This is a genomic window from Leptospira yanagawae serovar Saopaulo str. Sao Paulo = ATCC 700523 (assembly GCF_000332475.2).
GTDB lineage: Bacteria > Spirochaetota > Leptospiria > Leptospirales > Leptospiraceae > Leptospira_A > Leptospira_A yanagawae.
Map to the genome: position 1 here is coordinate 343,113 of NZ_AOGX02000024.1, position 57,671 is coordinate 400,783.

A 57,671-nucleotide genomic window follows, 5' to 3' on the forward strand; every position below is an offset into this window, starting at 1 on the left:
GATCATTAAACCATTTCAAATAGTTTCCAAATGCATCTTCAGGTTGTAATCCTCTTAAATAAAGTCCATCAGCCCTTAAGAACTCATTCGATAGAATCATTTTGAATTTTCCTGCTCCGTGAGATATTTAAGAATAAGATGTTTCATATGATTTAAATCATATACTGGTATTCCAATGTTTTTTCCTTCAAAAGGATCACTACTCTTAAGATCGATCAAACAACGAATCACATTCGCTCCTAAGATCATACCTTCTATCAGTATATTTGAAAACATTCCAATAATAACACTCGAATAATATAATAAAGTTAAAGTATGACAATCATCACCAATTGCAATTTCCATCCCCGAATCTTTAATCAATGACAAAAATGTATCTTTGTCTTGATTAGGATGCATCTTAATCATAACTACATATTCTGATTTGGCTTCTATTGGTAACGCTTTTAAAAGATTCTTAAAAACTGTGTATTCATCAAAACCATATTCAGATTTTCCATAGCGATCTAGATGATTCGCACGACTAATCGGGTCTGGAGCAAAAAGTATAATTTTTTTCGAGTCTGTATATCCAAGATTATGTAAAAATAATCTTTTACTCATTACAGGAATCCAATTACGAATATATTCATGAAAATAATTTCCAGAAACTAAAATATCAACATTTGGTATCTCTAATCGAACCATTTTCTTTGCAACTTCATCTACGACACAAATTACATCGGAAAAAATGTAATCTCCATCCCACTCATATCTTGGCAAAATTCGAGTATAATGATCGATAAACGAATACGTTTTTATTTTTCTTTTCTTAAATGCCTTTATAAACTTAACTTCGATTGATGAATTTACTGACGTTCCAGTGAAAAGAAAGTCGGCATCAAATGTATCGGCATACTTTGACTCATCTCCCTCAGCGTAAATTGTTACTGGTATATCAAAATCAGAATAAAAATCATAACTTCTATCAGATAAAACTTTGAAGTTCTGAAGTTTATTATTTAACTTCAAATATGCTAAGATTGGTTTAGCTCCACCGGGATCACTAAATACAAACACTCCTTTGCCACTAATATTTGGTAACAAAGACAAATCCTTCATTTAAGTGAATCTAATTGACTCCAAACTTTACGAAAGGCCGAAATCAATAAGTTAACTTCTTCATCATCAAGCGCAAATCCACCAAAATAAAAACCGATGTAACTCTTATCTTGCAATTTCTCGGCAACTGGGCAAATTCCTTTTTCATAGTTAACTTTACTTGTCTCACCGGAAGAAATCCACGGAAAACCTGATTTGCCATAGGCAATTCTTTTTTGATATATGGGTAGAAGATGAATATTTAAGTAATTTGGTCTTAAACTTGGAATTCCTTCTGCGGTTAACGCTTCAATTAGCCTATCTCGCGTAACGCCAAGTAAATCAAAATCCACAATTAGCCCGTACATATAATAAACATGAGTACAATCTTCCAATGGTAATGGAAGTTTTAATCCTTTCAATTCTTTTAAGCCTTCACTTAAAAGGGCGCCCGCTCGGATACGTTGATTAACAATTGAAGGAAGCTTTTTCAATTGTTCAATTCCAATTGCAGACTCAATCTCTCCCAATCGAAAATTAAAACCAATCATATTCGAAATATCCATCTCTCCTTTCGGACCGACAACTGCTTCCGCATGATTTCGAATCAATTGTAATCTTTCTGCAAGTTTCGCATTTGCAGTCACACATACTCCACCTTCACCTGTATGAATGTGCTTATGGTAATTCAAACTAAACACACCTATATCACAATTCGTTCCAACTTTCTTGCCTTTGTAAATCGCACCCGGTGATTGTGATGCATCTTCAATTACTTTTAAGCCGAATTCATTTGCTATTTTCAAAATTTCATATAGCTGAGCAGATTGGCCAAATATATCAGGTACTACAATTGCTTTTGTTTTTTTGGTGATCAATGACCTAATATTTGCCGGATCAATGTTGAAATTATCGGGATTTATATCAACAAAAACTGGTATTGCATTCCAGATTAAGATCGCAGTAGCTGAAGCACACATTGTCCAAGGACTAACTAAAACTTCATCAAAGGGTTCTATACCAATTGCTCCCAAGGCGGCAATTAAACCAGATGTTGCTGAATTTACACTGACTGAATATTCAATTCCAAATTCTTTGGACCAATTGGATTCAAATTCTTTTACCTTATTACCACCGAAAAAGTCTTCATGCCACGAACCATAAAATCGAGATAATTCACCAGATTGCAAAACAGATTGGGCCGATTCTATTTCCTCTCTTCCAAAGGAAATATATGGTTTCAATTCCTTATTAATGGTTTTTTTGCCACCTAAGTAAGCTAATTTTTCCATTTACTTCATTCCTTCCATCTGATTATATTGAGAAAAAATTTTATCTACAACTAACTGAGTATGTAACGCTGAGAGACCGTCGGAATTACAATCAACACCATGTTCCAAATGGTTATATAGTGCATCTACTGTATACCATTGATAGCGATTGAAATCAGTAGTTACAGGTTGACTTTCTAATGATTTAATTTTATAATCTTTAAAGATAGAACTTATATCAACAGGGAAATATTCTATTTTCATGCCACCTTGTTGGTAATTGATAATACCCTTTTCTGTTAAAAATACTATTTCCTTTACTGAAAAATCAGTTTCAGTTCCAGCAATAAAATAGGCATCCACTCCGTTTTGGAACTTTAGTAAGAAATCTGGCTCGATATCCAAATTTCCCAAAACATTCCCCTTCTGTATCACTCTACAATACACTGGCTCACCAAAGAAAAATGATAACAAATTAATGAAATGAGATCCGTTATTTAAAACTCCTTTAGAATAAAATACTGAAACTTTTCGAATTTTCCCAAATTCATTTCTATCAAATTTTTTCTTTAATTCCAAATTCCCTTTTTCAAAACGACGTATAAAGTTAACTATAAGCAAGCATTGTTTCGATTGCGCTTTTTTTACCATTTCATCGGCTTCGAGTAGACTATCTGAAATAGGTTTTTCGCAAACAATGGCCTTCGGCCCGAGATCAATGACTTCATCAAAAATTGATTTGTGCAAATGACTTGGTACGCAGATAGATATGACATCTGGTTTAATTTTTTCTAATTCAGAAACGGTTAAAAAGGCAGGTGCTTGAAATTTAGATTTAAATTTAGCCCGGAAACTATCTGAGGTATCTACACCAGCAACCAATTGAAAACCATAATGTTGGTAATAAGAGGATGCATGTGTTAAACAAATATCTTTTCGATTTACATCAAGATCATAATCAAGTCCCTGGCCGATACTACCAAGTCCAACTACAGCGGCTGAATACTTTTTCAATTGAGACCCTTACGCTTGACATCCCGATTAATCGCAACCCAGGATTCCTTTTCCTTGATTAGCGCTACAATATCTGCGCAGGTAAAAAGAGGATTTTTTTCATAGAAATATTCTATTATTTTTTTAATTAACTCATAATCAGAAACTTCATCCAAAGTTATTGCAAGTTCAGGCCAATAATCCAAATAAGATGATACTAAATGAACTTGTTTGAACAAATTTGGGTTCTGTCTGATATGTCTTGTTACATGTTCTCTATCCAACTTATCTTCAGTCAAACTAAAGGATTTTTTAAGTGTATCTAATGAAAAAACTTGAGTATCCATTCCAATTGGATAGGAACGAACAACGACATTGCTAGCATAATCACATGGATTATATAAATATAATTGTATTGTTTGATCAACAACTGCAGGATCAATAATTGGACAATCAGCTGTTATTTCCACAATGATGTCAGCTTTAGCAGATTCTCCAGCACCCAAAACTCTTGACATAACATCATTTTCACTTCCACGAAAATAAGAAATTCCCTCATTTTTTGCAAAGTCAACTAACACATCATCTGTCTGATTGATTGTTGTGGCCAAAACAATTTCATCAATTGAAGGAACTGCTCTTAACCGTTGTATTAAATAATACAACATAGGCTTATTCAATACTTCCTTTAATACCTTCCCTGGCAACCGTGAGGAAGTCATCCTTGCTTCAATTGTCGCAACTATTTTATTTTTTCCCTTTTCCATTATTTAAGCCAATAACTCCCATTTTACTGCTGTGCCAACGCTAACATCTTGTTTGAGTTTTTTGCCAATTATTTCCTCAGCATACTTTGGGGCTAAACCATACCCTGGTCGGATTCTACGAAAGTCTCCCTTTGTTATAGTATCACCTGCTCTCAAATCTTTAACAAAGTATAATGATCTTCTAAAAACAACGTTTGCTTCTTCTGCTGGCTTACGATCATAACTTGCTACTCCTAATGCGAGCCAGGCGTCTTTCGTTTCGCGGCATAATGCGTTTAGTTCCAGAGGCATGATGGAAAATTCAGAATCTGGTCCCTTATCTGCCCTATCCAAGATAAAATGTTTTTCGATGACAGTTGCACCTAATGCGATCGAAGTAATGGAAGCTGTATTTGTTAAAGTATGGTCGGAAAGGCCAATTTGAACTCCGAATTTATCACGCAAATCAGGGATTGTAAGTAAATTCGATTGTTCAATCGGTGCTGGATAACTACTAATACAGTGCAATAAAATTAAATCTTTGCAACCACCACTCCGAGCAGCATCAACCATTTCTAAAATCTCTTGATAATTGGCCATTCCAGTGGACATGATCATTGGTTTTTTAGTCGACGCTATATAGCGAATCAAAGGTAAATCTGTAGCTTCAAAGGAGGCAACCTTGTAGGCAGGTGCATTCAAATTCTCCAAAAGGTCTACTGCTGTTTCATCAAACGGAGTAGAAAATAATGTTATGCCAATTTCATTTGCGTAATCGAAAATTTCTTTGTGCCATTCAAAAGGAGTTTCTGCCCACTTATACAGATCGTATAATTTATATCCATCCCAAAGGCCACCATGGATTTGAAATTCTTCTTTATCGCAATCAATGGTCATTGTATCAGCAGTATAAGTTTGGATTTTAATTGCATCTGCTCCAGATTCTTTTGCAGATTTAATTGATTCAAATGCTCGTTCTATCTTACCATTATGATTTGCAGATAGTTCTGCGATGATATATGGAGGAAATTCCTTTCCTATTTTTCGATTATTGATTGTAATAGTATTCATAAATCTTCTTTCATTATAAACTCGACGTTGGCAGATAACTTTCCAGAATTAAATTTTGCTTGGTTAAATTTCAGCATATAGTTTCCGAAATTAATGAAGGCATTGGGATAACCGTCTGCATCTAACATCCGTATAAAATCATAAATTTTTTCTAATTCTAACGATTCAGGCAATTGGCTCTCTTCTGGTTTCCTACGCTTAAAAATGACTGGCTCTCCTACTTGTGGAGTTGCTTTGGGTTCGTTCGCTACCATTTCAGAAATCATCGTCCAACTCAAAGAAGAAGCACGGATATAAATCTCCTCAGCGTTTCCACTTAAATCTATTGGATGTTTCATATAAACTGGCCCAGTATCCAAACCTTTCTCCATCTTAAGAGCGGTTAAAACTGTATTTTTATGACCTCGAAGGATCAAATTTTGCAAAGGAGATCCACCTCGTCCGTATGGGACGTCTGTCATATGGAAGCAGACACATTCATACTGATTTAGAATCGTATCAGGGACAATCCATCTCCAGTGTGGAAAAAAAATGTATCTTGGACTGGAGTCTGCTAGAACCAAATCTAAACTCTCTGGACTATCTACAAATTTCCATTTACCAGGGATCAGTTTTGATTCACTTTCGAATAAATCGCGGTTCCACTTTCCCACCGCAGCTACAATATATTCTTTCATTTGAATTATTGAATCAACCTGCCGCAAACAAAGGCCTCTGCATATGAATAACCGATATTAGCCCCTCTCCATTTTCCCAACGCTTCTACTGCATCAATCGACCGCGCATGAGGGAATGGCCTCATTTCTGATTCATAAATGGAGAGCGCATTTTTTTTCTTTTCCATTTGCTGAAAACTGAGTTTAAAAAAAACATTGGGTTGGAAACTACCAAGATTTGGGGAAATTTGCCATTCTGTACTGGATGCAACTTCAAAGAAAAAAAGTTCTTCAACCTTTTGGTTCGGATACGCCCGGCAAGCCGTAACCACAGCTTCATTTGTTATCCGGTGATCAATATTCAAATCATTGCCAAAATGAGTGAAAAGGATCGAAGGCTTAATATCTTCAATTTTTCGTTCAACTACTTTAATCACATCCAAACGATCAATGGAATCCATTCTATTGTCCGGGAAATCATAAAGTTCAATGGTTTTTACACCCAGTAAAAGATTTGCTTTGTTTGCATCATCCGATAGCAAATTTAATTCCGACAGTTTAGATTCACGATCACGTTGGATTTCCCTACTTGTAAGACCCTCAGCTAAAATTAAAACATGTACCTCATGTCCTTCCTCAGCTAAACGAGCCATAGTTCCACCACAACCGAGCACTTCGTCATCCGGGTGAGCTGCGACCACTAAAACTTTTTTTTTATTCATATATGAATTCAAAATTGCCATTACTTAGATTATTTTTTTTAAAACCTATCTTTTGAAAAACATGGGCAGAAATTAGATTTCCTTCTTTTACTTTGGCTAGAAACTTTAAAGGCTCTTTCAGCTGAGATTTTAATTTCGAAATTCCAGAAATTACGATTATCTTTCCATACCCTTTTCCTCTATATTTTTTATCGATTGAATAGTCGATTTCAAAGAATCCATCCTTTCTATCAAATCGAATTTGACCAGCAGGATCGCGATCAACTTCAAATATAAAAATGAATGAATTGGGATTTCTTAACTTTTGTAGATACCAACTTTGATGTTCCAACCAATCAATTTTCTCTGTATGAAAGGAAGCATTTCTAACTTCAGTATCATTTACCCAATCGAATAATTGCTCACAATCACTTTCAGTAGCTGGTCTAACGCCAATAATCAAGGTTTTCTCTTATCCAATCTAATTTAAATTTATCGAATATTAAAAAAATTTATTCCTGGGATCCAAATTTATCATAAGAAAACATTTGGCTGCGGGAATTCTCTTTCGAATAGAATCTGTGAAATTTTTGTGAAAATCTTTGAATCTTTTTGATTTTTCTAAATTTAAATTATTTAAATTTACGGACTTAACTTAAGAATAAAGTCGTGAATTACATCTATAATTTGACCTGGATTGGTTATTTCCATAAATCCTTGAAATTCCGAAAAACCGCGAATATTTCCTTCCTGATTTTCAAATGTTTTTATCATTACCATAGGAACACCACATCGATCTAATTCATAAGTCGTTTGTCCACCTGCCGTAATTGCAAAATCCATTTTTAACATCAAATCACGCATTTCCATTGCTGATAAGTTCTTATATAAAAAAGTTTTTGAATCTGACAAGGATGCCAAGTTATTTTCATTCGAAAATCCGGGTCCAATGATTAAGTGTTTTTCTAATTCAGGAAATTCTTTAGATAGAATATTTAAAAATGCTTCCGAATATAGATTTGGATCTGCTCCTCCCAACGTTATCAATATCTTAAGCGGGGGATTGTTTCTTTTGGGAATTACAAACTCATCACGGAATGGTTTCCGTAAAAGAACTTCCTTTTTTCCAGTGAGAACTTTGTATTTTGATTTATCATATTCAATAAATAATCCAGGATATCCTGGATTTAAAATCGTGGAACCTATTGGATAGGGTATCCGATTGTAATCATCAATGCAAACCAGCTCTTGAGATATTTTTTTTAGCTCCTCATAGATCGAAGCAGGCGCTAAGTAAGAATCTATATAAATGACCACACTATTTTTACTATCTTTTACTGATAAAGATTCAATTAATTTTGGAAGAATATTTAGATCCATCCAGTCCTCTTTATAAATGGGACATGGGTAAGACCAATTTGGAAATGACTCATCTGTATGGAGAATGATCCGAATATCCTGATTACCTTTTTCCAAAAGTATTTCAGCAAGCGCAGTGCATCTTCCTAAATGACCAAGCCCCGTAGTCAAAAGTGCTTCAGAAAAAATTAAGATCAATTCAGTCTTTTAAATCCTGCATGACAAATAGGACCATCAAGTAAAGTTGAAACATCACGTCCATTCTCGCATTCTTCAATCAACATAAATATTGGTTCAATCATTTCAAAATAGCCATCGACCACAGTTTGTTTGTGTTCCATACAAACATAAACAGAATTTGCTGCTAAGTATCCTTTCTTCAACATCTCTTGTGTAATCAAAGTTTTATATTCTAAACTATTTTTGCTATTAATCGTAAATCCAGAAAGAGCAGGCATTCCCCATACTGAGAGGTCTAGATGATACTTTTTCGCTAATTCCAACCATCGGTTCCTAATATGGTTACCCATATTAGTTATATACTCCCAAGATTTTTCTCTTTCCATTACTTCTAAGGTTTTTAAAGCTGCTGTCGGTCCAATACGCTCTGTCCAAAACGTACTACTAATAAATGTAGTTTGTGCTGACTCCATTACTTCACGCCGGCCAATCACTGCAGTAATTGCATATCCATTTCCTATGGCTTTACCGAACATTGCAATATCAGGTTCAATTCCATAAATTTTATGTAGCCCTCCAAAGTTTTGGCGAAAACCAGAAGTACACTCATCGAATACTAAAACAATGTTTCTCTCATTGGCTAATTTTCTAACTTTTTCAAGAAACTGATTCTCTGGACCATGATTTCTAGAAACTTCCATAACGATTACGCCGATATCTTGGCTATTTACTAGCGACTCTAATTCTTGAATTTGGTTGTAATTAAATGGAAAAACTGTACCTGTTAAATTCTTAGGAACTCCTTTCGGATCAAGACCTGGCAAAAGGTGGCCGGACAATCCATCATCTTCCGATAAATTTGCAGATAGATACCAATCATGCCAACCATGATACCCACATATTGCTACTTTGTCTTTCCCCGCTGCCGCGCGAGCAATTCTTACTGCAATGGCGTTTGCTTCTCCACCAGTTCTCGCCAAACGAACCATATCTGCCCAAGGATGAATCTCAATTAATTTCTCAGCAAAGTATACTTCTTCAGGACAGTTGAAAGTGGCCATGTTCCCATTACCAATATTCTTTTTTACAGCCTCATCTACCTCTGGATGTCCATATCCTAAAGTGTTTGTTCCTATGCCCATTATCGACATATCGATGTATTCTTTTCCATCCAAATCCCAAACAGTGCATCCCTTCGCCTTACTAAAGTAAGAAGGCCATTTTTCTGGTAAAAACATTTCTGAACGCTTCGAAAGTAACATGTTTCCACCGGGTATAATATGTTTTGCCCTTTTCCAAAGTTTTTGACCAGTCCCCATAATCTGACCCTCATTACGATTAATCTCTTGATTAATTGAAAAAATATTTGGAATGATTGTTTTTAAATTTAGAACATCTAACCAACTAAAACTTAAATCTGGATGAAAATGATCAAGAATTTGGGAGATTAATTTGAAATCAGCAGGTTCGTCAACAGTCCATCGTTCTGCTGAATGATCTTTAGAAAAAAATACATTTGATTTCTTAAACGAATCAGATTCACGAATATAAGGAGTCACGTGTTCGCGTTCGCTATCTAAAGTAGCCTCTTTGTATGCTCTCTCCAAAGCTAAAAAAGAAAAAACTTCTGTATCAAGTCCATCTGGATATGTGGGTGGATTAATGTTTGAGCAATAATCTACACCACCTTTCAAAAATTCAGAAACCACTTCGTCAACAACTTTCGGATCGATGAGTGGACAATCACCAGTGATACGAATTACAACATCTGCACCAGTTTCCTTCGCGGCTAAATAGTATCGCTCCAACACATTCTGTTCGCTTCCCCGATAGACTTTATAGCCGAGTTTCTCAACAAACTTCTGAAGAAGGTCATTTTCCTTATTAATAGAGGTTGCGATAACGATTTGATTTATCGATTTGGACTTGGAAAGCCGAGACAATAAAATCTCTATTAATGGCTTTCCATTCACTTCTTTCATTACCTTATTTGGTAACCTTGTGGATCCCAATCTAGCCTGAATAATTGCAACTACTTTCATAATTTTCCTGAATTGAACCAAGTATCGGTGTTAAACCTTTCTTTAAACAATTTGAATAAAATCAAGAACTTCGTTCATAATCTTCACGGGTAAGTCCAAGCATCACGCAATCAACATAATATCCGTTAGAATAAAAATGTTTTTTCAATAAACCTTCGTGATTAAATCCATTCTTTTCGAACGACCGTATTGATCCGAGATTTGGAGAATACGCTCCCGCTTTCACCTTGTGTAAGTTTAATGTATTAAACGCAAAATCAACAACCAAAGAAATTGATTCAGTACTATAGCCTTTAAACCAACAATCCTTTTCACCTAAAAACAAACTAATATCTGCAAATCGGTGATACCAATTCATTGGCCCTAATTTAATATTTCCAACATGTCGATTTGTTTCTTTTTCACAGATTGCCCAGAGAATCTCATTTGTGCTTCCCTGTTTAGATTTTACGAAATCCGCAATCACATCCTTTGATTGTAAAAGAAATCTTGTTTCTAAATACTGATTTATTTCGGGATCGTTTAACCAGAAATAATATCGTTCCCCCACATCTTCTAACTGAAGACATCTAAGATAAATCTTATTTCCGATTGGGTATTTTACACTCACGTAATTTTCCATTTAGAAGGGTTAGTAATATTATCATCAAATATTGCAAATTTAGAATAATCAATTCCAGTGAATTTCGTTTTAGAATGATAGGAATTAATTGTTTCCAATAGTTGGGAAGCATTATTGAAACCTAGGATTGCAAAATCTACCTCTTTAACGGATTTAATGAAATCCAATGCTACTTCAACTAGCGAAACATCCAGTTTACGTAACATTTCTTGACATTCTTTTATATGATTCCTAATTGATTTAAAATAAGATGGTAGTTCGTTGTATGACATTAAAGCCATCCCCTGTAAAAAAACAGAACGAATATGAATTTCGATATCCAACTTTTTCAACTTTGTTAAAAATCCATTTTGCAAAAAGGATTGATCATAAATATTTAATGGAAATTGGATTATTTCAATAGGAAATTTTTTTAATATTTCTTCTGTTTGAACAGGTGAATAAACAGATACACCAATTTTGGAAACCTTGCCTTCTGTTCTAAGAGTTACCAACTCATCCCATAAATAACCAGAATTTTCTTTTAATAAATCGGAAGAATCATGAATCATCAATCCGTATACTTTATTCAATTTCAAACGGCTTAATGATTCAAAAAAACTATTTCGGATTAATAATCCATCCTCCTTCGTAATCGAACCGGATACAAATTTCCGCGTTTTTGTAATGACTTCAAAGTGATTTAACTCTTTAGGATTTTGGCCAAGAACTGTTTCGCTTTCACCATATAAATACGCAGTATCTAATTTTCTAATGCCTACCTCAAGTGCCTTTTTTAAAATCAATTTTACTTCTTCTTGCTTTGTTTTTCCAGCTTGGTTCGATACTCCATAATCCATACCGAATTGAACAGTACCTAAACCAATTTTCATAAACCAAGGCATTCCCTTAATGTATCAACAACCTTATCTTGCTCAGAATCTTTTAACTCAAAATATACTGGCAAACTGATCGCTGCTGAATAATAGGCCTCTGACTCAGGGAAGGATCGGTTTTTAAATCCTAATGATTGATAATATGGTTGAGTGTGTACGGGGATATAATGAAGTTGAACACCGATTCCACGTTTCCTCAAATCCGAAAAAACCTCTTTATGACTTTTATCACACTTAAAACTATCGATCTTAATTACATACAAATGGTAAGAAGAATAAATATTTTCAGTTAAACTTGGTAATTTAACCGGAAAATCCTTAAGAAGTAGATTATATCTCTCAGCAATCTGATTTCTTCTAATGACAAATTCATCTAACCTTTTTAATTGAGATAAACCTAGGGCAGCCTGCAATTCGGTAAGTCTATAATTATAACCTAACTCCAACTGTTGGTAATACCAATCACCATCAGGTTCTTTTGTCATTAATTCAGGATTTCTGGTTATTCCATGAGACCTAAGTCGTATCAAAAGCTCATATAAATCTTTACGGTTTGTTGTAATAACTCCGCCTTCACCTGTTGTAATAATTTTAACTGGATGAAAACTAAAAACGCATAAATCTGAATATTCACAATTTCCAACGGGTTTATTATTATATCTTGCTCCAATTGCATGGGAAGCATCTTCAATAACCTGAAAACCATATTCTTTTGAAAGTTGGTTAATCTCTTGCATTTTGCAGGATTGCCCACTAAAATGAACTGGTAGTAAAACATCCGGTAATTTTCCTACGGCTTTTGCCTCAACAAGTCTCTTCTTTAATTCTTCTATTGAGAGATTATAAGAATCTGGTTCAATATCAACAAAATCAATATTGGCACCTGTATACAATACAGAGTTAGACGTTGCAACAAATGTATTTGGTGAAGTCCAAGCTATTTTATCTTTTTTTAGACCTAAAGCAAGACATGATATATGCAGAGCTGCAGTTGCATTGGAAACACTTACAGCATATTTTGCATCACAATAACTAGCGACAGCCAATTCAAATTTTTCGACTATAGGACCTTGAGTCAAAAAGTCTGACTTTAATACTTCGATGACTGAATTTATGTCTTCATCATTGATACTCTGTTTTCCATAAGGAATCATCTTTAAACAAACCCAGCGCTTACTTTTAGTTTAATTAGACTTCGTATATCGTCTACGCTCAGCCATTCCTGATTTTCACCGCTGTTGTATCGAAAATTTTCCTTACAAAAGTCTCCTTTAAATTTCCTTTTGAAATCTTCAACATTCCATGAAGTTTTAAATGATGGCAAAATCACGAAATACTTTTCAAACTCAATGGTATTTAATGCATCTGTTTCCGTTATCATCTCCTCATGCAATTTTTCTCCCGGACGGATTCCAACTATTCTTGTTTCAATTCCAGGAGCCACCGCTTCAGCTACATCTAAAATTCGATAACTTGGAATTTTAGGAACAAAAATCTCCCCACCCCACATATTTTCCAAAGCATATATGACTAAATCCACACCTTCATCTAACGTAATGTTAAAACGAGTCATATCCGGGTGGGTAATTGGCAAATAACCTTTTTCTTTGTGCTTTTGAAAAAAGGGAATCACAGATCCTCGAGAACCCATAACATTTCCATAGCGAACTACAGAAAATTTGATATCATGATTTCCTTTATATAGATTTGCCGCGATAAAAAGTTTATCACTACAAAGTTTTGTGGCACCATATAAATTGATTGGAGCAGCGGCCTTATCAGTGGAGAGTGCTACAACATTTTTCACGCCTCTTTCAATACAAGCTTCAATTAAATTTTGAGCACCCAATACATTTGTTTTGATCGCTTCAAAAGGATTGTATTCAGCGGCAGGAACTTGTTTTAGTGCAGCTGCATGAATCACAGTGTCAATCCCTTCTAAGGCATATAAAAGCCGAGATTTATCTCTAACATCCCCAATAAAAAATCTTATCTGAGGATACTCTTCGCTTGGAAATTCAAGAGACATTTCATACTGTTTTAACTCATCTCGAGAAAAAACAACGATTCGTTTCACATCAGGATAAGCATGCACCAATCGCGTAATAAATCGTTTCCCAAAAGAGCCAGTCCCACCAGTAACTAATATTGATTTTACATTCATTTAATATTCCTTTTCCAGAGTTTCAAAGTCACAAATTGAAACTTAAAATTTCAGCAACAACCACCATCCCCTAAACCACCCTCTCCCAATTCCCACCATTAAAAAACCCAACGACATTCTCTGCGGCTTCTCGTTCCATATCTTCTCTACAGTCATTGGAACAAGAACCCATATGTTGGGTAAGGATCACATTCTCCAAATTACATAAAGGACCCTTATATGGTTCTTCTTCAAACACATCCATTGCAGCAGCAGAAATCTTTTGGTCTTTTAACATTTGGTATAAGTCGTCTTCATTCACGATGCCACCTCTTGCCGTATTGATTAACACTGCTTCTGGTTTCATAGTGAACATTGCCTTGGCATCGAGTAAATTTTTCGTACTTTCATTCAAAGGAATATGGATGGTAAGTGCATCTGACCTTTTTAATAGTGTTTCCAGATCAACTTGAATCAACTTTGTCGGATTCCAATTTTTACCAAGCGTTTGGTTCATTTCAATCATTTGATCGGAAAGTTTTTGCAACCGCTCCATCGATTGCTCTTGGTTTAGCAAATCACAGACAAGAATCTCTTTAGGCATGTATCCTAATAAATGGGAAGCGACACGTTTTCCGATCCTTCCAAATCCTAGAATGCCGATTGTCGACCCTCCGATCCGCGAGCCGTAAGGCCGTGTCCACTCACCTTTCCGGATTTCCCGGTCCGCATAGGTAACCTTCCGCATTGCATCAATGATAAGGCTCACTGCGAGTTCTGAGACAGCAGGGGAAACGGCATCAGGGGTATAGGCTACCGAGATTCCCTTTTTGTTACAAAGTTCCAATGGAACGCTGTCAAGCCCTACACCAACCCGAGAGATGAGATTCAAATGGCTTGTCTCTTTGACGAGTGGAGTAAGATCTTCTGTTCCCGCAATGAGGGCATCAAAATCTTTGGCTGCTTCCATCACTTCCAGAGGTTTCATCTTCCTTCCCAATGGGTTGATTGTCACCTTATACCCGTTTGACGTCAAAATTTCAAGAGCTTTCGGACTCGTACGACAAAAGGGAAATGTAGAAACAAAAACGGATTTCATGGATGTCTGGTTCCAATTCAAAAAAGAATTCTTAATAAATGCTCTGCATTAGGAACCTTTTGAGTCATAGGTAAGGTATGACTAAAATTCCCAATGATTCTTGATCGATTCTACGGTGAATGAACACCCTTTTGTAAAAAATCTTCATATGCCAACCGAACGCCTTCTTTGAGTTCCACTTGGTGTTTCCATCCCATTTGATGGAGTTTGGATACATCCAGTAGCTTCCGGGGAGTTCCATCTGGTTTTGTAGGGTCCAAAACTAAATTTCCTTGGTAACCAACAACTTCTTTAACAGTTTCTGCAAGTTCTTTGATGCTGACTTCAATGCCGGAACCAACATTTACATGTTCGCCCCCTTTCGGGTCGCCAGAGACATCATAGTGTTGCATGAGAAATACACAGGCTCTTGCCATGTCTTCTGAATATAAAAACTCACGTAAAGGTTTGCCAGTCCCCCAAATCACTACTTCTGGAAGATTCTGTTTTTTTGCCTCATGGAACCTTCGAATGAGAGCTGGTAATACATGGGAATTCTCAGGGTGGTAATTGTCCCCAGGTCCGTAAAGATTGGTTGGCATGACTGAAATATAATTTGTACCATATTGTCTATTGTAGGATTGGCACATCACAATCCCTGCGATTTTTGCCACCGCATACGGTTCATTAGTTGGTTCCAATTTTCCATCTAATAATTGTCCTTCATCCATAGGTTGTTTGGCAAACTTGGGGTAAATACAAGAAGAACCCAAAAAACAAAGTTTTTTGATCCCATATCGGTAAGAAGCATCAATGATATTATTTTGGATTTGTAAGTTCGAAAAAATAAATTCAGCAGGATAGGTATTGTTGGCATGGATCCCACCTACTTTGGCAGCAGCAAGGAATACATACTCCGGTTTTTCACTTTCAAAAAATTCCAATACTTGGGATTGGTTTTGTAAATCCATTTCAGCATGTGATTTCCCAATCACATTTGTAAACCCAGATTGATTTAGTACTTTTACAAGTGCTGAACCAACAAGTCCCTTATGTCCTGCAACGTATATCTTTGAAGATTGATTCATGAAAATTTTCCCAATTGAATGTATGAAAGAAGTATTAATTCTATAAATTTCTGATTTTACTAGCTGAGCTCTTCCACAATCTCACCTAACTTCTCTACTTCGGCTCTTAAAGCTTCATATTCTCTTTTTTTCTTTTCATAAAAATGAAGGGTCATACGTGCTTTTTCTTCAATGCCTTGCGGAGTGAGTAAATAAGTATAAGAAAGTTTATTTTTATTATTACGAAAATTATTCATTTTGATTAGGCCTTTGTCAAGGAAGGCCTTCAAAATATAATTCACCTTCCCTAAACTTAAACCCAAAACATCAGAAGCATCTCGTTGGGAAAGGTGTGGGTTTTCCTCAAGTAACTGGAGTAACTTGAGGTGGTGGTCACTGTATTCGTAAGAATCTTTCATAGAGAAAAATTGGAGGTTGGATGCCAATTCTTTGGATCTGGCATTCTTGGACTAGGACACATGGCATAGCTTCGCCCCCTGAGTCCCATACTCTGTCAAAATGTGTTCAGTCTTTGAACAAAGTAAAGAAATTTTTTGTTCATTTTATGAACGAAATTGGAAAATGAGGGACTGGAAGGCGCGGTGAATGGCCCAGAAAAAACCAACGGAAAACCAAAGTCCAGGTGTGAATCCGTAGGCATTTGGCGCTAGATAAAGAAAACGTATGGGTTCATTTGGAAAGTTATAATGGATGAGAGGGATCAAAAGATAGTGGCTTGTGTGCCTGTTCTCTCTACCTTTCTGGTCATGTGATACCTGTGTCAGAATTTTCGAATAATGCCAGTTAGCTGAAAATTGATACCCGTGCAAATAAAAGAAAGAATCCCCTATTTTCGGATGATTGGTTGGGAGCATCTCACCTGCTTTACTTTGTAAGAATTTTACTTCGTTTATTTCTCCTCGAAAAAAAAATTGAACTAAAAAAATAGAAACCAAAGAAATTACGATTCCTTCTTTCCACTTTCCAAAGAATGTAAAAAATGCATAACCCACTCCAAAATAGAGAAATCCTGTTGCAAAATGATTCCAATCCGAATCAGCATAAAAATATACCAAATTTCCACAATACGCAGTGATTCCCAAACTGACTGATACAAGAAGGACTTGGATCGGTTCCATCCGAAAGAGTGCGATGTAAAATTTCATTCTACTGCTGCCTAGTTTGCCTTGCATTCCATAGAAGATTCCGTTTTCGTAAAGCAATTTCAATGGTTGGTCTTTTCGGATTCCAATTGACTGTTTCCTCTTTTTTTTAGATACCTACCTCAATGAAACCAAAAAGACATACTGTCCCTTATGACTTTCTCATCAAACTAGTCAGTTTTGCTAGGGGGCTCGTTTTCCATTCCATCGAAGAAAATTTTCCAGAAAAAGAAGAATTAGAAGCACCCTATCCTTCAGCTCTTCTCTGTAACCATGTATCAGAAGCTGATGTAGTTTCCCTTGCAATGGTTTACCCAAGACTCAATCCAAAAATCAAAATGATCATTCCGGCAAGAGAAGATATCCTAAAACAAGGATTTTTGCAAAAAGAATTTCGCGCAAAAGGAATTCTCAAATGGATATTCAAACTGATTGATGCAAGTAATATCATTCCAGTTTTATTACGTTATATAGGTGCTGTTCCCATTAAACGTCCGTTTCGTGACAATGCAAGAGAGCTTTTAAAAAAAGGAGAACTCCGAGATAAGGTTGATAGTGAGTGGACTGATTTAGTAGCTCATATTAGAAAGGGACGGAATTTATTTATGTTTCCAGAAGGAACATACAACCATGACGGTTTTTTAAATCAGGTAAAACGTGGCGCTTATTACATCAAATCGAAAATTGATAAATTACATTTTAATAGTTTTACTTTAACTTACGATCACTTGTCTTATCAAAAAACTAAACTTTATATTAAATATGGTAAACCTTTTGAAATACCAAGTGAGATGCCAGCAGACATAGTTGTAAAACTTGTGGCAGACACACTTGGCAAACATTATACTGTCACTCTTGGAAATTTAACCTCTTATATATTATTAAAATTGGAAAGAGAAACCAATATCAGAAAACAACAATTAGTGCATTTGTTATTCCAAGTGAAATCCCAACTGGAAAAACACTCTCCTGAGATTACGATTGCTTCTGAATTACGTAAAGAAAATATCCAAACACAATTAGAATTGATTTTCCAAAAATTAAAAAAAGTAAATTTGATTGATTGGGAAGGTGAATTCATCAAAACAAAAGAAGTTTTGTATCATATCCCGAAATCACTTCATAATTTAAAAAAATCAAATATTGTGTTGTATCACAAAAACCAACTGACTGCCCACCTTTCCACTTTGGATGAAATTTGGAATGATATGTCATTAAAAATAGGAGTTAATATCAATTCATGAAACTAAAACCAATTCGTATGATTCTATTTTCAACTTTGTTTTTATTGGGTTGCGGGACCATCTCACGGGGTTGTGCCAAATACTTTGGTTATGATGAAGTTTGTGTGGACGGAGTCAAATACATCCAATTCACATCTGGAGCGAGTGTAAAATACAATCCAGATGGAAGTATCGCCACTTGTCGTTAAAATAGGATTCACTTCTTTCTCAATTTTGCCAGTTCCCAAAGGAAAATAGAAGCTGCACTCGCTACGTTTAGGGAGTTGACTACTCCCATCATGGGAATTCGGACAATTTTGTCGCATAGAGCTTGTAAATTGATACTCATTCCCTTCCTCTCATTTCCCAAAATGAAGAGCGTTGGGCATTCAATCTTTGTTTCCTGTAACTCCTCCCCACCACTGGAATCAGATCCAATCACGGTTAATCCATTCCGTTTTTTCCCATTTTCAACAAAAGAAACCAAAGACCCAAATTCATTTACAAACACAAGTTTGGTGTGAAACAATGCTCCTAAACTGGAACGGATGACTTTTGGGTCATATACATCGATTGAATGGCCGATTAAAAAAACAAAATCGACTTGGAAGGCATCACAAGAACGTAAAATCGAACCAAAATTTCCAAAATCACTTGGGCGATCGAATAGCAGATACAAAGAATCTTTTTTACTTTGAACTGTTTCTACGAAATCACTGAGATCATATACATTTTGTTGATTCATTTTTGCTGTGATTAGAAGTTCAGAAGGATTTTCTTTTTCTGATAGTTCCAAATATAAATCTTCTTTCACTTCAAATTGTTTTGCTTTTGAAAAAGAAAGTAACACATCCTTTGCCCAAGATGATAAAACAAAACTTTCTCTGTACAATATCCGAGTGACCTCCCACCTTGCAGTGATTAACTGCTTGATGGCTTCAGTCCCCTCAACAAAAACTTCTTTTTCCTTACTTCGTTTGGTACGATTTGTCCGAAGGGCAGAAATGATTTGGAATTCTGCATTCCGGACAGTCATCTTCAGTGGTTTCAAACCATTACCTATTTTGAATTTCCCAAATGATGTATCTGATATCAATCTTACCTTTTCTCAAATGGTAGTGGCAAGCCTTGTCCCCTGGTCAATTGCCCTTTTGGCATCTAATTCTGAAGCAAGATCGGCCCCACCGATTAAATGCACAGGAATCTTTGCATTTTGTAATGGTGTGAGGAGGGAACGGTTAGGGTCTTGGCCTGCACAGATGACAACTGTATCACATGGTATTTTTTTTGTTTCCCCTTTCACTTCGATGACAACTCCATCGGCTTCAATGGCTTTGTATGTCACACCAGAAATTTGGTTTACCTTGCGATCCTCTAGGGATGTTTTGTGGATCCAACCTGTTGTTTTCCCAAGTGTTGCTCCAAATTTGCTATTGGATCGTTTTAACATTGTCACTTCTCTAACACCAACGGGAGTTTCTTTGTTACCAAGACCTCCATCCTTTCCGATGGAAGTTTGTATGCCCCATTCCTTTAAGTAATTTTCGGTAGTAAACGCATGACCTGGGTCTGTGAGAAGGATACTCACATCGAAACCAATCCCTCCTGCTCCCATAACGACTGCACGTTTTCCCACTGGTTTTCCTTTGAGTACTACGTCCACATAACTCAAAACATTCGGACCATCGATCCCAGGAAGTTCTGGAATCCGAGGGATAACACCTGTCGCAAGCACCACTTCATCAAATCCTTGTTTGATTAAGTCCTCACTGGATATATAAGTACCCAGTTTTACATCCACATCGTACTTTTTTAACATCGTATCGAAATAACGGATGGTTTCTTTAAACTCTTCTTTGCCAGGAATCCTTCTTGCTATATTTAATTGACCACCTAACTTAGATTGAGCGTCGAAGAGTGTGACCTTATGCCCACGTTCTGCAAGTGTTTTGGCACAAGACATTCCACCAGGTCCAGCTCCTACCACTGCTACCTTTTTTACTGTATTCGTTTTTTGAATGATGAGTTCTGTTTCATGGCATGCCCTTGGGTTTACCAAACAACTTGCCGTTTTGCCTTGGAAGATATGGTCGAGGCAAGCTTGGTTGCAAGCGATACAGGTATTGATTTCTTCCGGTTTTCCTTGTTTTGCCTTTTCAACAAAAAAAGCATCCGCAAGAAAAGGACGTGCCATAGAAACTAGGTCGGCATCTCCGCGCGCAAGAACGGATTCAGCAATCTCAGGTGTGTTGATTCGATTTGAAGTTACGAGTGGAATGGATACATGTCCTTTCACTTTTGCGGTGACCCAAGTGAAAGCTGCCCTAGGAACCATCATTGCAATTGTCGGAATCCTAGCTTCATGCCAACCGATACCAGTATTGATGATGGTAGCTCCCGCTTTTTCTATTTCTTTTGCAAGGTGGAGAACTTCTTCAATGTTTCCCCCTTCTTCCACTAAGTCTAACATTGACAAACGATAAATGATGATAAAGTCTGAACCTACTCGTTTGCGTACGGCTTTAATGATTTCAATGGGAAACTTAATTCGATTTTCGAAACTCCCACCCCAATCGTCGGTTCTATTATTGGTTCGTTTGGCAATAAATTGATTGATGAGGTATCCTTCACTGCCCATGATTTCGACACCATCGTAACCAGCTAACTTAGCTAATTCGGAACATCGAGAAAAATCATCAATTGTTTTCCAAATCTCTTCTTCTGTTAATGGATGAGGTTTGAACATATTGATAGGAGCACGTAGGTTTGATGCACCTACAATTTTATCATGGTATCCATACCTTCCTGTATGTAGGATTTGCATGGCAATTTTTCCACCTTCTTTATGAACCGCATCAGTGACCACTCTGTGGTGGAGGGCTTCTTCCTCTGTGTCCATCACACTCCCACCTTTTGCCACTCGACCTGCTTCATTTGGTGCAATGCCACCTGTGACAATGAGGGCAACTCCTCCTTTCGCCCTTTCTCCATAAAAGGCTGCCATACGTTCATAGCCACCTGGTGCCTCTTCTAGGCCTGTGTGCATGGAACCCATGATGGTTCGATTCTTTAGTGTAGTGAATCCAAGTGATAATGGAGAAAGTAAATTAGGATATGCTGTCATAAAGACCCAAGTGTAGAAATTCTAGGAATTTGGCAAGATTTACTTGCCATTTAAAAGAGAACGGATATAACTTTCTTCTGTGGATGTTCTTACTGCGCAAAAAAAGGGAAAAAGGCGATTCTTTTTGTAGATGATGAATCCATCATTTTACTCAGCATGAAATCGCAAGTGAAACACCACTTCGGAGAACAATTCAAATACCTTACGGCAGAAAATGCCAAAGAAGCTTGGGATCTCATCGTAGACTTTGAAGAAGAAGGAAATTCAGTCGCCATCATCATTTCCGATTGGTCGATGCCTGGTATGAATGGAGATGAATTTTTACGAAAGGTTCACAAACAGTTTCCATCCATTGAAAAAGTGATCATCACTGGATTTGCTGAAGAAACCTTAGTGGATGCATTGCAAAAAGAAATTGGACTCATCACTTGCTTAAAAAAACCTTGGGACGAGAAAGAATTGATTGCTGCCATCTCCCAAGCAATCGAATCTTAATTCCCTTTCGGTAGGTAAATCGAAAAAATCGTTTCTCCTGGTTTTGAAGTCAAATCAATCCTTCCACCATGACGTTTCACAATTTTATTGACAATGTCAAGTCCAAGCCCACTCCCTTCTCCTGGAGGTTTGGTCGTAAAAAATGGTTCAAAGATTTTTTCTCGAATGTTTGGGTTGATGCCAGGCCCTGAGTCTTGTAACGAAACCATTACTTCTTCTCCACAATCCTTGATAGTGATCACTAAATTCCCAGTAAATGACATCGCTTGTAATGAATTATAAATCAAATTTGTCCATACATGTAAGAGATCGTCCGGATAACAAAGTATAGGTGGGATATCTTCGTAATTTTTGGTTAAGGTTATCCCCCTCTTCAATTGATTTTGGTAAATTGTAAGAACTGTTTCTATTGTGTCCTGTACGGATGCTTTTATTTTTTTCCCAGTGGAGTCAAAATGAGAAAAGTTCTTCAAGGCGTACATAATTTTCGAAACACGATCTACTGCCAATTGGATGGATCGAGTGTTCCGACGGAATTGGATCTCCAAAGCCAAATAATCTAAAAACACTCTTAAGTAGTGCGAATAAAAAAGTGGAATGTATTGTTCTTCCAATTCTCCAATTCCTAACTCCACCCATGCTTCTGCAAATTCATCCGCATCGTCAGCTTTAAAACCTTTCTGCATTAAAATTTCTTTGTTCTTTTTTTTCCGTAAACGTTCTTCTTTGCCTGTATAAAATTCAATGGGTTGGTCAAGGTTTGATAGGATCGTTTTGAGAATGACTTGTTCTTCCCTTGGAACACTGAGGATGGCTTCACGAAATAATTGAGAGGCAATGCCATAACGTTTTTGCCAATCCAACATGTTTTGATTGGAAGCTTTCACGGCACCAATAGGGTTATTGATCTCGTGAGCGATCCCTGCTATGAGTTGTCCAAGGGCCGCTAATTTTTCTGATTGGACCAATTGTTCCTGTGTTCGTTTTAAATTTTCAAATGCCATCTCAAGTTCGATTTTTTGTTTTTCGATGAGTTTGTTTTTTTCACGAATTTCGGTATTGATTTGCCTTAGTTCTTCAACCTCTTTAATGGGACTCAAATCGAAAATACTATACGCAATCGAATCAGTTTGGTTGTATTTAAAACGCTTGATGGAAACGAGTGCTGGAAACTCTTCTCCTGTTTTACGTTTGCAAACAACTTCAATGGATTCACTAGAATTTGATGCGATTTTTTCACGAATCTTTTGTAGGGAATCAATCGTAAGTAAGGAACGAATCCTTAAAGTTTTTGTATCTTCAGGGCTATATCCGAATAAGGTTTGGAAAGCAAAGTTGGAATCATTTGCACGTAGTGAATTTTCATCAAAAATCAAAAATGCTTCGGTTGAAAATTGGTAAAATGCTCGGAAACGTTCATCGGATGTCCTTAAGGCTTCTTCCGCTAACTTAGCTTCGGTGACATCTAAAATTGTTCCCATCAAACGAAATGGTTTCCCTTCTCCATCTCGCAAAAGATTTCCTCTAGATTCCACCCAATGGACTTTTCCATCTGTGTGGAAGATACGATGTTGGATCGTAAATCCGGAACGACTCGGATCGTCTTTTAAACTTTGAATCTCTAACGAAATTTTTCCAATGTCTTCTTCAGGATGAAGTTTTATGTACCTGTCGATTGAAATTTCAGAATCATCTGATGGAAATCCATAAATGGCAAACGTTTGTGGAGACCAATAAATTTCCTGTTTGTCAATATCCCAACTCCATATTCCCATTTTTACTGCATCAAGTGACATGAGAAGCCTTGATTCAGATTCTTTGAGGGCTAAATTGGCAACAATTTGTTCTGTACGATTGATCATCGCACCAAACATGCGATAGGCAACACCTTCTTTATCATACAAAAAGATTCCATTGTCTTCGATATAAATATAATTTCCAGTTTTCGTTCGATATCTGTATTCACAAGAAAACTTGGTTTTCTTTTCCATTGCTTCATCAAACAATCGTAAGGTTCTATCCTTATCTTCTGGATGGATGAGAAGTGACCAAGCTTCATAACCGATGGCAAGGTATTCTTCCGTCGTGTAACCAGTGATTTCTTGGATGGCACCTGCCCAATAGTTTTTGCCTGAAGGGATATCTAGATCATATACCATACTAAGGGAAAGTTCGGTGATCGTTCTGTATTTGGCCTCACTGTCTTCCAATTCTTTTTGTTTCAGAACATTATCTGTAATGTCAGTGATTAAAAAAACGAGAGAACGCAACTCACCCTTCTCATCGAAAACAGGAGAACCATTGATGGAGAGGTATTTTTTGGTTCCTAGTGCGTCTTCAATCGCATGTCGGATGTCGGCTACAGGTTTTTTTGTTTTTAAAACGATATTAAAGGGTTGGTCTTCGTCTCGCCAAGGGCCACCATCAAGAGAAGTATTTTTCCATTGGGGTGCATCATAGGTTCGAGAGAGGATGTCTGTTAATTTGATTCCAAGGACATTTTCAGAAGCAGGGTTTGCATACAGAATTTGCCCTTGTGGATTTAACAAAACAATTGCAGTGGAGCTCACCTCCATGATCGTTTTCAAAAGATCCGCTTCGACAATGGACTGGTTCATTGCCGATGGTGGTAAATCTGGTAACGATTCTCCCGAAGAAGCCTGCATAGTGGACACTATGCAGTAGACTTAAGATTTATGCGATTTCAATTTTAAGGCTTCTATTTTTTGGTAAATTTTTAGCGGGAAAAATAAAAACCTGTCCAAAAACTGAATGAAACGGAAGAGGAAAGAGGGAAAAACTTCCTTTTTGTCAGTTAAAATCCCCTTTACAATTTGTTTCGCAACTGTCTCTGGAGTTTGGCTTGGGAAGGGAACGGGAACCTGTTTCCCTGCTGAGTCAAAAAATTTTGTACGAGTCGCTATCGGATACACAATCATCGTTCGGTTCCCGGGTTTCAATTCGCATTGGTAAGCTTCCAGAAAGGACCGGACCGCCGCTTTGGTAGCCGAATACAAGGCATATCCTGGAAGTGGTAAGTGGCTCATCGCAGACGCAGTCACAATGAATAAACAAGGTTCTTTCCGTTTCAAATTCAAAGTTACCAAAGTATAAAATGGGGAATACACATTGGTGCGGAAGATTCGGTCGATTCGTTCCCAACTGGCTTCGGGGATCACTTCATAATACGCAAAACCAGCATTGGCATAAAAGATATCAATCCCACCTAATTTTTTATCTGCGTCTTTGAGTAGTTTATCTAAAGATTCTGGTTTTGATACATCACATTTATAAGGAATGACATTTGGATGAGATATAATATTTTTTTCGTTTAAGTCACATGCTAAGATTTTAACGTTTTCAAAATTTAACATCTGCAATACGGTTTCTTTCCCGATCCCAGATGCGGCACCAGTCACTACAATTCTTTTGTTTTTTAAATCCATTAGCGAAAACTAACGATTGTGATTTCGTTTGAAAGTTTTTTTTAATATGATATCTAACTTTTTTCAAATTATGAGGTGAAAAATCTCTTTACGCATCGATTCCCTTCTCTTAGAATTTGGATTCCTTGGGGACGAAAATGAGTCAGATCTTTGATCATATTTTCAAGTTTTTACACAAAACCATTTCTTATAGTTTTGCGATTGTTTTCTTTTCTTTGCAAGGGGCCTTTTTTGGTGCTTTTTACGCATACTTTTTTGGTTCAGCTCTCATTCCCAATTTCACAATCGAAAACCACCCAGAAGTAGTGAACGTTTTTGTTTTTGCTACGTTTTTGGCAGCTGTTGGCCATAGCATCGAGTTTGGGATCCTAACTCCCATAGGTTACGGTGGATTCCGTTCTGACATACGAAAACTAAATCTTTTTCTCAAACGAAATGAAACCATTCGTCACAAAGATATCTTAGAACTGGAGAACAATTTAAATACACTCATCCACCTTCCAAAAGAAAATATGTATGCGGCCATTCGGTATGCTCTTATGATTTTCCTTTCTGTTTCTATCACCTATTTGGTGTTTTCGTATCCGTTGTATGAGTTAGTTTTGATTTTTATTGGATGGTTATCGGCTGTTTTTGTTTACGGTGGTTTTTCATATATCATTTCCGATTATGCCACAGGATCAAAAAGAGTGGAAATTAAAAAGATTTTAGCATTCCGAGATGTAACCGTACATAAAAATTTTGGAATTTTGAGTTTAAAAGGAAAGTTTATCTTTTTATTAATCCTCATTTTACTTTCCTTAAGTGTATTATCTGTTTTCATATCCTTTGGCAATGCAAGTTTACTGAAGATTACTGCCTTTATCACGATGACTTTTATAGAAGCTGTCATTTTGATTTATATGTTTTTCCAATCCATCAACTTAACTTTGGAACAAATTAACGAGTCTGCTAATAGTTTGGCTACAGGTGGGAGTGGTGCTCTTCCCATCCTATCCATCGATAAGGAATTCATTCTCTTTGCTAAAAACTTTGAAAAGGCAACAAGAGAGGTAGGGAAAATCAGAGAGAATCTACAAGAACTTGTCGAAGCAAAAACCTCAGAACTCAGAAACAGTTTGGAAACTGTGGAGACATTAAAAAAACAACAAGATGGTGATTATTTTTTAACATCACTTCTCATCAAACCTCTTAGTTTGAACAAAACCATTGGTTCCCATGTCAAAACAGATTTTTTAATCAAACAAAAGAAAACCTTTTTATTCCATGGACGAGAAAATGAAATCGGAGGAGATATTTGCATCACACGAACCATCACCTTACGAGGAAAAGATTATACCTTTTTTCTCAATGCAGATGCAATGGGCAAATCCTTACAGGGTGCGGGTGGTGTTCTTGTCCTTGGTGCAGCAGTACAATCCATTTTAGAAAGGTCCAATGCTGTCGAAGCAGTAAAACTTTTGTATGCAGAACGTTGGATCAAAAATGCTTACCAAGAACTCCACCATATTTTTGAAAGTTTCGACTGTTCTATGTTAGTTTCCATGGTTATGGGCCTGATTGATGATGAGACTGGCCTAATGTATTATTTAAATGCAGAACATCCATGGTCAGTTTTATATCGAAAGGGAACTGCCGAGTTCATTAAAAACAATTCTGAACTCAGGAAACTAGGAACTCCATTCTCAGAAAAAACACTCGAAATCTCCACCTTACAATTATTACCTGGGGATATTTTAATTCTTGGGTCGGATGGAAGGGATGATATCGAATTTGTGACAGAGACAACTGCTAGAAAAATCAATCACGATGAAGAATTATTTTTACGCCATGTTGAACGAGGGAATGGAGATCTAAAAAGTATATACCAATCCATTCTGACCATGGGAGAACTCACGGATGACTTAAGTTTAATGCGGATTGGTTTTATGGAAAATAGTAACCAACCACCAAGGGCCATTCGTAAAGAATCATATGAACTGATGCGAAAAGCAAAAACCCAAATCAAAACGGAATCTTTTGAAGATGCAAAAACAAGTTTACTTGAGGCGAACCGCATCAATCCCGAAAACAGAGAAATCAAAAGAGCTCTCATTCGCCTACTCGTACGTATGAAAGATTACCAATTGGCGGCCGAAAAACTCAATACCTATATTGAAGAATTCCCTGGTGATACGGATTTAATTTATTTAGCATCGTTCACTTATAAACAAACAAAAGAATACGGAAAGGCAATTGATATGGGAGAAAGGATCCGACTTCGTAACCCAGGCCACCTTTCCAACTTGATACAACTTGTACAATTGTATCTGATAATAGGCAATTTGCCTAAAGCAGAAAAAACTTTACATCTAACATCGCTTATTCCTACCGATACAAAACGGATCGATCAATTAAAATCACAAATTGCATCATTCCGAGAGAAAATTGTTGCAGAAATTCCTTCATAGCTGGTTCCATTGAAAAATACCATTTAGCATCGATTTTATGACACAGATGAAATTTAGTTCTGTTTTGCTTTTTCTCTGTGCCACTCAATTGATGAATTGCCAAAGGTCCAATTTGGATAACCTTTGTGATCCCAAAACAAAATCGTATTTAGAAAGTTTACTCATCCGTTTCATCAATTTTGATGAAACCCCACATTGTGGATTGGTTTTGGAAGTGGTTCCACCGAGTTTTCTAAATTGCCCTGCTCCGATTCCAAAAGCCAATTCCATGTTTTTTGTGGAGTCGTTTGAAACTGATGGGAATCGTTTGACGTTTTCCAGTGACCCTCCCCTTCCCGAAGGAATTTCCTTTTCGTTTTTCTTTGCTTCCCTCCAAGGCAGTTACTCTGGTTGGAAGGCAAATCGAGTCTCTTATACCATCACTGCAAGTAATCCCAAAGGCAGTGCCAGTTGCACTTACACTCCTTTATGGATGGGAAAACTTCCCTTCAAAACAAACCAAACCACTTGTTACGATGGTGCATACAATCCAGTCATTTGTTCGAGTGTTTCGGGTCAGGACGGAAACTTCCTAAAAGGAACAACGCAAAGTTTTATTGGTCCCAGTTTGGTGGCTGGTGTGGAAATCACAACCGAAGAAAACTCCGGACTGGTATGGACGAGTTGCCAAAGAGGGATCACAGGAATCGGATGTACAACCTCGGGTACAACTAGCTTTACATTTACACAAGCACAAACGGAATGTGCAAGTCTCAATGTTGGGTCTGGATTTGCCAATCGCACCGATTGGCGTGTTCCCGAAATGTATGAGTATATGAGTACATTCGATTATACTACAATCAATCCATCGATTAACCAAACTTATTTCCCTGCTACTGATAGCTGGAATTTCAAAACAAACACGGATTATGATCCAGGAGTGGGAGCCTATTATCCTACTTTTATTGAATCAGGAATTGGAGGTGGTGGATATGGAGACCTCCACCGATTGCGTTGTGTTGCCAATGGAACTCCCATCAAAAACAAACGTTTAATCAATAATAATGATGGAACCATCTTGGATTTAGACACTTCCCTTGTTTGGCAAAGGTGCCATGCAGGCCAAACCAACTTCGCTACGTGTACGGGAGGGACTGATCTTATCTCTGATTGGCAAACGGCGATCAATTATTGCCAAAACTTAAATTTGGCCGGTAAGGTATGGAGGCTTCCAAACGCCAATGAACTCAGGAGTCTGATCGACTTTTACATCACTTACGGAAGGCCCGGTTATGATCCGGTTTTCTTTCCCAATACGGCAGAAATTGCATCGCCTGATGTCGTGAATTATTGGACTTCAACTTCAGGAACTCAGTTTGGTTCGAATGCATTTGTCGTCAATTTCCAATATTCAGGTGGTGGACCTGATACAAAATCAAATTCATCAGACAATTATACTCGATGTGTTTCTGATTTTTAACGTTTGGCAGATGGACAAAAAAGCAGACCATTGAATCGATTGAAAGCCATGTTCAAAATTTTTTATTTCACTTGTTTCCTTTTCCTAGCCAGTTGCACCACAATTGGTTTCCACCAAAACTCTGTCCGGGAATCGATGTCGTTTGGAGAGGAAGTGAACATTCGCGTTTGTCTCATCCGTGAACCTGGTATCGAACCAGATGAAATCCAATCTCTATTCACATCTTGGAATGATGAACTTTCCTTTTACCGTCTCAAAGTTGAACCCATTCCCTTGGCTGTGATGGAACGTCCCGGATTTTATGGCTCGGATATCATAGAGTATTTGTTAAATAAAAAAATGCCTGAATTTTGTGACAGACTTTTGTATCTGAAAGGTAGGACTTGGGGTGATATCGCTTACGAAGTGTTTACTTTGGGACTCTTTGTTGGAGTCGGAGTGAAGTTGGAAATACAAGGTGCTGTCGAAACTCGCACCAATACTAAAGGTTATATCAAAGCAAAATACATTTCCACCATCCAACTATTATTCACAAGTCCAAAATCGACACTGATCCATGAAGGTTACCATCTACTTGGCTGTGGCCACCAACTATTGATGAAAGAGTGTTATGAAAGGATACGAGATGTAAAACTTCTACTGACCGATCCGAACAGAGACCCAAATTTTTTTCCGAATATCAATGCCGACGGTATAAAAATAATAAAACGTCCGATTTAATCCATTGGGAAACGTTGGATCCCAAAACATAAGAGAACCATACGATTTTTTGTTTATACATTCTGACAGTCTCAATGCTAACAATTCGCGATCTGAATGGAATTTCTATCCATTGGCGTATAACAGCTATTAGCTATTTTATGTAAAAGAATTCGCTACGGATGATTCCTCAAACACATTCTTAGGGAAATTTCTTATCTTGATTGCGGATGGAGTGAGGATAACAATAACATCCATTTTGTATCCTTTATGTTTCGTTCTTTTATTTTTTTCTCTTTCTTTTGTTTGTTTTTTTCCTGTTCGAATGGAGATTTATCGAATGTATGCGATGTGAATTCCAATTCCTATATAGAGGAATTGTTCTTTCGCATCACCACGAAAGACAAAAGTTTCCATTGTGGATACCAAATCCAACAACCTCGTGAACCCATTTGTTCCTTATCTTATGAACAAGTCCACTTAACCGAAAATTGGGATTTGGTCAAAAAGGAAGTAGAGGCACAATCATCTCTTGGTGTCAGTGGGCCTGAAGCTCTTATCCAATATTCTCCTAATTCAGTGGCGGCAGCCATCGGTGTGGGTTATCCTGCTTTCCAAAGTGCGCTCAGTGCCCCAAATGGTAAGGTATACTTACTTCCATATAACTCACCCTACATCATTTCGATCGACCCTAACAATCGTTCGTATGCCCTTTCTACTTCTGTAGCTGGTTTAGTTGATTTTATAGGAGGAACCCTTGGTCCCGATGGAAAGATTTACCTTTCCCCCCACCAAAACAATGACTTTTTTGAATTCAATACATCTGACGAAACCATATCGACAATTGGCAATATCACAATGGGTGGAGCCGCATACAATGGAGGTGTGTTTGCTCCCAATGGAAAAATCTACTATGTTCCGAGCAGTGAATCCATAATCCGTTACTATGATACGAATACAAAGTCTTTAGGATCGATTTCTAATCCTGTTACCGGAGGGATTTTTGCCAATGGAGTGCTAACACCCGAAGGAAAAATATATTTTATCCCTCACGATGCGACCAATATCCATATTTTAGATACAAATACTGAAACGGTTTCCGAACATCCATTTAACTTTGGTGGCAGCGGGAATTTTATCTCTGGGATTTATGCAACAAACGGAAAAATTTATTTAATTCCATATAACGCAAGTAATGTGTTTACAGTCGATACAAAAAACAATGATACTGTAACGAACCTCGGAAACCTACCGACACCAGTGAGTGGAATGTTCAATGGAGTAGTGCTTTCTCCCAATGGAAAGATTTATCCAATTCCTTATAATTATTCCAATTTCATTTCGATTGATCCAAGAACGGACACCTACAATGTTCTAATGGCAAATCCATCATCTGGTTCCTATCGTGGTGGTGCCATCGGTGTACGAGGTGAAATTTACCTTTCTCCTCACAATGCCGATCGATTTGACCTTCTGGACACAAAACCAAATGGAAGTTTTTGTGATCCCATCCGACTTTCTCCTTATTGGAACAAATTTTAAGGATAGAATCGGAATCCAGAGGGATTCTTTCGTCCAATCGACTTAAGATTTTCACCTTTCCTTTTGGATTGGGTGTTGCAACCCTATGAGTATAACAAACAAAACGGAAACGAATCTTTTTTATGGATTTGCAAACCAACTGAAACGTTCAGTATTTTTGTTTGAAACAAAAGAGGAAGGTTTTGATCATTCTTCAAAATTGGTTTTTGCCAATGAAATGGCGAAAGAAACCCATCCCTCACTCAAAATAGGAAATGGCATACCAACAATTGGTTCTCTATTTCCATTTTTAATGGAACTCGATTCTCAAAACCAAATCAATACTTGTTTCCAAAACAACACCCAATATGAAGAGGTTATAACCATTTCTGGTTACCAAACCAAAAGCACGAACAATCAAAACTTTTTATTTATTTTAAACAAACTGAATGTTACACATTGTACGGTTTTGATTGAAGAATTATCTGATGTATTGCTTGCAGAAAAGGCCCTCAAACAAAAAGAAACCAAACTAAATCGATTTTTAAAAACAATGATCAATGGTGTCGTAGTTGTCAACACGGAAGGTCAAATCCTTTATGCCAATGACAGTGCTGCCAATATTTTAGAATTGGAATTAAAAACCATCGAAAATCGTTACTTTAGTTCAAGAGAATGGAAACAAATTGATGAAAATGGTGAACCGTTTCCAGTCGAAAAACTTCCATTGGCAATTGCGCTTGGTAAAGGGGAAACAGTATACAATTGTGAACATGGAATTGTTTCAGAAGAAGGTCAAATAAAATGGCTGAATGTCAATGCAACTCCTCTGTATGATGAGAAAGGGAATTTAGAAGGTGCAACAGCGAGTTTTTTAGATATCACCGAACTTAAAAAAACACAAAACACCATCCAACTCCAAAACAAAAAATTAACCTCGATCTTAGACGCCATTGAAATATCTGCCATTGTCAGTGTCACCGATGCAAACGGTACCATCACTAGGGTAAATTCTAAATTTGTGAATCTTTGCGGTTATACAGAATCCGAAATCATTGGCAAAAACCACAGAATTTTAAATGCAGCCTATCATCCCAAAGAGTTTTGGACAGGTTTATGGAAAGATATCAAATCGGGAAATACTTGGGAGGGTATCATCAAAAACAAATCAAAAGATGGAAATTATTTTTGGTTACAAACCTTTATCCATCCTTTGTATGATGAAAAAAACCAAATTGAATCTTTTTTATCCATTCGATTTGATATCACTGAAGAAATAGAGGCTCTCGAAAACACAAAACGGATGTTACATTTCACTGGCATCCAAAACAATCGATTACAAAACTTTGCATATATTGTATCTCATAACATAAGACAACACTCTTCAAACTTTACATCCCTTGTGCAATTATTAGAAGAATCCAAAACTGAAGAAGACAAAACTAAGATTGTTCATATGTTACATGCCTCTTCCGTACAATTAGAAGAGACCATTACTCATTTAAATGATATTATCTCCATCAACCAAATGTTAAACAAACCAATGGAAATTTGTTCACTTAAAATTGAGGTGGATAAAACTTTATCCATCTTAAAAGGTTCTATCGAATCAAGAAACATTCAAGTAGAAGTTTGCATTTCAAACGAAATTGAATGTAAAACGATTCCCTCTTACTTAGAAAGTATTCTATTAAATCTTATCTCCAATGCAGTGAAATACGTTCGACTCAAAAAAGGTGCCTTCATTCGGATTGAAGCAGAAGAGAAAAATGAACAAATTGTAATCACTGTTGAAGATAATGGACTTGGCATCAATTTAGAAAAACATGGCAACAAAATATTTGGTATGTTCAAAACCTTTCACAGGAATGAAGACGCCAGAGGCATTGGGTTATTCATCACCAAATCTCAAGTAGAAGTTTTAGGTGGTTCGATTGTTGTGACCAGTGAAGAAGGCAAAGGTTCTGTGTTTCGAGTGATCCTACCGAAACATCCTGAAGAAAGCCTTCGGGCATAAAACGAAAGGTCCATCCCGGAATTTTTCTCGTAAACTTTCAGCGACTTAGCCCTTCGCTTTCCACACTTCTTTCCAATCCAACTTGACAATCTCCCCCAACCCATGAGGTTTAACCTAGTGATCCGTCGGCGAAGGCCCACGGACGTACCAATGACATAAGGAAATCCATGAAAGTCCACGAATACCAGGCCAAAGAAATCCTACGTAGACACAATGCCAACGTTCCATTCGGAAAGGTCATCGACACTGTCGGTGATTTCGAAAAGGCATATAACGAAGTTGTCCAAAAATCACCCGTAGTGGTGGTAAAAGCCCAAATCCACGCTGGTGGACGAGGAAAAGGTGGCGGAGTGAAAGTCGCCAAAACAAAAGACGATGCAAAAGCAGCTGCGGAGAGAATCCTCGGGATGCAACTCATCACCCCACAAACTGGGCCTGAGGGAAAAAAAGTCCTAAAAGTTTACCTTGAACAAGGTCTTGAAATCGCAAAGGAATACTACCTTTCCATTTTACTCGACCGTGCCATTCGCAAAACCATCATCATGGCTTCCACAGAAGGTGGGATGGAAATTGAAGAAGTGGCAGAAACCCACCCTGAAAAAATCATCAAAATCCAAATTGATCCAGGCATCGGGATCCAAGGATCCCAAGTGAGAGAACTTGCGTTCGCTCTCGGAATTCCAGCGGAAGCACAAAAGTCCTTCACTGCCCTCGTTAACGCAGTTTACAATGCGTACATCAAAGAAGATGCAGCACTCCTTGAGATCAACCCTCTCATCCTCACAAAACAAAACGAAATCATTGCAGGGGACTGCAAGATGGACTTGGATGAAAACGCTCTTTATCGCCACCCAGACAACGAAGCCCTTCGTGATATCACAGAAGAAGATCCATACGAAGTAAAAGCAAAAGAATACAACCTCAACTACGTAAAGTTAGACGGTAATATTGGTTGTATGGTAAATGGTGCAGGTCTTGCGATGGCAACCATGGACATTGTAAAGTTAGCTGGTGCTGAACCTGCAAACTTTTTGGACGTTGGAGGTGGAGCAAACCCTACCACTGTAGAAAATGGGTTCAGGCTTATCCTTTCCGATCCAAACGTAAAAGGTATTTTTGTAAACGTATTCGGTGGAATTGTTCGTTGTGACCGAGTTGCTGTAGGAATCATCGAAGCAACAAAAAAGGTGAACGTATCGGTTCCAGTTGTGGTCCGCTTAAAAGGAACCAATGCAGAAGAAGGGAAAAAAATCCTAAACGAATCTGGGATGAACATTGTGGGAGTCGAAGGGCTCCGTGACGCGGCAGACAAAATTGTCTCCCTAATCAAAAAATAGGAAACAGAAAACATGGCTGTATTAGTAGATGAAAATACAAGAGTAGTTGTACAAGGGATCACTGGAAAAGAAGGTTCCTTCCATGCAACACAAATGTTGGAATATGGAACAAAGGTAGTAGCAGGTGTGACTCCAGGAAAAGGTGGCCAAACATGGACATCAGAATTTGGAAAAACAGCTCCTGTTCGGAATACCATTAAAGACGCAATGAAAGAGGACGGGGCAAACGCAGCAGTGATTTTCGTTCCACCTCCATTTGCAGCTGACGCAATTCTTGAAGGAATCTTTGCGGAGATCCCACTTGTGGTTTGTATCACGGAAGGGATCCCAACGCACGATATGTTAAAAGTGTACAGTGTGTTGCGAAATTCCAAAACGAAACTCGTAGGACCAAACTGTCCAGGTGTGATCAACCCACGTTACAATGTAAAAATGGGAATTATGCCAGGTTTCATCCACACACCAGGGAATATTGGGATTGTTTCTCGATCGGGAACCCTCACCTATGAATCTGTAGCTTCGTTGACAGCGGCAGGCCTTGGCCAGTCGACTTGCATTGGAATCGGGGGAGACCCAGTTCCTGGAATGAACCACACAGAAGCGGTTCGCCTACTCAACGAAGACCCAGACACGGAAGGCATTGTGATGATTGGTGAAATTGGTGGAACTTCGGAAGAAGAAGCAGCGGCTTACATCAAAGCCCATGTGAAAAAACCAGTTGTTGGTTTCATCGCAGGCCAAACGGCTCCTCCAGGAAAACGTATGGGCCACGCGGGTGCCATTATTTCTGGTGGAATGGGGACAGCGACTTCCAAAATTGCAGCGATGCAAGATGCGGGTGTGAGCATTTGTGCTCATATTGGGGAAGTTGGTGAAAAAATGAAGGCAGCCTTTAAAAAATAAGGGCTACAATCAAAAAAAACAACTTTGCAGGGGAAATGAGGAGTCTGATTTAAGAGTATGGAACAACGTTCATGGGTTTCTAGTGTCATCATCCTTCTCATTTCCGTAAGTTTACTGGCTGCTGAGTCGGGAGATAAGGGTTTTTCTCTTAGCCTCCAAGAAGCAGTCCGGTATGCCATTGAAAACAACCGCGAAGTTTTGCAAGCTCGGTTGGAACTGGCAAAAGCTGATTCCAATTTGATGAAATTCGAAGCAAAGTATTCTTGGCGAGCCGTATCAAAAGCAGAAATCGACCAAAAGAGATTTCCGTTTAACCAAAACAATCTCTTCACCGGAACAAAAACCCAAACCAATACTTACAGTGCGGGTCTTGAAAAATTGTTCACAACAGGAACATATTTCAAGTTAGAAGCGAAATCACAAAGGTTCGATTCCAACGCATTTGAAAATCAGAGCCAAACTCCATCTGGGTTTACTGCATTCGGACTCCCTCCTCTATACACTGATTCCCTTTCTGTTACCATTGCCCAAGACCTTTTAAAAAATGCCTTTGGTGCCAATGAAAGGAATATGGAAAAAATCCTTGAGAACCAAACAGAAATCATGCGGGAACAAATGGAAGACCAAGTGGCAACAAAAGTCGTTTCCACGCTTGTTGACTATTGGAACTACTCAGTCAAAGAATCTGGTTACCAAACCTTTGAACAATTATTGAAGAATACAAAGAACGTCCGAGACCTAACCATCCGTAAACAAGGCCTTGGTCTGTCGGAAAGTTTTGAAGTGAACCAATGGAATGCCCTTCTCTCCCAAGTGGAAGGACAAATGGCGCAGGCAAGTGCTGAAAAAGAAGAAGCAAGACGAAAACTCATTCGTTCCCTGAACCTACCAGAAGACACTGTCTTCCAAAAGACAACTCCCCTTTCGGAAACCCTACCAGCAAAATTGGATTACCAAGCCGACATCGACTATGCTTACAAACATCGTGCTGATTTTCGTGCCTTACAAAGGAAAAAAGAAAACGCAGAACTTGCGATGAAGATGGCTAAAAATGAAGCCCTTCCTTCGTTAAAGGCAGCGGGTACTTACGGTTACCAAGCGCAAAATACAATCAGCCCACAAAACAATTACTCCGATGGACGAAATGGAGTTTTGTCTTACCAATACCCAATCATGCAAGGTTCACTAGACCTAAGTTACCCCATTATGGATAAGGGAGTGAAGGTGGGTCTACGCGATGCAGAGATCCAAAAACGCCAAGTTGCCTTAGAAGAATCTGACTTAGTCAAATCGGTTTCCGATGATGTCAAAACAAGGATTGATATCCTAAAAGCATCGTACCGTGTGATGGAAAATGCGAAACGAACCGAAGAGGAATCAAAAAAGTATTATAATGGTGTGTTACGTTCCTTCCAACAAGGAAGGTTCAATGCACTTGCCGTGAAAAATGCTTTGGACACATTGGTACAAGACCAACTTTCTCTTGTAAGAGCGAAAGTAGACTACAACATCAATTTACACCGATACTATGTGGCAAAAAATGCATTATTCGAAGAATACGGAGTCGACCGCGCCAAACTCCTTCCAGAAAATCTTTAATCAAACGAATCCGGGAGGTTCCTTTTGATACGCTCCCGAGTTTTTTTTGCTTTTGGGATAGTCTTTTCACTCGTTATTATATTTACTTATACCTTTGTTGATTTTCGGGAACGAGACGACAAAGCGTACGATTTGTACCAATCGGAATCGTATTTAAAAGTTCTAAAACTTTACAAAGAATCTGAGATACCAACAAGCGAATTGGAACTCACCATTTTATCCCAGTCCTTATCCCAATTGGAAAAACAATTGAATGGAAAGAACGGTGAAAAAGAACTTTTGCACTTCTTTCAAAAACGAAAGGATACCAAAGTCATCGAATGGGAAACCACAAGGGGAACGTATTACCACTTGGAGGACCCCTATTTTTCTCATTTAAAAAAACATGGAACCGGTTATAAAAGAGCCCTCATCACTAAAATCAGTTCCATCGTAAAACCAATCCCCAAATCAGAAGTCACCAATTACTTACTCCTCTTGATTCTAGAAGATCCAAGAGGAATGGAGGAAAGTTTCAGTGATGCACTTTCTCATTTGTTAAAGTTTCCTTTTGAGCCTATTGGAGAAATTGAAACCGGATTTTTATTACAAACCCTACAATTTTTATCGCAAGTATCAGGAACCAATTTATACCACCAAACGGCTACCATACGAGGAAAAAATGTAAACCTTAGAAGTGGTCCCGGTAGAGAAAACAGCGAAGTGGGAAAGGTAAGTGAACCAGAACCTGCCATCTGTTTAGAAGAAGATAGTGCCGAAGAAACCATTGCTGGCAACGACGGGAACTGGAAACGTTGTTACTTCCCGAACTCGCAAAAAACAGCTTGGATTTTCTCTGGATTTTTGAAAGAGACCTTGGCCGACGAAGGCCTCATCCGAGAATTTGAAAAACGATTTAAGGCTGTGGACAATGAAATCCGGATCGACTTTGAAGGTTGGGATGGAAAAAAAATCCCCCAAACCTTTTTTGGGAATTACATCCCTCGTGATTCCATCAGAGTTATGGGCGAAACAGGGTTTCCCATTTATGGATCTTCTGGAAAACAAACCCCCTCGGATCGCATTTGCAAAAAACTATCCGGAAACAAAAATTACTTTGAGTTTTCCTTTTTACCCCCCGATTCAGAAATACCGATCCCATTTATTGAAATCCATTTGCAATACAATCATTTGGAACATCTGGCATATTCCATTGCAGCAGACCAAAATTCAATTTGGGTCAATAAAAATCGATATGTCCTCGACGGCGAAAAAAGGCGAGAAAATCTGTCCTTACATATCGAGAATCGACTTGGGGACAAATGGAACGCAAGCCTTTGGAGGAGGAATACTGGCCTCATCCAATCGATACGTTCGTTTCCACTTTCAGAGTCCATCTTGGAAGCAGGAAAGTATTCTTGGGAGATTTGTTTGCCGTTGGTCAATAAACCCAACCGTGATCATGTATTATTATTTGAAGTGAGAACAGGAATTCATTAAAGGAGAGAATATGGCAACTTACGATTACCATTGCAACACATGTGGAAAAGACTTTGAGCACGTTCAATCCATGAAGGACGATGCACTAACAGAATGCCTTTGTGGACAAAAAGGATCCGTGGAACGTAGGATCTCTGCCAGTGCAGGAATCATTTTCAAAGGATCTGGTTTTTATGTAACTGACTACAAAAAAGAGAGTGCCCCTTCTTCCACTACGAGTAGCGATTCAGGAACTACGTAAAAGGAAGTCCTTTGGTCACAAAAGGTAAATTGGCAATCATCGCTGGTGGTGGCGAGCTCCCCCATATTGGAATGCAGGAAGCACTCGCTGCTGGCGAAGATCCAATTTTCCTAGGGTTAATTGAGTCTGACTTTTCTCCAAGAGGGCATGAGTCGCGGACAATTCCTGTCCACATCACCCAAGTGGGCAAAATCTTAAAGACCATCCAAAAAGAAAAAATCTCGCGTGTCTTAATGCTTGGAAAAGTAAGAAAAGACCTACTCTTCCAAAAACTCAAATTTGATCTCAAAGCCCTTTCCATTTTAGCTAAAACCATCAACCGTAACGACTACCCGATCTTCCTCGCCATCGCAGATGAATTTGAGGCCATGGGAGTAAGAGTCATTTCACAAAAAATTTATTTAAAGTCCCTTTTACTCCCAGAAGGCCGTTACACACCTAAAAAATTCACAAACCAAGAATTAAAAGACATTGTCTTTGGAATGGATTACGCTGAAAAAATGGCTGATTTGGATATCGGCCAAATGGTGGTTGTGAATGATGAATCCGTCATCGCAGTGGAAGCCGTGGAAGGCACAGATGAAACGATTCGCCGTGGTGGGCAGTACACTAAAAAAAAGGGTGATGCAGTGGTTTGCAAAAGCCCCAAGGCCAAACAAGATGAACGTTTTGACTTACCCACAATTGGCATCCACACCTTCCAAGTGATGTTAGAAAGTGGATGTAAAACATTATGCATTCGAGAAGGTGAAACACTCGTAGTGAATCCCAAAGAAGTGATTGAGTTTGCCACAAAACACAAGTTAAATTTCTGTGTCCTCGGTAAAAATGGGAGTAAGGTTCTGAATGGTAACCAAAAAAAAATCACATCGATCTAACGCGAAAAAAAACATCCTAGTCATTGCAGGAGAACATTCAGGTGATCTCATTGGTTCTGATCTTTTACAAGAACTAAGTACAATGGAACCCGATTACCACTATTACGGAATTGGTGGCGAAGGAATGATTCAAAACGGTCTTGAATCTCTAGAAGAGATGGAACATTTGAGTGTCATAGGATTTTCCGAAGCGATCAAAAAGTACAGTTATCTAAAAAAAGTATTTTATCGAGTTTTAGAAGAAACCACACAGAGACCAACCCAACTTGCCATTTTAATTGATTACCCTGGTTTTAATTTACGATTGGCAAAAGAATTAAAGAAACGGGGAATCCAAACTGTATTTTATGTTTCCCCACAAATTTGGGCTTGGAAGTTCAAACGAATCTATTTTATCAAAGAACACATTGCACTTATGCTCACATTGTTTCGTTTTGAGGAAGAGATTTACCATGAATATGGAGTGAATGCCAAGTTTGTGGGCCACCCCATCACAAAACGAATCCCAGAAAAATTAAAAAAAGAACCAGTAATTCCAGAAAAACTTCCAGATTCTCACCACGGTTACACGGTAGGTTTACTTCCAGGTTCTAGGAAAGGAGAAATTCATCGATTAGTTGATCCAATCCTTGGAACAGCAGTGTTGCTCCACGAACAATGTAAGTTAGAAAAGAAAAAAGTAGTTTTTTTATTACCAAACATCAACCAAAAAGAAGAATCATTTTTATTAGAAAAGATCAGTGCTGTAAAACAGATCCACCCTGATCTCCAAATCCATTACTTGTGGAACTCATCTCTACGTGTGATGGAAGCAAGTGACCTACTCCTCATTGCATCGGGGACGGCAACTTTGGAAGGATTGTATTTTGAAACTCCAATGGTGATTTTGTATAAGGTGAGTTTATTTACCTATTTCCTTGGATCACTTCTGATCAAATCAAAATTCATTGGCCTTGCGAATATCCTATGTGGACAGGAAGTCTGCCGTGAGATCACTCAAAATGAATGTAGGCCGGAGTACATTCTGCAAGAAGCATGGAAAATCCTTTCGAATGTAAAATTACGAAACAAAATCAAAGGGATCTTACGTGAGGCAAAAGAACGCGAACTCGGAACGATGAATGCTTCCAAAAAGGCCGCAAAAGAAATCCAATCTCTATTGAAACTAATCCCTACGGAATAAACGGACCACTCGGTTTTCCCAAGTCCCAATCCAAGACTTGGGTTTGATATCAGAATATAAAAAATAACCCTTCACTGTTTCTTCATCATATGGTCGGATCCGAATCCCAACGGAATCCAAATCCAATTCCAATCCTTCGTTTCCATCAAACAAAACCTTGGGGCCTTCTGGATCAAGATTGAGGGAATGGGTTCCATTCTCCCATTCCAATACCCATTCCCCTTTAAAATTCGGGATATTACTGAGGTTTGGAGCCCTATCAGCTGGATTTTGTTTTTCTTTACATTGGAAACAAAATACTGCCAAAAGGATGAATGAGGCCGTGAGGATTTTCATTTGATTTGACATTTGTTTTCCTCTTCCGATATGGCAAAACTCCCTCTTGTTTCCCCGAGAAGTCCATAGAGAGTCATTTGGTAGTTTCCATTTTTATTATTCCCATAACCTTTCAAATCCAATTGTTCACTTGTCACAACCACATCAGAAAGATAATCCATATCAGAATACCGGTTGAGCGAAAATTCAATATCAAAAGGTTTTTTAAATGCCAAATGGTCAATATTGCCTTTGGAGATGAGATCCCCATCTTTTAAATTCACTCCAAATAATTTCAAAGTATAAGATGTCCTTGCATCCTTATGCAGCATATAATAATCACTTCCAATGCTATTGAAACTATAATCCAAATTGACTTGGTTTGGTTTCCATTCGGTCCCACATACGATCATCCATGGATCAGACCACGGGTATTCTTTTAAAATCAGGTTAAAACTAAAATTTGGAGTTTTACTCGCAAAATACGAAACAACCGAAAGTTTGGAATCCGCATTTCCAAGTCCCAAATTCAAACTAAACCTACCATCTTTCACAACCAAATTTCCTTTGGATTCTCCCAAGGAAGTAGACCCTTGGTAGGCAAAAAAGTTTGTGATATGAATGCTCAAATCAAAATTCATTGATTCCAAGAAGTATTTATACAGTTTTGTTTGGTAAAAGTATTCTTCTGGTATGAGTTTCTCTTGGCGTTCCCGTATTTCTTCGAGAGTATCTTTTTTCCAATCTTCATAAAGGGGTTTCCAATCATTGGCAGTGAGTTCCGTTGACTGGAACTTCATTTTTGTTTTGGAAGACATGGGGTAATAAAAAGTCCCATCTGTTTTTTTGGAACGACTGAAATCCGCAGATCCAAAGCCTACAAGATGAGAAGGTTTCCCAAAGGTTTCCGAATCTATACTGAGTTCCCATTCATTATTTGGTTTCCATTTGAGATTCAGTTTTCCATTTTCCAAAGAAAGTAGAGAGGACGCGAGTTTCAATTCACTTCCCTTCACTTCCCCCGTGATCGAAAACCATTTGTTTTTATCACCCGTTTCTTTGACTTCTACATTTCCATGAAGTTCACCAAACAATGGAAAGCGGAAAAGGCCCGATATGTCTGTGATATGTTCAAAAATATCTTCTAATTCTGTAATTTGAAATTCCAGTTTCCTATGCAATAAGGTCTCTTTTCCAAATACTGTTGCCACTTGGGATTTGATTTGGAATTCGTTCCCTAAAAATTCTCTTTCTTCTAACTCTTTCGTAAAATGGAATTTTTCTCGAAAACGAAAACCTTCTAATAAATAATTTTCAAAAAAAGGAAGTATGATGAAGGAATTTTCAAATTCCAAGTCTCCATCAATCACAAAACCAGCATTTGGCGAAGAAGAAATTTTGCCTTCCCCAGTGAGTACGGCCGACTGCACCTGCGATCCAAACAAATAATTGGTTAAAAGGATGGCTTCTTCCGAAGGAAAGTTTTTCCAAAAAAATTCAAATTGAAAATCATCTAAATTGGATTCGGAAAAATAACCTTCCCCTTTCACTCGCGTTGTATTCGGAACCCAAAACCAACCATTATTGTATTTTACAAACAAACGTTTATTTTTACGAACCAGATCAATGTCCCAACCTTCCTTCCAATCAACCAAAGTGGTATCAGCTTGTTTCACTGTAAGTTTTGCATCGTGAAAACGAATGTCTTTTAGTTTACTGGTTTGGGCATAAGAAATGAGTCGGTCTCGTAAACCTCGATCATCATTTAACACCAGTTGTGGGCTATAAAAATCGATTCGTTCAACGGTGGGAGAGTCTTTGAAATAACTGGATAAGCGAAATGTAACCTTTTTCACTTTCAGCATATGGTCGTTAAACGAGAAGTCTTCTTCGTTAGAAACGACCAAATCTTCGATAATCAGTCCTTCACGTAGGGAAAAATCTAAAACCCCAATATCAACTGCCTTCCCTAATTCTTGGTTGATGGTAGTTGCGACAACTTTCCGAAGTTTGACCAAGGGGATACGGTAATTGCGGAGGTAAAATTCTAATCCATAATAGAAGAGAACAAAAAGGAAAAATACAAAACCAAGGGCTAAAAATGAAAATAGAACCCGTTTGTTTTCACGGATTCTATTGAGTACGATTTCTAAATTTTGTTTCCACTGATGGAAACGATGAGTCGCAAAAAAACGTTCCAAAAAATCTTAGAGTTTGCCCTCCGGCTGTAACACTTCTAAACATTCCTTTTGGATGGACCTTAAGGTTTCGTTATTTGGAAACTCTTCGAGTCCAAGGTTTGCCACTTGTAATCCTTTTTGGTAAAAACCTGTGTTTTTGTATTCAAATCCCATTTTGAGATAGGTTTTCGCTGCAGTCTCGTAATAGAACTCGTCTTTTTTCTGGTTCCCTTTTGTGTAGGTTTTTGTAAGGGTCGCTAGTGCTGGGTAGTATTCCCTTTCCGCAACAAGAGACTGTACGACGAGTTTTTTACGTTCCATCAGGTTCGTATTTTTATCGAGTTTTTCGGATTGGTTGAGGAACTGAATGGCTTTGCTGTATTCATTTTTCCCAATGTATGCCTTTCCCATTGCCAAATTCCACTCAGACAATTGGACAGGATTTGCCTTTGCTTGGTTGACTTGGTTTAAAGTGGAGATCGTGTCTTCATAACGACCTAAATCGAGTAATAATTTTCCTTTTTTGATGATGAGTTTGTCGCGAGACTCGTCAGATAGTGTAGAGGATTTGAGATCAGCATCGATTGCTTCGATTTGGGCCAAATGAGACCCTGTATTGATTTTGGAAACTCCTGTGCGGATGGTTTCCTTGTTTGATGCGCAATTTTCAAATGCCACTACCAACAATAGGAGGGTGAGTGGGAGAATCGATTTCATTAGCCTACCTTTAGTTTGTCTAATTCCTCTAAGAAATTCTTAGTTTCTGTGTCTCTATCCTTTGTTTCCATAGGGAAAAAAAGAACAGCGTCCTGAGACAGCTCGTTTAAAAACCGAGAGGGGGCACTCTCGATTTGCTCCCCAAATTTGCGTCGTGTACGAGCCGAAGTCAAGTACAATTTTCGTCTTGGGCGAGTCATACCCACGTAGAGAAGGCGTCGTTCTTCATCGACCACTTCCCCTTCTTCTTCTATAACACGTGAGTTCGGTAAAATTCCCTCTTCCAGTCCCACTAAAAATACTAAATCGTATTCGAGACCCTTGGACTGGTGCATCGTGAGGAGTTGCACCCGTCTGTCTTCCTCATCTTCCTTAGGTTCGTCTTCCATGAGAAGGACCAACCTTTGCAAAAAATCGAAAATGGTGGCTTTTCCTTCTCTGCCCTCTTCTTCCTCAAAAAAGGACAACATATTTACGAGTTCACTTAGGTTGTAGATCCGGGCTTTCACCACCTTCTCTTCGGACTCTTCCATGGAAATTTCCCGCTCAAACCCGATTTGGGTGATCATTTCCCTGAGAACGGGAGCCAGTTTTGGGGACATCGCAAACTTCTTTTTGAAGGCATCTACCATTTCCACAAATTGGTAAATTTCTTGCCTCACCTTAGCTTTTACTTCGGGCAAATAGTCAGGACTCTCGATCATTTTATGGAAGATTTCATAAAGAGAAAGTTTGTAGATAAATGCTTCTTCTTGGAGTTTTTGCATGGTCCCGGGTCCAATCCCACGTTTGGGGTAATTGATGATCCGAAGTAGAGAGTAATCATCTTTTGGGTTGGCCACATAACGAAGGTAAGAGATACAATCACGGATTTCCTTTCGGTCAAAGAAATTATAACCACCGACTACCTTATAGGGAATGCTACGGTTACGGAGTTCTTCTTCAAATGGACGGGATTGGAAATTGGTGCGAAAGAGGATGGCAATTTCTTTCCCTTTAAATTCATTTTTGATGAGGAGTGTTTGGATCCTACCTGCGACAAAAATGGCTTCTTCTCTTTCATCAGCAGTTTCATAGTATTCCACTCGTTCTGCGGAAGGGATCCGGCTGTATAAGGTTTTTTCTTTGCGGCCTTTATTGTTTTGGATGAGTGAGTTTGCCGCTTGGATGATGAGGGAAGTGGAACGATAGTTTTCAAGGAGCCTTACCACCTTTGCATGAGGGAATTCCCTTTCAAAATTTAGGATGAGTTGGACGTTGGATCCACGGAAGGCATAGATACTTTGGTCATCATCCCCTACCACACAAAGGTTATCACTTTTTCCGCGAAATAAGGATAAAAACTCATACTGGAGTTGGTTTGTATCTTGGAACTCATCCACAAGAAAGTATTCGTGTTTTCTTTGGTAATACGCAGCAATTTCTGGGAATTCAGCTAACAGACGTTTTGGCAATAAAATTAAATCATCAAAATCAATGGCATTTTTTTCTTTTAAGCCGTCCTCATACATCGAAAAAAGCTCTGCCGCTACGAGATCAAATTCACCCGTTAGGCCATTGTCCGCTGGATGGACTTGTGTGTTTTTCGCATACGAAATCCGCCGTAATATTTCCCTGGGTGGGACTTTTTTGGGGTCGAGTCGTTTGGATTTTAATAGGTCGGAAACAAAGGCTTCTTGGTCTGTCCCATTGAAGAGTAAAAAGGTTTCATTATAACCTAGTTTTGTGATGTGTTCTTTTAAGATTTTTAAGCCTAACGAATGAAAGGTGGAGAGCGTAATCCCTTTCAGTTTTTCCCGAGGCACCATCTTCCGAAGGCGTTCCGCCATCTCTTTTGCACTTTTATTGGTAAACGATAGGGCTACAATTTTACCTGCTGGGATTTTCACCCCTTCGACCATATGTGCGATGCGATTGGTGATGACCCTTGTTTTCCCCGACCCCGCCCCTGCGAAAACAAGAAGGGGTCCTTGGATGGTGGAAACTGCTTCCATTTGTGCCGCATTCAATTTCATAGGGGGTCCGGTAAGGGACATAATCCAGCGAAATCAAATGGGGTCGAGTGAAAAACGTCTACTCCTTCCTACTTCGGAGCGGTTTCCATCCATGATTTGTTTGGTCCGTGGAAATTGAGAAAATTCACAAAAATCTCCTCTTCCAAAATCGGTAATACGGATCGGAATCGGATCCAATCGAGGGTGGTGTAAAGTGCTATTTCTGATAAACCAACTTTCCCATCGGAGAAGAAAAAATTACCAGTTAACTCGCGTTTGATGTAATCTAAAATGGAACTGATTCGTAATGCATTTTTCGTTAAATAAGGGGCTGCATCGGGCCCAATCCCTTCCTTGTTCAGATAAAACAAAAGGATGGCATTGTCTAGAGCTTGGTCAATAGCAGTGAGCAGGTTTGCTTCGCGGAAAAAATGTCCACCCTCTTTTGGTCTGAAGTTTCCATGTCCCTTTGTGGAAAGGATGTAGTCTGTGATGGTATGGCTATCCCAAATCTTCACATCTCCAGACTCTAAGTATGGCACTTTCCAAAGGGGATTTTTTTCTCTCAGTTCTTTTTGGCCTAATTCCGTCATTGTGTCTACCAACTGAAAGGGAATTCCCAGTTCCAAACAAAGGAAACGGATCCGTCTGACATACGGGGAAGTGATGCTACCATATAATTTCATAAGGAAAGGATTTCAAACAATGCGTTTGGAAGCAAGGAGTTAGAGTTTCCATTCCAAAAAAAGGGTGGTAATTTCAATCTCACGAACCAACCTGATGGGAGAATGAAACCTACAGGAATGCATCCGCTTTGAAAGAACGTAAGAATTGGAAAGACTTATTCCCAACTCCCATTTATACTTTGGCATCATTTGATATCAAACTCCCAAGGGTTGATCTCGAAAAAACCTATTATGTTTTAAAATCTAAAAATTGGGTGAATGTTGTACCCATCACAAAAACAGGTGAAATTTTACTCATCAAACAATACCGGCATGGGATTGGTGAGGAGAGTTTAGAAATCCCAGGTGGCATCGTAGATGATGATGGACCAGAAGCTGAATTTGAATCCGTGGTGCGAGAACTCAGAGAAGAAACTGGATATGCAACCGATCCATCAAAGATTCGATTGTTATCGAAGTTTTCTGGTAACCCAGCCATGTTCACCAATTGGTCTTACTCGTATGTGGCTTATGATGTTGAGCCCATCCATGATGTGGAATTTGATGAAGGGGAAGACATTGAAATTGTCCTGAAGACACCTAACGAAGTCAAACAATTGTTACGCGAAGGAGCCATCCACCACCCCCATATGGCAGCGGCACTTGGATTTTATTTTTTATTTGAAAAAAGTGGAACCTAACTTCGATAAGATAAATTTTTGGCCAATTCACGGCATTGGGATTGTGAGAAATACAAAGAGTTCGGTATCCATCCATCAATTCTTTAGATGATTCGAATGGATTGATGGGATTCCTCGTTTAGAAAAATCCCCAAGATTTTGCGAAATCGCTGGAAATTTAAACAGAAGTTTGTGAGAGTATGAATATGAGAAAGTCCATACGAACAAGCCTAGTACTTATCATAATGATCTGCCAATTTCCATTGATGGCAGAAGCAGATGCGGGATTGGAACCCATTACCATCACCGTACAAAAAGGAGAAACCCTGTCTCTCATTTCAGAACGACACCTCTCCGATCCGAAACGTTGGCCAGAATTGTTGAAATACAATAAAATTCCAAATCCTGACTTAATCAAACCAGGTTTGTCACTTGTGGTTCCTGTTTTCCTTCGTAAGGCCGTTGTCGGTGTGACTGAATTTGTCATCGGACAAGTGGAATGGAATGGGACCGGAGGCAAAGGCCCTTGGGTTCCTCTCAAACTAGGACAAGAACTCCACCCAAATGACCAAATCAAAACAAGTGGAAAAGGAAAAACGGACATCCATATCAACCAAGTGGGTATGGTTCGCATCTTAAACAATAGCCATTTTGAAGTGAAAGGCGAAGATAAAAAAGGTGGTCCTGTGACTGTGGCGCTTTTCAAAGGTAGCCTAGATGCAAAGGTAACAAAATCTGACCCGCCATCTGCCAATCATAAGTTTAATATTGTAAGCCCCTCTTCCACAGCGGGAGTTCGCGGAACAGAATTCCGAGTGGAACTAGATGAAAAGCTGAGTTCTACCATTTCTTGTTTTGAAGGTGTTGTGGATGTGAATGCACAAGGGAAAACTGTTGAACTCACACAAGGGATGGCAACGTTTGTGGAAAAAGGTAAATCCCCTGTCCAGCCGTATAAAATTCCAGAAGCTCCTAGGATCAAAGAAGAATAAAAGGGATATGAAACAAAAACTAATTTTCATTGTTACATTTTGTTTATTGGTTTTGAGTTCTTTGGATTCCAAACCAAAAAGGGAACTGAGGATTTTAATCGATGCGGAAGCTGATGCCAATTTTGAATTGGAACTTTGGCAAGAAAAACCAAGTGAAACAGAAGCTTCCATTGCACCGAAACCTCCAGAAGTGATCCAGTTCAAAGGCAATAGAATCACTGTTACTCCGAAAGATGATTTTGAATACTTTCGTGTGCGACGGTTAGGTGAGTATGGTGCAAAAGGATTTTGGACGCAAGTGTTTTCAACAAATGTGGACCCAGGTTCTCCCCTTTCTGTACCAAAAGAGTTTGTGACAAAAAAAACCATCGAACCGAAACCCATTCCCAAAAAAGTAGTGAGTGTTATCTCTAACGATAGTTTTGTGATAGTAAAAGAAAAAGAAGAGGTTCGTTACCTAACAAAGGACACAATTACGGTTTCACCAATTGACGATGCCTCTGGCATTGCCGAGGTTCGATACCGTATCAATGATGGACAGTGGAATTCAGCAAAATCACTCACTTCGATTCCATTTACCGAAGAAGGTGATTATAAACTTTTGTATTTTTCCGTAGACAAAGCGGGAAACAAGGAAGCGGTTCAAATCTTAGATTTTATCCGCGATACAAAACCACCAACTTCAAAAGTGGAATGGATTGGTCCAATTGCAAAAGGAAAAGGGAATGTAAATTTTTTATCTCCTGATTCTAAAATCCGATTGGTAGGGAGTGACAATCGCAGTGGACTGAAAGACATTTTTTATTCTACGACATGCCAATCAGGGAAACAATCTGAATTTAAACTGTTTTCAGTCGATCTATCGATATTGGATTTTAAAACAGAATGTAAAGGTTCCTTCCAAATTTTCTATTATGCCGTTGACCAAGTGGGAAATGAAGAACCAGTGAAATCTTTACAGTTCCAATTAGGAAGTGAATCGAATTAGTCAATTTACGGAATTTGTGAATTGCCCCTAGTTTTTTTAAGGAAACTCTGGCCAAATAGAGATGAAAAAAAATCTTTCTTTGGCCATTTTCCAACATAGAGACTTTCGATTTTTTATCGTAGCTCGTTTTTTTATGGTCCTTGCGATCAATATCCAAGCAACCATTGTTGGTTGGCAAGTTTACGAACTGACTGGCAGTGTTCTCGATTTAGGCCTCGTTGGTTTATTTGAGGCAATTCCATCCATCCTTGTTGCTCTTTATGCGGGCCACCTAGCAGATCTTAGAGACCGCCGCAATATCATTGTGATTTGTTTATTTTTTTTGCTTTTATGTTCTTTGGCTTTATTTGCCTTCACCGGACCTCTCCATTTCCTTTTGGATGCATACAAAGCCTATCCTATCTTCTTTGTGATTTTAGTTTCGGGGATTGCGCGTGGCTTTATTTCACCTGCTATTTTTAGTTTTGTGACCCAACTCGTACCAAGGGAACATTATCCACATTCAGCTGCCTGGATGGGAACTTCCTTCCAAGCAGGTGCTGTCATTGGTCCTGCAATAGGAGGAATCATATACGGAAGTCTTGGAATTGAATGGGCATACGGACTGGATTCCATTTGTATAGGACTTCCCTTTTTATTATTTTTTTGGATTCGCAAACGAAGTTTGCCGGAACGAAAAGAAAAAGAAGCATTAAAGGATAGTTTACTAAAAGGTCTCCGTTTTGTTTTAAAAAACGAAATCATGTTAGGTGCCATGGCGTTGGATATGTTTGCTGTATTATTTGGAGGAGCAGTTGCCCTTCTCCCAGTTTTTGCCAAAGACATTTTATTTGTGGGATCAGAGGGACTCGGGATCTTACGAGCGGCCCCTTCTATTGGAGCCCTCCTGATGGCATACTACCTTACTTACAAACCGCCTCTTGAAAAATCAGGAAGGGTTCTTTTATCCTGTGTATTTGGTTTTGGTATTTGTATGTTGGTTTTTGGCCTTTCCACATCCTTTTATTTGTCTCTCTTTGCTCTTTTTCTGTCAGGTGTATTTGACAGTGTTTCCGTTGTCGTACGCTCCACCATTATGCAAACCATGACACCTGAAGAGATGCGGGGGCGTGTGAGTGCCATCAACAAAGTTTTCATTGGTTCTTCGAATGAAATTGGTGCATTTGAATCTGGGGTTTCGGCAAAACTTCTGGGAACGGTTGGGTCCGTTGTTTTTGGAGCAACAATGACAGTTCTGATTGTGCTCTTTACATACCGAATGGCACCCAAACTAAAAGAACTTGAACTTAAAAACTGGGTTTAAAAGTGCTTGGAAATTCTCATTTCCATAGCAAACTGGACAAGCCATGTCCGATTTGATCCATGATTCCAAACTTCCCGAAGACAAAAAACACACCCTCATCCTTCTCATACAAGCGATGTTAAACGATGTGAACAAACAAATCACCCATCTTGGTATTAACAATTATATGAAACTCCAAGAAGAAATTGCAAAAATATTGGTTCCAGTCATCGAAGACAAAATGGAATGATTAGTCATAGCTACATACCAATTCTTTGTTTTGTATTGTAGCCAAACGATTGATTAAAAATACCATCCACTTGGGCATTTTGTTTTTCTGTTTGGTATGACAAAAACTGATCATTCGATTTGAAAGTTCTACCCAAATCCAAATATCCTTTCCCAAACGAAAGTTTTCCACACCGAGAGCCACAGATTCAGAATCCAATGGAATCGTTATTTTCGGGTTTTTTCCATCCCAAAAGGTAACGGAATGAACCACCTCTCCACTAGATACCGTTACCTTTGTACCATAAAATAAATTTTGTAAGTGAAGTGTCAGTGTCGATACTTCCGAATCCACCCAAATGGGATCTTGTTCTACCCCTCCAGACACAAAACGTTTGTTACCTAAAAGTGTTTGTAGTGGCAGTGGACTCGTGGTAAGTGCTAAACTCTCTCGGTATTGGTTCGCCAATCCAGAAGAATTCGCATCAAGGCCTCCGTTTTGATTCAAAAACAAATTGGTTTCAAACAATGGGTTCCGATAACTTTGGATCAAAAACTGTTTCCATAGTGTTTCTGGTTTTGATCCTTCATTCATAAATGAATCACTCAGTGGAAGGGCCTGAGATACGATTCGATTCCATTCTCCCAAAAATTCTTCCGTTATTTTTGGGTGTGACATTTTTACAAAAATTTCTTTATTTTGGTCACGGGCCGATACCGAATAATTATAAGACCCAACATACACATCTCTGTCATCCACTAACATGGTTTTGTGGTGGAGTAATCCTCCACGATAGGAATCATTTTTATAAACAAAATCAACATTGCCATCTTCCCAAATTTGAGAAGGATAAGATAATCCAAAATGGAGGTATTTACCTTCTGGATTTGTACTCATAGGAGAATTGTAGATACCTTCTACCCGAACACCACGTTCACTCGCCTTTTCCAATTTGAAACTCAACACAGGATCATAATGTGAATAAATCAGATACCGGATGGAATGTTTTGCCGAATCAATTGCATTTAAGATCTGAGTTTGGATTTCCCATCCAGCTTCCGGTGAAACAAAGTATTCTAATCCACCCATACGGACTCTTCCTAATATAGAATTTCCTTCCAGGGTTTGGATGAGGGAGGCTGATTCCTCCGGTGTGATGTTTTGGATCCAGTAAACATTATGATCGGTTTCCAAGCCATGAGAAGTAAAATTGCCTGTTCCCAAAAACATCCGTTTTTCATCGAATAACATAATTTTGGTGTGATGGATACCTGAACTTTGCCACCGTTTGGCATGAAAACCAAAATTCTCCAATTCGATATAATCTTCTTCTTTATCTCCAAAAATTGAGATTTTCACTCCCCTTCGTTTTTGCAGATAAAGTTCTCCTATAATATCTAAGTCATCTATGGAATAAACATACAAACGAATGGAATCCTTTGCCTTACGAATTTCCTGCAGTATCACTTCCTTTACGATTTGTTTTTTCGATAACGATACATGCCTTCCTGGATAGGAAAAATAAAGTTCATTAATCGGAGGACTTGCGAATAAAAAGGCAGTGAGATCGAGTTTTTCTTTGGTAGGATGGCAAAAAAACAAACAAATCAAAAAGGAAAAACAAAACCATTTGGTCCCACCAAATTTATGTACTTGTTTCATATTTGTAACCTTCCAAACACATAACCAAAATTGGAACGAATGCCGATTGATTCGGGCAAAAACAATTGGGAGATTCCTATCCCAAGTTCAAAACTAACTTCTTCGCGGATGGAAACTTCAAACATACCCTCCGCAATAAAAAACCGTTCAAATTCCCTTTTTTGAAAAGCGATCCTTCCATTCGTCGGGCCTGTCTGCCTATACGGTAAAAAATAATTCCCAATGAGTTTGAATACAAACTGATTGTATGTATAACTAAGGGCCAATTCTGTTAGATACCCAAATGATCGACCTTCGAGTAAGGCAAAATTCTTTTCATAACCTAACTCAGTAATGGCGGATGATGGAAAAACTTCAAAAATTTGGGAAAGATACGGAGTTTGACTGGGATGTGTTCCTAATGAAATAAAACCTTCTTTTACAATTTGTTGTTTTTCATTTTTTTCTTCTCTGTCAGAGATAAAGTGCGAAGATCGTATCTTCCAGCCAGCAAATCGAAGTTCCACTCCAGATTGTAATGCCTCTCCTGCAATGGTTATGGAACCAGGGGTGGCAGCAAGTTTGGATCTGGTTCTATCATTCCCTCGGCACCATAAAAAATCGAAATCAAAGGACAAAATGTCTGTGTGTAAGGAGAATCCTCCATTCCCATGCAGTAATGAATCTCCATCTGCTAAATACCGTTTCGTTTCATTTGGATGGTCTTTCGTATAAGGGCCAAGGCTACCTAATTCCAAATAATGCACTCCAAATCGGAAACTAAAACTATCTCCGTACACCAAACCTACGCTATGCCTCCTTCTGTGGTTTCGGCTATGTTTTGTGATTGGTTTTTCAACAGGAAAATTATTTGTTTCTCCTTCATTTAGGATTCCTTCTCGACTGAGAAGGGAACGAAACTGGTCTTTGGAGAGGAGAAGCGAACCAGAATGGAAGTCCCAGATAAAAAATTGCAGTGTTAATCCTAACTTTGGTTTTAATTCAAGGAAAAGTCCATCCCCCGCATCAAACTGAGTGGAAAAACTTTTTGGGGAAAATAGATGTTCCCTTCTACCCACACCCAAAAGGAAATTTTGTAGTTGGTAGCCGAAGTAACTATTTTTTCCTAAATAGTATTGGCGTAAACCTGTGTCAGGACCAGAGGTTAATTGTATGTGTAAGTCCCATACAATTTGATTTTTGGATTGTTTGTCCTTTAGACCAACAAACAAGGATTCACCGGAAGTACGATAGAGGTATGGTTCCGCTTGAAATGAATTCCTCCACCTATTGTAATTGAAATCCCAACCAGAAACTTCCAATCGTTTCCCTTGCATATTTTCTTTTAAAAACAATTCATAACCAAACAAACCTACTTCTAATCCAACCGCACCAATTTGATTGAAAGGAAAAAAGGAAACCATCGCCATCACAAACCAAATTGTGATTTGAAAATTAGAATTCAATTTTCCTCGCGAAAGGTTTCAAAATCATCTGACGAGGTTCCATTCGTATTTTGTTTTAACCAGAGGTATTCTCCAGTAACGACCGTTTTACGGAATGGTCTTACCGATTCTCTGTGACCAAAGGCTGAAACCAAATAGGAATTCCCATTTTTTACCTTTCGGAGTTGGATGGATTCACCACTTGAAATTCCATTCCCTATGGTTTGTGTGGTTCCTACTGTTAACAGTAAGTCTCTCTCGCTATGGAAAATGGGAAGGTACCAATCCTTACCATCGGGGTCCACTATCCAAGCGCAGTGTTCTGGAAGTAAAAGAGAATCATTGATTACAAATCCATTTCCTGCTTTCCCTCTTGGCACTTTATCAGGAAATCGAGTTTGGTATGGCACGAGTGGATCAGATGAAGTTTCATCTTCAATGGAATACAAAAACAAATCTTCTATTTGGTTCGATCGGTTGCAAATATAGACCCATTCATTTTGGGCGTCATAAGGATTGGGGTAAACTGCCTCAATTTGAACAGGGCCTTTTCGCTCCAAAAAACCTGTGGGTCGAGTGAGTTTTGGACTTGTGATATAAGAATAAAGTTGTTCGCTCCGTTCTTCCGTTAAAAAAGGGTCAATTTCGATTTGAAAAAACTTTGGAGTAATCGTTGTTATCCTTCCATTCGATAAACCACGACCATTCCCCCAGTTTACAATTGTGTTTTGGTCGATGGCAAAATTAGTATCATACTTCCCTTCCAAATCAGACTTTCGAATCTCCAAACTTCTTTGTTTCTCTTTCCCCGGTGTTCTGTAAAAACCGGAACAGGAATCCGATTGAGTGAGTGAGGAAGAAAAGAAAATTGGACTTTCTTCAGGGTGGAGAGAATGGATTCCAAAATTTGAGATTTCATTCAAAGAATTTTGGTCCCAAAACAAACGAACCATTTCCAGATTGTCTTTCTGAAGATAACTTAGAGACTGGAGACCATTGGAAAAAAATCCATCGGGAAGATTGACAATCATTCCTCCATTGCAATGGTTAGGTGAGATTGCAAACGTTGTCATTTCTGTACTTTGGGGTTTCCAAAAAAACAATTGATGGTTTGCACTCGTTTGGAATGTAAAAACTCCTTCCTCATAGGAATGGAAACCAAAATCGAAAAATGGAAACTGATTTGTCGCTAATTCTAATAATTGCCCCCCAACTCTTGGAATGACCACTCCATCATGAGTCCCTGGACTCATATAAAAACCTAATGATTGTAAGATTGGGTTTGCCCCTTGTTTTGGATGAGGGAATTCATATTCACTCTTGTATATAGAATGGAGATTTTTTTCACGATTTCGGATTAGGTGGAAATGGTGGTTTGGAAATTCAAATAACTTACTTTCCTTCGTGATCCTGGATTGGAGTTTGAAGGAAGGAATTTGAAAGACAACTTTCGGAAGCAAAAACGGTTTTTCTCTTTCTAAGTTCCCCCAACCCGTCCAAGGTTTTCGAACCAGTAAAAACAAAGCATCCTTTTCGAGTATGGTTTCCTTTGCCACAAATGGATACATAGAATCATTGAAAATCCAATTGAGGGAAGAGAGATCACAACGAGGCCCCCGATTTTGAAATTCGAAAAACGCAGGAAATGGAAATTGGGAGTCTGATTGATTGCCTGGATAAAACTCAGTGAATTGGATCCCTTCTAACGAACAACTTGGTAAAGAAAACAATGTTTCATCATAGGTTAGTTCGTTGGGAATTCCTGGATTTCCACAAAAATTTTCCTTTGTTTTCCAATACTTCCATTGGTCTCGGCAAGCGGTGAAACTGATTTGGTTGGAAAAAAATTCTTCCCCTTGGCGAAAGGAGAAAGGAAAGTCTTGGAAATTGGACTCGCCAAACCGAATGAGAGTTTGAGTTCCAAGGGAAGAAAGAAACGATTTGGGAATGGGAATCCCTTGTAATTTCATTTCATCGGATAACAATAAGATTCCATGTGGTAAAACCAAACGACTTCGTTTCAAAAATTCATTGGATTGGAATTGGGAAAGTTCACTACCTTCTTCCCATTCGATGGATTCCGCTTTCGGACATAAAACAGAATCGGTGGGATTTTCCCATTCCAGATAACGCAAATAAGATGATTCAGAATGGCGAAAGACTTCGGAAACTATGGGTGAATTCGGAGTACATTCTGATAACCAAATATCATTTTGATTTTGGATGGATTCTAAAATCAAATCAGTATCAGGGCAAGGAAGGGTCAAAACGATGGCTGGAGTTTGGTTTAAGGCAAGAGACAATTGGTTTGATCGAAACAATACCTCACATTCCGATTTCGATTTTTGTAAAAAAACAGGATGCGGAACTGCAAATACTTGGTAGGAAACAATTCCATTAGACCAAATTTGTTGTTTCCATTCTAAAGAAGGATTTGTTTTGTAAGTTTCCTCTTTCCACTTTCCAAATTCTGTAAGACGGATCTTCCAATCTTTACCCGATTCATAAAAATGAGGGTACTCACCCTCAGTTTTTTCTAAATAAGAAAAACCTTCTTTCCAACGAAAAAATGTATCTCCATCCATTCGCAAACAAATTTGGAATTTTCCACCTAACTCAAGTTGGAAGAGCTTCAATGGAAGGGAAAAAATACAAAGCACACCCGATTCATATAATAAAATTGATTGAGAGTCTTTTACCTCAAAAGGTTTCCCTAACGTTCCATAAAAAAATTGGATACTAGGAGACTCTCCAACAAATTCAGAAGGAAAATAAAAAGGAGATTTGCCTTCTGAATGACATGCAATAGAGAGAAAAACGAAAATCCATACAATACGTTTCACTTACAGTCACCCACATACGTGAGTGGTGAAGGATCAATCCTTAGGTTCTATTTTTTTTAAACTCTGGATGTTATTGTAAATTTTTTCGGCAAGGACAGGTCCAATCCCTTGAACCCGTTCTAATTCCTCGCGTGTAGCATCTGTTACTTTTTTCTTAGAATGGAAATAACTTAGGATACTTTTCCTTCGACTTGCCCCAATATCGGGGATATCATCCAGAATAGACTTCAGTGCTTTTTTCTTACGTTGTAATCTCTGGAAAGTGACACCAAAACGATGGGCTTCATCTCGTAAATTGCGAAGGAGTCGCATCATGGGTGAATGGATGTCAAAACTATACGGGTGTTTTTCACCTGGAAAATAAATTTCTTCCCGTTTTTTGGCAAGTCCCACCATGGGGATATGTCCTAGATCCAAAGCGATGGCTGCTTCCGCTGCTCGTGAAAGTTGTGTTAGGCCCCCATCAATCACAATCAGATCAGGCAAAGGTTCAGCTTCGTTCACAAGATGGCTTAACCTCCTTGCAATCACTTCATGGATCATACCAGGGTCATTGATTCCCTCATACCCACGCATTTTGTAATGCCTATATCCTGGTT

At 38.4% G+C, this 57,671-nt stretch carries 52 protein-coding genes (2 of these 52 cut by a window edge); 20 read left to right on the forward strand and 32 right to left on the reverse strand.

Going from position 1 to position 57,671, the window contains the following annotated elements; all coding sequences use genetic code 11:
* The 19 genes from LEP1GSC202_RS13335 to LEP1GSC202_RS13425 form a co-directional block, all read right to left on the reverse strand.
* Window positions 1-100 carry the beginning of a GNAT family N-acetyltransferase gene (locus tag LEP1GSC202_RS13335; protein ID WP_015678040.1) on the reverse strand. The gene continues 446 nt to the left of window position 1, outside the view, so 100 of the gene's 546 nt are visible here — the first part of the coding sequence; the start codon lies at window positions 98-100; its stop codon lies beyond the left edge, outside the window.
* Complete coding sequence (locus LEP1GSC202_RS13340) at window positions 97-1,086, reverse strand: hypothetical protein (protein WP_244147725.1); 990 nt, start codon at window positions 1,084-1,086, stop codon at window positions 97-99. Before LEP1GSC202_RS13340 ends, LEP1GSC202_RS13335 begins: the two co-directional genes overlap by 4 nt.
* Before the next feature lie 11 nt (window positions 1,087-1,097).
* A complete protein-coding gene (locus tag LEP1GSC202_RS13345; protein ID WP_015678140.1) occupies window positions 1,098-2,372 on the reverse strand; it encodes a DegT/DnrJ/EryC1/StrS family aminotransferase in 1,275 nt (424 codons plus the stop codon).
* Complete coding sequence (locus LEP1GSC202_RS13350; protein WP_015678075.1) at window positions 2,373-3,365, reverse strand: Gfo/Idh/MocA family protein; 993 nt, start codon at window positions 3,363-3,365, stop codon at window positions 2,373-2,375.
* Entirely contained in the window at window positions 3,362-4,111 is a 750-nt protein-coding gene (locus LEP1GSC202_RS13355; protein WP_015677960.1) for a cytidylyltransferase domain-containing protein, read from the reverse strand. Before LEP1GSC202_RS13355 ends, LEP1GSC202_RS13350 begins: the two co-directional genes overlap by 4 nt.
* A 3-nt stretch (window positions 4,112-4,114) precedes the next feature.
* Window positions 4,115-5,161 carry a pseudaminic acid synthase gene (gene pseI, locus LEP1GSC202_RS13360; protein WP_015678045.1) on the reverse strand — a complete coding sequence of 349 codons (1,047 nt, stop codon included), beginning with the start codon at window positions 5,159-5,161 and terminating at the stop codon, window positions 4,115-4,117.
* Window positions 5,158-5,838: a formyl transferase gene (locus tag LEP1GSC202_RS13365; protein ID WP_015678096.1), complete on the reverse strand. Its 681-nt coding sequence runs from the start codon at window positions 5,836-5,838 to the stop codon at window positions 5,158-5,160. Before LEP1GSC202_RS13365 ends, pseI begins: the two co-directional genes overlap by 4 nt.
* A 5-nt stretch (window positions 5,839-5,843) precedes the next feature.
* The gene (locus LEP1GSC202_RS13370; RefSeq protein WP_015678016.1) at window positions 5,844-6,539 is read right to left on the reverse strand and encodes a PIG-L deacetylase family protein; all 696 of its coding nucleotides are present in this window, start codon (window positions 6,537-6,539) and stop codon (window positions 5,844-5,846) included.
* Window positions 6,532-6,981: a GNAT family N-acetyltransferase gene (locus LEP1GSC202_RS13375; protein WP_015678358.1), complete on the reverse strand. Its 450-nt coding sequence runs from the start codon at window positions 6,979-6,981 to the stop codon at window positions 6,532-6,534. The genes LEP1GSC202_RS13370 and LEP1GSC202_RS13375 overlap by 8 nt, the downstream gene beginning before the upstream one ends.
* A 179-nt stretch (window positions 6,982-7,160) precedes the next feature.
* Window positions 7,161-8,075 (reverse strand): hypothetical protein, encoded by a 915-nt coding sequence (locus tag LEP1GSC202_RS13380; protein ID WP_015678292.1) that lies wholly within the window; start codon window positions 8,073-8,075, stop codon window positions 7,161-7,163.
* On the reverse strand, window positions 8,072-10,099 hold the full coding sequence (locus LEP1GSC202_RS13385) for an aminotransferase class III-fold pyridoxal phosphate-dependent enzyme (protein WP_015678151.1): 2,028 nt from the start codon (window positions 10,097-10,099) through the stop codon (window positions 8,072-8,074). The genes LEP1GSC202_RS13380 and LEP1GSC202_RS13385 overlap by 4 nt, the downstream gene beginning before the upstream one ends.
* A gap of 61 nt (window positions 10,100-10,160) precedes the next feature.
* A complete protein-coding gene (locus tag LEP1GSC202_RS13390; protein ID WP_015678326.1) occupies window positions 10,161-10,709 on the reverse strand; it encodes a GNAT family N-acetyltransferase in 549 nt (182 codons plus the stop codon).
* Window positions 10,706-11,593: an aldo/keto reductase gene (locus LEP1GSC202_RS13395; protein WP_015678190.1), complete on the reverse strand. Its 888-nt coding sequence runs from the start codon at window positions 11,591-11,593 to the stop codon at window positions 10,706-10,708. Before LEP1GSC202_RS13395 ends, LEP1GSC202_RS13390 begins: the two co-directional genes overlap by 4 nt.
* Window positions 11,590-12,750, reverse strand: a complete 1,161-nt coding sequence (gene pseC / locus LEP1GSC202_RS13400) for a UDP-4-amino-4,6-dideoxy-N-acetyl-beta-L-altrosamine transaminase (RefSeq protein ID WP_015678077.1) — start codon at window positions 12,748-12,750, stop codon at window positions 11,590-11,592. Before pseC ends, LEP1GSC202_RS13395 begins: the two co-directional genes overlap by 4 nt.
* A gap of 2 nt (window positions 12,751-12,752) precedes the next feature.
* Window positions 12,753-13,760 (reverse strand): UDP-N-acetylglucosamine 4,6-dehydratase (inverting), encoded by a 1,008-nt coding sequence (gene pseB, locus LEP1GSC202_RS13405; protein WP_015678062.1) that lies wholly within the window; start codon window positions 13,758-13,760, stop codon window positions 12,753-12,755.
* 70 nt (window positions 13,761-13,830) lie between these two features.
* A complete protein-coding gene (locus LEP1GSC202_RS13410) occupies window positions 13,831-14,838 on the reverse strand; it encodes a phosphoglycerate dehydrogenase (RefSeq protein ID WP_015678346.1) in 1,008 nt (335 codons plus the stop codon).
* 110 nt (window positions 14,839-14,948) lie between these two features.
* Window positions 14,949-15,905 carry a GDP-L-fucose synthase family protein gene (locus LEP1GSC202_RS13415; protein WP_015677980.1) on the reverse strand — a complete coding sequence of 319 codons (957 nt, stop codon included), beginning with the start codon at window positions 15,903-15,905 and terminating at the stop codon, window positions 14,949-14,951.
* Between the two features lie 59 nt (window positions 15,906-15,964).
* Window positions 15,965-16,303, reverse strand: coding sequence for a MarR family EPS-associated transcriptional regulator (locus LEP1GSC202_RS13420; RefSeq protein WP_015678341.1), 339 nt, complete (start codon window positions 16,301-16,303; stop codon window positions 15,965-15,967).
* Between the two features lie 144 nt (window positions 16,304-16,447).
* A complete protein-coding gene (locus LEP1GSC202_RS13425) occupies window positions 16,448-17,050 on the reverse strand; it encodes a hypothetical protein (RefSeq protein WP_015678344.1) in 603 nt (200 codons plus the stop codon).
* A 122-nt stretch (window positions 17,051-17,172) separates the two neighbouring features.
* Between LEP1GSC202_RS13425 and LEP1GSC202_RS13430 the strand changes: the two genes are divergently transcribed.
* On the forward strand, window positions 17,173-18,291 hold the full coding sequence (locus LEP1GSC202_RS13430) for a 1-acyl-sn-glycerol-3-phosphate acyltransferase (protein WP_015678106.1): 1,119 nt from the start codon (window positions 17,173-17,175) through the stop codon (window positions 18,289-18,291).
* Window positions 18,288-18,479: a hypothetical protein gene (locus LEP1GSC202_RS13435; protein ID WP_015678013.1), complete on the forward strand. Its 192-nt coding sequence runs from the start codon at window positions 18,288-18,290 to the stop codon at window positions 18,477-18,479. The genes LEP1GSC202_RS13430 and LEP1GSC202_RS13435 overlap by 4 nt, the downstream gene beginning before the upstream one ends.
* Window positions 18,480-18,487: 8 nt before the next feature.
* Here the strand turns inward: LEP1GSC202_RS13435 and LEP1GSC202_RS13440 are convergent, their stop codons facing one another.
* Window positions 18,488-19,306, reverse strand: a complete 819-nt coding sequence (locus LEP1GSC202_RS13440; protein WP_039929007.1) for a TrmH family RNA methyltransferase — start codon at window positions 19,304-19,306, stop codon at window positions 18,488-18,490.
* A 72-nt stretch (window positions 19,307-19,378) separates the two neighbouring features.
* A complete protein-coding gene (locus LEP1GSC202_RS13445) occupies window positions 19,379-21,394 on the reverse strand; it encodes an NADPH-dependent 2,4-dienoyl-CoA reductase (protein WP_039929008.1) in 2,016 nt (671 codons plus the stop codon).
* 66 nt (window positions 21,395-21,460) lie between these two features.
* Here LEP1GSC202_RS13445 and LEP1GSC202_RS13450 point away from each other — a divergent pair, with 66 nt between their 5' ends.
* Window positions 21,461-21,889: a response regulator gene (locus LEP1GSC202_RS13450; RefSeq protein ID WP_279615304.1), complete on the forward strand. Its 429-nt coding sequence runs from the start codon at window positions 21,461-21,463 to the stop codon at window positions 21,887-21,889.
* Here LEP1GSC202_RS13450 and LEP1GSC202_RS13455 read toward each other — a convergent pair.
* A complete protein-coding gene (locus LEP1GSC202_RS13455; RefSeq protein WP_015678365.1) occupies window positions 21,886-24,555 on the reverse strand; it encodes a PAS domain S-box protein in 2,670 nt (889 codons plus the stop codon). The two genes, LEP1GSC202_RS13450 and LEP1GSC202_RS13455, sit on opposite strands and share 4 nt — an antisense overlap.
* Window positions 24,556-24,576: 21 nt before the next feature.
* A complete protein-coding gene (locus LEP1GSC202_RS13460; RefSeq protein ID WP_015678127.1) occupies window positions 24,577-25,335 on the reverse strand; it encodes an SDR family NAD(P)-dependent oxidoreductase in 759 nt (252 codons plus the stop codon).
* A gap of 137 nt (window positions 25,336-25,472) precedes the next feature.
* On the opposite strand from LEP1GSC202_RS13460, the gene LEP1GSC202_RS13465 reads away from it, so the two are divergent.
* The 12 genes from LEP1GSC202_RS13465 to lpxB all read left to right on the forward strand — a co-directional run bounded on the left by LEP1GSC202_RS13465 (window position 25,473) and on the right by lpxB (window position 41,101).
* Window positions 25,473-27,785 carry a PP2C family protein-serine/threonine phosphatase gene (locus LEP1GSC202_RS13465; RefSeq protein WP_015678069.1) on the forward strand — a complete coding sequence of 771 codons (2,313 nt, stop codon included), beginning with the start codon at window positions 25,473-25,475 and terminating at the stop codon, window positions 27,783-27,785.
* 37 nt (window positions 27,786-27,822) lie between these two features.
* Window positions 27,823-29,244 (forward strand): Lcl C-terminal domain-containing protein, encoded by a 1,422-nt coding sequence (locus LEP1GSC202_RS13470; protein ID WP_039929010.1) that lies wholly within the window; start codon window positions 27,823-27,825, stop codon window positions 29,242-29,244.
* Between the two features lie 48 nt (window positions 29,245-29,292).
* A complete protein-coding gene (locus tag LEP1GSC202_RS13475) occupies window positions 29,293-29,964 on the forward strand; it encodes a hypothetical protein (protein WP_039929011.1) in 672 nt (223 codons plus the stop codon).
* Window positions 29,965-30,213: 249 nt separating this feature from the next.
* The gene (locus tag LEP1GSC202_RS13480) at window positions 30,214-31,485 is read left to right on the forward strand and encodes an NHL repeat-containing protein (protein WP_039929012.1); all 1,272 of its coding nucleotides are present in this window, start codon (window positions 30,214-30,216) and stop codon (window positions 31,483-31,485) included.
* Between the two features lie 85 nt (window positions 31,486-31,570).
* Window positions 31,571-33,481: a PAS domain-containing sensor histidine kinase gene (locus LEP1GSC202_RS13485; RefSeq protein WP_015678353.1), complete on the forward strand. Its 1,911-nt coding sequence runs from the start codon at window positions 31,571-31,573 to the stop codon at window positions 33,479-33,481.
* A 167-nt stretch (window positions 33,482-33,648) separates the two neighbouring features.
* Entirely contained in the window at window positions 33,649-34,818 is a 1,170-nt protein-coding gene (sucC, locus tag LEP1GSC202_RS13490; protein WP_015678275.1) for an ADP-forming succinate--CoA ligase subunit beta, read from the forward strand.
* A 12-nt stretch (window positions 34,819-34,830) separates the two neighbouring features.
* Window positions 34,831-35,721: a succinate--CoA ligase subunit alpha gene (gene sucD, locus LEP1GSC202_RS13495; protein ID WP_015678143.1), complete on the forward strand. Its 891-nt coding sequence runs from the start codon at window positions 34,831-34,833 to the stop codon at window positions 35,719-35,721.
* Between the two features lie 57 nt (window positions 35,722-35,778).
* On the forward strand, window positions 35,779-37,320 hold the full coding sequence (locus LEP1GSC202_RS13500; protein ID WP_015678208.1) for a TolC family protein: 1,542 nt from the start codon (window positions 35,779-35,781) through the stop codon (window positions 37,318-37,320).
* Window positions 37,321-37,344: 24 nt separating this feature from the next.
* Entirely contained in the window at window positions 37,345-38,799 is a 1,455-nt protein-coding gene (locus tag LEP1GSC202_RS13505) for an SH3 domain-containing protein (protein WP_015678166.1), read from the forward strand.
* A 10-nt stretch (window positions 38,800-38,809) separates the two neighbouring features.
* Complete coding sequence (locus tag LEP1GSC202_RS13510; protein ID WP_015678375.1) at window positions 38,810-39,040, forward strand: FmdB family zinc ribbon protein; 231 nt, start codon at window positions 38,810-38,812, stop codon at window positions 39,038-39,040.
* An 11-nt stretch (window positions 39,041-39,051) separates the two neighbouring features.
* On the forward strand, window positions 39,052-39,918 hold the full coding sequence (locus LEP1GSC202_RS13515) for an LpxI family protein (RefSeq protein ID WP_015678115.1): 867 nt from the start codon (window positions 39,052-39,054) through the stop codon (window positions 39,916-39,918).
* Window positions 39,887-41,101, forward strand: a complete 1,215-nt coding sequence (lpxB, locus tag LEP1GSC202_RS13520) for a lipid-A-disaccharide synthase (protein WP_015678291.1) — start codon at window positions 39,887-39,889, stop codon at window positions 41,099-41,101. The genes LEP1GSC202_RS13515 and lpxB overlap by 32 nt, the downstream gene beginning before the upstream one ends.
* Here lpxB and LEP1GSC202_RS13525 read toward each other — a convergent pair.
* The 5 genes from LEP1GSC202_RS13525 to LEP1GSC202_RS13545 all read right to left on the reverse strand — a co-directional run bounded on the left by LEP1GSC202_RS13525 (window position 41,084) and on the right by LEP1GSC202_RS13545 (window position 46,993).
* On the reverse strand, window positions 41,084-41,449 hold the full coding sequence (locus LEP1GSC202_RS13525; RefSeq protein ID WP_015678173.1) for a hypothetical protein: 366 nt from the start codon (window positions 41,447-41,449) through the stop codon (window positions 41,084-41,086). The genes lpxB and LEP1GSC202_RS13525 overlap by 18 nt on opposite strands.
* Window positions 41,434-43,617: an LIC_12586 family protein gene (locus tag LEP1GSC202_RS13530; protein WP_015678279.1), complete on the reverse strand. Its 2,184-nt coding sequence runs from the start codon at window positions 43,615-43,617 to the stop codon at window positions 41,434-41,436. Before LEP1GSC202_RS13530 ends, LEP1GSC202_RS13525 begins: the two co-directional genes overlap by 16 nt.
* Window positions 43,618-43,623: 6 nt before the next feature.
* A complete protein-coding gene (locus LEP1GSC202_RS13535) occupies window positions 43,624-44,313 on the reverse strand; it encodes an LIC12587 family lipoprotein (RefSeq protein WP_015678374.1) in 690 nt (229 codons plus the stop codon).
* The gene (locus LEP1GSC202_RS13540) at window positions 44,313-46,328 is read right to left on the reverse strand and encodes an ATP-dependent helicase (RefSeq protein ID WP_015678049.1); all 2,016 of its coding nucleotides are present in this window, start codon (window positions 46,326-46,328) and stop codon (window positions 44,313-44,315) included. The genes LEP1GSC202_RS13535 and LEP1GSC202_RS13540 overlap by 1 nt, the downstream gene beginning before the upstream one ends.
* Before the next feature lie 68 nt (window positions 46,329-46,396).
* Window positions 46,397-46,993, reverse strand: a complete 597-nt coding sequence (locus tag LEP1GSC202_RS13545; protein ID WP_015678180.1) for a glutathione S-transferase family protein — start codon at window positions 46,991-46,993, stop codon at window positions 46,397-46,399.
* A 128-nt stretch (window positions 46,994-47,121) separates the two neighbouring features.
* On the opposite strand from LEP1GSC202_RS13545, the gene LEP1GSC202_RS13550 reads away from it, so the two are divergent.
* The 5 genes from LEP1GSC202_RS13550 to LEP1GSC202_RS13570 all read left to right on the forward strand — a co-directional run bounded on the left by LEP1GSC202_RS13550 (window position 47,122) and on the right by LEP1GSC202_RS13570 (window position 51,164).
* Window positions 47,122-47,673 carry an NUDIX hydrolase gene (locus tag LEP1GSC202_RS13550; RefSeq protein WP_015678402.1) on the forward strand — a complete coding sequence of 184 codons (552 nt, stop codon included), beginning with the start codon at window positions 47,122-47,124 and terminating at the stop codon, window positions 47,671-47,673.
* Window positions 47,674-47,858: 185 nt separating this feature from the next.
* A complete protein-coding gene (locus LEP1GSC202_RS13555; protein ID WP_039929013.1) occupies window positions 47,859-48,644 on the forward strand; it encodes a FecR family protein in 786 nt (261 codons plus the stop codon).
* Between the two features lie 7 nt (window positions 48,645-48,651).
* A complete protein-coding gene (locus LEP1GSC202_RS13560) occupies window positions 48,652-49,632 on the forward strand; it encodes an LBF_2017 N-terminal domain-containing protein (RefSeq protein WP_015678086.1) in 981 nt (326 codons plus the stop codon).
* A gap of 61 nt (window positions 49,633-49,693) precedes the next feature.
* Window positions 49,694-50,935, forward strand: a complete 1,242-nt coding sequence (locus LEP1GSC202_RS13565) for an MFS transporter (RefSeq protein WP_015678270.1) — start codon at window positions 49,694-49,696, stop codon at window positions 50,933-50,935.
* A 43-nt stretch (window positions 50,936-50,978) separates the two neighbouring features.
* Window positions 50,979-51,164, forward strand: a complete 186-nt coding sequence (locus LEP1GSC202_RS13570) for a hypothetical protein (RefSeq protein ID WP_015678394.1) — start codon at window positions 50,979-50,981, stop codon at window positions 51,162-51,164.
* Here LEP1GSC202_RS13570 and LEP1GSC202_RS13575 read toward each other — a convergent pair whose 3' ends face one another.
* The 4 genes in view from LEP1GSC202_RS13575 to uvrC are tightly spaced (at most 33 nt apart) and all read right to left on the reverse strand, a layout consistent with a single transcriptional unit that may run on beyond the window.
* A complete protein-coding gene (locus LEP1GSC202_RS13575) occupies window positions 51,165-52,805 on the reverse strand; it encodes a phospholipase D-like domain-containing protein (protein WP_015678020.1) in 1,641 nt (546 codons plus the stop codon).
* Complete coding sequence (locus LEP1GSC202_RS13580; RefSeq protein WP_015677992.1) at window positions 52,802-54,250, reverse strand: LA_2168 family protein; 1,449 nt, start codon at window positions 54,248-54,250, stop codon at window positions 52,802-52,804. Before LEP1GSC202_RS13580 ends, LEP1GSC202_RS13575 begins: the two co-directional genes overlap by 4 nt.
* A complete protein-coding gene (locus LEP1GSC202_RS13585; protein ID WP_015678091.1) occupies window positions 54,247-57,072 on the reverse strand; it encodes an LIC11755 family lipoprotein in 2,826 nt (941 codons plus the stop codon). The genes LEP1GSC202_RS13580 and LEP1GSC202_RS13585 overlap by 4 nt, the downstream gene beginning before the upstream one ends.
* A 33-nt stretch (window positions 57,073-57,105) precedes the next feature.
* Window positions 57,106-57,671, reverse strand: the 3' end of a protein-coding gene (uvrC, locus tag LEP1GSC202_RS13590; protein ID WP_015678277.1) for an excinuclease ABC subunit UvrC. 1,282 nt of this gene lie beyond the right edge of the window; the window shows 566 of its 1,848 coding nt (coding positions 1,283-1,848); the start codon falls outside the window, past its right edge; its stop codon occupies window positions 57,106-57,108.

What these genes read in the sequence shown, in the direction of transcription:
- LEP1GSC202_RS13345 (WP_015678140.1), bottom strand. Translation starts at nt 2,372, where the DNA reads ATGGAAAAATTAGCTTACTTAGGTGGCAAAAAAACCATTAATAAGGAA.
- LEP1GSC202_RS13355 (WP_015677960.1), bottom strand. Translation starts at nt 4,111, where the DNA reads ATGGAAAAGGGAAAAAATAAAATAGTTGCGACAATTGAAGCAAGGATG.
- pseI (WP_015678045.1), bottom strand. Translation starts at nt 5,161, where the DNA reads ATGAATACTATTACAATCAATAATCGAAAAATAGGAAAGGAATTTCCT.
- LEP1GSC202_RS13365 (WP_015678096.1), bottom strand. Translation starts at nt 5,838, where the DNA reads ATGAAAGAATATATTGTAGCTGCGGTGGGAAAGTGGAACCGCGATTTA.
- LEP1GSC202_RS13370 (WP_015678016.1), bottom strand. Translation starts at nt 6,539, where the DNA reads ATGAATAAAAAAAAAGTTTTAGTGGTCGCAGCTCACCCGGATGACGAA.
- LEP1GSC202_RS13385 (WP_015678151.1), bottom strand. Translation starts at nt 10,099, where the DNA reads ATGAAAGTAGTTGCAATTATTCAGGCTAGATTGGGATCCACAAGGTTA.
- LEP1GSC202_RS13395 (WP_015678190.1), bottom strand. Translation starts at nt 11,593, where the DNA reads ATGAAAATTGGTTTAGGTACTGTTCAATTCGGTATGGATTATGGAGTA.
- pseC (WP_015678077.1), bottom strand. Translation starts at nt 12,750, where the DNA reads ATGATTCCTTATGGAAAACAGAGTATCAATGATGAAGACATAAATTCA.
- pseB (WP_015678062.1), bottom strand. Translation starts at nt 13,760, where the DNA reads ATGAATGTAAAATCAATATTAGTTACTGGTGGGACTGGCTCTTTTGGG.
- LEP1GSC202_RS13410 (WP_015678346.1), bottom strand. Translation starts at nt 14,838, where the DNA reads ATGAAATCCGTTTTTGTTTCTACATTTCCCTTTTGTCGTACGAGTCCG.
- LEP1GSC202_RS13415 (WP_015677980.1), bottom strand. Translation starts at nt 15,905, where the DNA reads ATGAATCAATCTTCAAAGATATACGTTGCAGGACATAAGGGACTTGTT.
- LEP1GSC202_RS13420 (WP_015678341.1), bottom strand. Translation starts at nt 16,303, where the DNA reads ATGAAAGATTCTTACGAATACAGTGACCACCACCTCAAGTTACTCCAG.
- LEP1GSC202_RS13425 (WP_015678344.1), bottom strand. Translation starts at nt 17,050, where the DNA reads ATGAAATTTTACATCGCACTCTTTCGGATGGAACCGATCCAAGTCCTT.
- LEP1GSC202_RS13430 (WP_015678106.1), top strand. Translation starts at nt 17,173, where the DNA reads ATGAAACCAAAAAGACATACTGTCCCTTATGACTTTCTCATCAAACTA.
- LEP1GSC202_RS13435 (WP_015678013.1), top strand. Translation starts at nt 18,288, where the DNA reads ATGAAACTAAAACCAATTCGTATGATTCTATTTTCAACTTTGTTTTTA.
- LEP1GSC202_RS13440 (WP_039929007.1), bottom strand. Translation starts at nt 19,306, where the DNA reads ATGACTGTCCGGAATGCAGAATTCCAAATCATTTCTGCCCTTCGGACA.
- LEP1GSC202_RS13445 (WP_039929008.1), bottom strand. Translation starts at nt 21,394, where the DNA reads ATGACAGCATATCCTAATTTACTTTCTCCATTATCACTTGGATTCACT.
- LEP1GSC202_RS13455 (WP_015678365.1), bottom strand. Translation starts at nt 24,555, where the DNA reads ATGCAGGCTTCTTCGGGAGAATCGTTACCAGATTTACCACCATCGGCA.
- LEP1GSC202_RS13460 (WP_015678127.1), bottom strand. Translation starts at nt 25,335, where the DNA reads ATGGATTTAAAAAACAAAAGAATTGTAGTGACTGGTGCCGCATCTGGG.
- LEP1GSC202_RS13465 (WP_015678069.1), top strand. Translation starts at nt 25,473, where the DNA reads ATGAGTCAGATCTTTGATCATATTTTCAAGTTTTTACACAAAACCATT.
- LEP1GSC202_RS13470 (WP_039929010.1), top strand. Translation starts at nt 27,823, where the DNA reads ATGACACAGATGAAATTTAGTTCTGTTTTGCTTTTTCTCTGTGCCACT.
- LEP1GSC202_RS13475 (WP_039929011.1), top strand. Translation starts at nt 29,293, where the DNA reads ATGTTCAAAATTTTTTATTTCACTTGTTTCCTTTTCCTAGCCAGTTGC.
- LEP1GSC202_RS13480 (WP_039929012.1), top strand. Translation starts at nt 30,214, where the DNA reads ATGTTTCGTTCTTTTATTTTTTTCTCTTTCTTTTGTTTGTTTTTTTCC.
- LEP1GSC202_RS13485 (WP_015678353.1), top strand. Translation starts at nt 31,571, where the DNA reads ATGAGTATAACAAACAAAACGGAAACGAATCTTTTTTATGGATTTGCA.
- sucC (WP_015678275.1), top strand. Translation starts at nt 33,649, where the DNA reads ATGAAAGTCCACGAATACCAGGCCAAAGAAATCCTACGTAGACACAAT.
- sucD (WP_015678143.1), top strand. Translation starts at nt 34,831, where the DNA reads ATGGCTGTATTAGTAGATGAAAATACAAGAGTAGTTGTACAAGGGATC.
- LEP1GSC202_RS13500 (WP_015678208.1), top strand. Translation starts at nt 35,779, where the DNA reads ATGGAACAACGTTCATGGGTTTCTAGTGTCATCATCCTTCTCATTTCC.
- LEP1GSC202_RS13510 (WP_015678375.1), top strand. Translation starts at nt 38,810, where the DNA reads ATGGCAACTTACGATTACCATTGCAACACATGTGGAAAAGACTTTGAG.
- lpxB (WP_015678291.1), top strand. Translation starts at nt 39,887, where the DNA reads ATGGTAACCAAAAAAAAATCACATCGATCTAACGCGAAAAAAAACATC.
- LEP1GSC202_RS13525 (WP_015678173.1), bottom strand. Translation starts at nt 41,449, where the DNA reads ATGTCAAATCAAATGAAAATCCTCACGGCCTCATTCATCCTTTTGGCA.
- LEP1GSC202_RS13535 (WP_015678374.1), bottom strand. Translation starts at nt 44,313, where the DNA reads ATGAAATCGATTCTCCCACTCACCCTCCTATTGTTGGTAGTGGCATTT.
- LEP1GSC202_RS13540 (WP_015678049.1), bottom strand. Translation starts at nt 46,328, where the DNA reads ATGAAATTGAATGCGGCACAAATGGAAGCAGTTTCCACCATCCAAGGA.
- LEP1GSC202_RS13545 (WP_015678180.1), bottom strand. Translation starts at nt 46,993, where the DNA reads ATGAAATTATATGGTAGCATCACTTCCCCGTATGTCAGACGGATCCGT.
- LEP1GSC202_RS13555 (WP_039929013.1), top strand. Translation starts at nt 47,859, where the DNA reads ATGAGAAAGTCCATACGAACAAGCCTAGTACTTATCATAATGATCTGC.
- LEP1GSC202_RS13560 (WP_015678086.1), top strand. Translation starts at nt 48,652, where the DNA reads ATGAAACAAAAACTAATTTTCATTGTTACATTTTGTTTATTGGTTTTG.
- LEP1GSC202_RS13565 (WP_015678270.1), top strand. Translation starts at nt 49,694, where the DNA reads ATGAAAAAAAATCTTTCTTTGGCCATTTTCCAACATAGAGACTTTCGA.
- LEP1GSC202_RS13570 (WP_015678394.1), top strand. Translation starts at nt 50,979, where the DNA reads ATGTCCGATTTGATCCATGATTCCAAACTTCCCGAAGACAAAAAACAC.
- LEP1GSC202_RS13575 (WP_015678020.1), bottom strand. Translation starts at nt 52,805, where the DNA reads ATGAAACAAGTACATAAATTTGGTGGGACCAAATGGTTTTGTTTTTCC.